The sequence below is a fragment of the Haloechinothrix salitolerans genome (assembly GCF_042662605.1).
GTDB lineage: Bacteria > Actinomycetota > Actinomycetes > Mycobacteriales > Pseudonocardiaceae > Haloechinothrix_A > Haloechinothrix_A salitolerans.
In genome coordinates this window covers 2340524-2396617 of record NZ_JBHSXX010000001.1, presented here as the reverse complement: position 1 = coordinate 2396617, position 56094 = coordinate 2340524, and the positions used below count along the sequence as shown (strand labels likewise).

57 protein-coding genes and 3 pseudogenes (2 of these 60 only partly in view) are annotated in these 56094 nt (G+C 69.1%); 21 read left to right on the top strand and 39 right to left on the bottom strand.

Annotation, left to right across the window (positions count from 1 at the left end):
* The 3 genes in view from ACFQGD_RS11290 to ACFQGD_RS11280 are tightly spaced (at most 56 nt apart) and all read left to right on the top strand, a layout consistent with a single transcriptional unit that may run on beyond the window.
* Window positions 1-93: the 3' end of a type IV secretory system conjugative DNA transfer family protein gene (locus ACFQGD_RS11290; RefSeq protein WP_345400429.1), read on the top strand. The gene continues 1329 nt to the left of window position 1, outside the view; 93 of the gene's 1422 nt are visible here — the last part of the coding sequence; its start codon lies off the left edge, out of view; its stop codon occupies window positions 91-93.
* Between the two features lie 56 nt (window positions 94-149).
* The gene (locus ACFQGD_RS11285) at window positions 150-1091 is read left to right on the top strand and encodes a replication-relaxation family protein (RefSeq protein WP_345400432.1); all 942 of its coding nucleotides are present in this window, start codon (window positions 150-152) and stop codon (window positions 1089-1091) included.
* Window positions 1092-1101: 10 nt separating this feature from the next.
* The gene (locus ACFQGD_RS11280) at window positions 1102-2070 is read left to right on the top strand and encodes a M23 family metallopeptidase (RefSeq protein WP_345400435.1); all 969 of its coding nucleotides are present in this window, start codon (window positions 1102-1104) and stop codon (window positions 2068-2070) included.
* A 38-nt stretch (window positions 2071-2108) separates the two neighbouring features.
* Here ACFQGD_RS11280 and ACFQGD_RS11275 read toward each other — a convergent pair whose 3' ends face one another.
* The 5 genes from ACFQGD_RS11275 to ACFQGD_RS11255 form a co-directional block, all read right to left on the bottom strand.
* Window positions 2109-2324, bottom strand: coding sequence for a hypothetical protein (locus tag ACFQGD_RS11275; RefSeq protein WP_345400438.1), 216 nt, complete (start codon window positions 2322-2324; stop codon window positions 2109-2111).
* Between the two features lie 218 nt (window positions 2325-2542).
* Window positions 2543-3025, bottom strand: coding sequence for a hypothetical protein (locus tag ACFQGD_RS11270; RefSeq protein ID WP_345400441.1), 483 nt, complete (start codon window positions 3023-3025; stop codon window positions 2543-2545).
* Between the two features lie 10 nt (window positions 3026-3035).
* On the bottom strand, window positions 3036-3845 hold the full coding sequence (locus ACFQGD_RS11265; protein ID WP_345400444.1) for a restriction system modified-DNA reader domain-containing protein: 810 nt from the start codon (window positions 3843-3845) through the stop codon (window positions 3036-3038).
* Between the two features lies 1 nt (window position 3846).
* Window positions 3847-4353, bottom strand: coding sequence for a hypothetical protein (locus ACFQGD_RS11260; RefSeq protein WP_345400447.1), 507 nt, complete (start codon window positions 4351-4353; stop codon window positions 3847-3849).
* A 164-nt stretch (window positions 4354-4517) separates the two neighbouring features.
* Window positions 4518-4952, bottom strand: coding sequence for a hypothetical protein (locus ACFQGD_RS11255; protein ID WP_345400450.1), 435 nt, complete (start codon window positions 4950-4952; stop codon window positions 4518-4520).
* 269 nt (window positions 4953-5221) lie between these two features.
* Between ACFQGD_RS11255 and ACFQGD_RS11250 the strand changes: the two genes are divergently transcribed.
* The 3 genes from ACFQGD_RS11250 to ACFQGD_RS11240 all read left to right on the top strand — a co-directional run bounded on the left by ACFQGD_RS11250 (window position 5222) and on the right by ACFQGD_RS11240 (window position 6485).
* Complete coding sequence (locus tag ACFQGD_RS11250) at window positions 5222-5842, top strand: hypothetical protein (RefSeq protein WP_345400453.1); 621 nt, start codon at window positions 5222-5224, stop codon at window positions 5840-5842.
* An 89-nt stretch (window positions 5843-5931) separates the two neighbouring features.
* Entirely contained in the window at window positions 5932-6189 is a 258-nt protein-coding gene (locus tag ACFQGD_RS11245) for a hypothetical protein (protein ID WP_345400456.1), read from the top strand.
* A complete protein-coding gene (locus tag ACFQGD_RS11240) occupies window positions 6186-6485 on the top strand; it encodes a hypothetical protein (protein WP_345400459.1) in 300 nt (99 codons plus the stop codon). Before ACFQGD_RS11245 ends, ACFQGD_RS11240 begins: the two co-directional genes overlap by 4 nt.
* Window positions 6486-6736: 251 nt before the next feature.
* Here the strand turns inward: ACFQGD_RS11240 and ACFQGD_RS11235 are convergent, their stop codons facing one another.
* From ACFQGD_RS11235 to ACFQGD_RS11125, 23 genes are all read right to left on the bottom strand, one after another.
* On the bottom strand, window positions 6737-7282 hold the full coding sequence (locus ACFQGD_RS11235) for a hypothetical protein (protein WP_345400462.1): 546 nt from the start codon (window positions 7280-7282) through the stop codon (window positions 6737-6739).
* A 76-nt stretch (window positions 7283-7358) separates the two neighbouring features.
* On the bottom strand, window positions 7359-7802 hold the full coding sequence (locus ACFQGD_RS11230; protein WP_345400465.1) for a hypothetical protein: 444 nt from the start codon (window positions 7800-7802) through the stop codon (window positions 7359-7361).
* Window positions 7803-7860: 58 nt separating this feature from the next.
* Window positions 7861-8151, bottom strand: coding sequence for a hypothetical protein (locus ACFQGD_RS11225; RefSeq protein WP_345400468.1), 291 nt, complete (start codon window positions 8149-8151; stop codon window positions 7861-7863).
* 55 nt (window positions 8152-8206) lie between these two features.
* The gene (locus tag ACFQGD_RS11220; RefSeq protein ID WP_345400471.1) at window positions 8207-8725 is read right to left on the bottom strand and encodes a hypothetical protein; all 519 of its coding nucleotides are present in this window, start codon (window positions 8723-8725) and stop codon (window positions 8207-8209) included.
* A gap of 43 nt (window positions 8726-8768) precedes the next feature.
* A complete protein-coding gene (locus tag ACFQGD_RS11215) occupies window positions 8769-9011 on the bottom strand; it encodes a hypothetical protein (protein ID WP_345400474.1) in 243 nt (80 codons plus the stop codon).
* Window positions 9012-9052: 41 nt separating this feature from the next.
* Entirely contained in the window at window positions 9053-9475 is a 423-nt protein-coding gene (locus ACFQGD_RS11210; RefSeq protein WP_345400477.1) for a hypothetical protein, read from the bottom strand.
* Window positions 9472-9825: a hypothetical protein gene (locus ACFQGD_RS11205; protein ID WP_345400480.1), complete on the bottom strand. Its 354-nt coding sequence runs from the start codon at window positions 9823-9825 to the stop codon at window positions 9472-9474. The genes ACFQGD_RS11210 and ACFQGD_RS11205 overlap by 4 nt, the downstream gene beginning before the upstream one ends.
* A 765-nt stretch (window positions 9826-10590) precedes the next feature.
* Window positions 10591-13542, bottom strand: coding sequence for a BTAD domain-containing putative transcriptional regulator (locus ACFQGD_RS11200; RefSeq protein WP_345400483.1), 2952 nt, complete (start codon window positions 13540-13542; stop codon window positions 10591-10593).
* Window positions 13539-13967 (bottom strand): hypothetical protein, encoded by a 429-nt coding sequence (locus tag ACFQGD_RS11195; RefSeq protein ID WP_345400486.1) that lies wholly within the window; start codon window positions 13965-13967, stop codon window positions 13539-13541. The genes ACFQGD_RS11200 and ACFQGD_RS11195 overlap by 4 nt, the downstream gene beginning before the upstream one ends.
* Window positions 13964-14422, bottom strand: coding sequence for a TadE family protein (locus ACFQGD_RS11190; protein WP_345400489.1), 459 nt, complete (start codon window positions 14420-14422; stop codon window positions 13964-13966). Before ACFQGD_RS11190 ends, ACFQGD_RS11195 begins: the two co-directional genes overlap by 4 nt.
* Window positions 14419-14832: a TadE/TadG family type IV pilus assembly protein gene (locus ACFQGD_RS11185; protein WP_345400492.1), complete on the bottom strand. Its 414-nt coding sequence runs from the start codon at window positions 14830-14832 to the stop codon at window positions 14419-14421. Before ACFQGD_RS11185 ends, ACFQGD_RS11190 begins: the two co-directional genes overlap by 4 nt.
* Window positions 14832-15287 carry a hypothetical protein gene (locus ACFQGD_RS11180; RefSeq protein ID WP_345400495.1) on the bottom strand — a complete coding sequence of 152 codons (456 nt, stop codon included), beginning with the start codon at window positions 15285-15287 and terminating at the stop codon, window positions 14832-14834. Before ACFQGD_RS11180 ends, ACFQGD_RS11185 begins: the two co-directional genes overlap by 1 nt.
* 39 nt (window positions 15288-15326) lie before the next feature.
* On the bottom strand, window positions 15327-15581 hold the full coding sequence (locus ACFQGD_RS11175; RefSeq protein ID WP_345400498.1) for a hypothetical protein: 255 nt from the start codon (window positions 15579-15581) through the stop codon (window positions 15327-15329).
* 66 nt (window positions 15582-15647) lie between these two features.
* The gene (locus ACFQGD_RS11170; protein ID WP_345400501.1) at window positions 15648-16553 is read right to left on the bottom strand and encodes a type II secretion system F family protein; all 906 of its coding nucleotides are present in this window, start codon (window positions 16551-16553) and stop codon (window positions 15648-15650) included.
* The gene (locus tag ACFQGD_RS11165) at window positions 16550-17491 is read right to left on the bottom strand and encodes a type II secretion system F family protein (RefSeq protein WP_345400504.1); all 942 of its coding nucleotides are present in this window, start codon (window positions 17489-17491) and stop codon (window positions 16550-16552) included. Before ACFQGD_RS11165 ends, ACFQGD_RS11170 begins: the two co-directional genes overlap by 4 nt.
* Window positions 17488-19005, bottom strand: coding sequence for a CpaF family protein (locus ACFQGD_RS11160; protein ID WP_345400507.1), 1518 nt, complete (start codon window positions 19003-19005; stop codon window positions 17488-17490). Before ACFQGD_RS11160 ends, ACFQGD_RS11165 begins: the two co-directional genes overlap by 4 nt.
* A complete protein-coding gene (locus ACFQGD_RS11155; protein WP_345400510.1) occupies window positions 19002-19829 on the bottom strand; it encodes a hypothetical protein in 828 nt (275 codons plus the stop codon). Before ACFQGD_RS11155 ends, ACFQGD_RS11160 begins: the two co-directional genes overlap by 4 nt.
* 40 nt (window positions 19830-19869) lie before the next feature.
* Window positions 19870-20568, bottom strand: coding sequence for an SAF domain-containing protein (locus ACFQGD_RS11150; protein WP_345400513.1), 699 nt, complete (start codon window positions 20566-20568; stop codon window positions 19870-19872).
* A gap of 100 nt (window positions 20569-20668) precedes the next feature.
* On the bottom strand, window positions 20669-21526 hold the full coding sequence (locus ACFQGD_RS11145) for a hypothetical protein (RefSeq protein WP_345400516.1): 858 nt from the start codon (window positions 21524-21526) through the stop codon (window positions 20669-20671).
* Between the two features lie 86 nt (window positions 21527-21612).
* Window positions 21613-22179, bottom strand: coding sequence for a hypothetical protein (locus tag ACFQGD_RS11140; RefSeq protein WP_345400518.1), 567 nt, complete (start codon window positions 22177-22179; stop codon window positions 21613-21615).
* Between the two features lie 77 nt (window positions 22180-22256).
* Window positions 22257-23036, bottom strand: coding sequence for an A24 family peptidase (locus ACFQGD_RS11135; RefSeq protein ID WP_345400521.1), 780 nt, complete (start codon window positions 23034-23036; stop codon window positions 22257-22259).
* Between the two features lie 248 nt (window positions 23037-23284).
* Window positions 23285-23725 (bottom strand): winged helix-turn-helix transcriptional regulator, encoded by a 441-nt coding sequence (locus tag ACFQGD_RS11130; RefSeq protein ID WP_345400524.1) that lies wholly within the window; start codon window positions 23723-23725, stop codon window positions 23285-23287.
* A 286-nt stretch (window positions 23726-24011) separates the two neighbouring features.
* Window positions 24012-24506 (bottom strand): NUDIX domain-containing protein, encoded by a 495-nt coding sequence (locus ACFQGD_RS11125; protein WP_345400527.1) that lies wholly within the window; start codon window positions 24504-24506, stop codon window positions 24012-24014.
* A gap of 388 nt (window positions 24507-24894) precedes the next feature.
* Here ACFQGD_RS11125 and ACFQGD_RS11120 point away from each other — a divergent pair, with 388 nt between their 5' ends.
* Entirely contained in the window at window positions 24895-25944 is a 1050-nt protein-coding gene (locus tag ACFQGD_RS11120; RefSeq protein WP_345400530.1) for an NAD-dependent epimerase/dehydratase family protein, read from the top strand.
* A 25-nt stretch (window positions 25945-25969) separates the two neighbouring features.
* Here ACFQGD_RS11120 and ACFQGD_RS11115 read toward each other — a convergent pair whose 3' ends face one another.
* The 4 genes from ACFQGD_RS11115 to ACFQGD_RS11100 form a co-directional block, all read right to left on the bottom strand.
* On the bottom strand, window positions 25970-27274 hold the full coding sequence (locus ACFQGD_RS11115; protein ID WP_345400533.1) for a hypothetical protein: 1305 nt from the start codon (window positions 27272-27274) through the stop codon (window positions 25970-25972).
* 179 nt (window positions 27275-27453) lie between these two features.
* On the bottom strand, window positions 27454-27816 hold the full coding sequence (locus tag ACFQGD_RS11110) for a hypothetical protein (protein WP_345400536.1): 363 nt from the start codon (window positions 27814-27816) through the stop codon (window positions 27454-27456).
* A gap of 22 nt (window positions 27817-27838) precedes the next feature.
* Window positions 27839-29077, bottom strand: coding sequence for a helix-turn-helix domain-containing protein (locus ACFQGD_RS11105; RefSeq protein ID WP_390221039.1), 1239 nt, complete (start codon window positions 29075-29077; stop codon window positions 27839-27841).
* 1579 nt (window positions 29078-30656) lie between these two features.
* A complete protein-coding gene (locus ACFQGD_RS11100; protein ID WP_037366834.1) occupies window positions 30657-31862 on the bottom strand; it encodes an IS110 family RNA-guided transposase in 1206 nt (401 codons plus the stop codon).
* A gap of 230 nt (window positions 31863-32092) precedes the next feature.
* Between ACFQGD_RS11100 and ACFQGD_RS11095 the strand changes: the two genes are divergently transcribed.
* The 6 genes from ACFQGD_RS11095 (at window position 32093) to ACFQGD_RS11070 (ending at window position 39093) form a co-directional block, all read left to right on the top strand.
* Complete coding sequence (locus ACFQGD_RS11095; RefSeq protein WP_345400544.1) at window positions 32093-32611, top strand: hypothetical protein; 519 nt, start codon at window positions 32093-32095, stop codon at window positions 32609-32611.
* 475 nt (window positions 32612-33086) lie between these two features.
* Complete coding sequence (locus ACFQGD_RS11090; RefSeq protein WP_167756515.1) at window positions 33087-33236, top strand: FxLD family lanthipeptide; 150 nt, start codon at window positions 33087-33089, stop codon at window positions 33234-33236.
* 85 nt (window positions 33237-33321) lie between these two features.
* Window positions 33322-36294: a lantibiotic dehydratase gene (locus ACFQGD_RS11085; RefSeq protein ID WP_345400549.1), complete on the top strand. Its 2973-nt coding sequence runs from the start codon at window positions 33322-33324 to the stop codon at window positions 36292-36294.
* Window positions 36291-37382 (top strand): lanthionine synthetase C family protein, encoded by a 1092-nt coding sequence (locus tag ACFQGD_RS11080; RefSeq protein ID WP_345400552.1) that lies wholly within the window; start codon window positions 36291-36293, stop codon window positions 37380-37382. The genes ACFQGD_RS11085 and ACFQGD_RS11080 overlap by 4 nt, the downstream gene beginning before the upstream one ends.
* Window positions 37383-37391: 9 nt before the next feature.
* Window positions 37392-38618: a methyltransferase, FxLD system gene (gene fxlM / locus ACFQGD_RS11075; RefSeq protein ID WP_345400555.1), complete on the top strand. Its 1227-nt coding sequence runs from the start codon at window positions 37392-37394 to the stop codon at window positions 38616-38618.
* Window positions 38619-38640: 22 nt separating this feature from the next.
* Complete coding sequence (locus tag ACFQGD_RS11070) at window positions 38641-39093, top strand: hypothetical protein (protein WP_345400558.1); 453 nt, start codon at window positions 38641-38643, stop codon at window positions 39091-39093.
* A gap of 117 nt (window positions 39094-39210) precedes the next feature.
* Here ACFQGD_RS11070 and ACFQGD_RS11065 read toward each other — a convergent pair whose 3' ends face one another.
* A complete protein-coding gene (locus ACFQGD_RS11065) occupies window positions 39211-39990 on the bottom strand; it encodes a transposase family protein (protein WP_345400583.1) in 780 nt (259 codons plus the stop codon).
* A 486-nt stretch (window positions 39991-40476) separates the two neighbouring features.
* Here ACFQGD_RS11065 and ACFQGD_RS11060 point away from each other — a divergent pair, with 486 nt between their 5' ends.
* From ACFQGD_RS11060 to ACFQGD_RS11035, 6 genes are all read left to right on the top strand, one after another.
* Window positions 40477-40770, top strand: coding sequence for a helix-turn-helix domain-containing protein (locus ACFQGD_RS11060; RefSeq protein ID WP_345400561.1), 294 nt, complete (start codon window positions 40477-40479; stop codon window positions 40768-40770).
* 159 nt (window positions 40771-40929) lie between these two features.
* Complete coding sequence (locus ACFQGD_RS11055) at window positions 40930-41676, top strand: hypothetical protein (RefSeq protein ID WP_345400564.1); 747 nt, start codon at window positions 40930-40932, stop codon at window positions 41674-41676.
* Window positions 41677-41834: 158 nt separating this feature from the next.
* Window positions 41835-42290: a hypothetical protein gene (locus tag ACFQGD_RS11050; RefSeq protein ID WP_345400567.1), complete on the top strand. Its 456-nt coding sequence runs from the start codon at window positions 41835-41837 to the stop codon at window positions 42288-42290.
* Window positions 42283-42936, top strand: coding sequence for an HAD family hydrolase (locus tag ACFQGD_RS11045; RefSeq protein ID WP_345400570.1), 654 nt, complete (start codon window positions 42283-42285; stop codon window positions 42934-42936). Before ACFQGD_RS11050 ends, ACFQGD_RS11045 begins: the two co-directional genes overlap by 8 nt.
* Before the next feature lie 15 nt (window positions 42937-42951).
* Complete coding sequence (locus ACFQGD_RS11040; protein ID WP_345400574.1) at window positions 42952-43263, top strand: hypothetical protein; 312 nt, start codon at window positions 42952-42954, stop codon at window positions 43261-43263.
* A 127-nt stretch (window positions 43264-43390) separates the two neighbouring features.
* Window positions 43391-44368: a S1 family peptidase gene (locus tag ACFQGD_RS11035; protein WP_345400577.1), complete on the top strand. Its 978-nt coding sequence runs from the start codon at window positions 43391-43393 to the stop codon at window positions 44366-44368.
* 131 nt (window positions 44369-44499) lie between these two features.
* Here the strand turns inward: ACFQGD_RS11035 and ACFQGD_RS11030 are convergent, their stop codons facing one another.
* The gene (locus ACFQGD_RS11030; RefSeq protein WP_345400580.1) at window positions 44500-45036 is read right to left on the bottom strand and encodes a hypothetical protein; all 537 of its coding nucleotides are present in this window, start codon (window positions 45034-45036) and stop codon (window positions 44500-44502) included.
* Between the two features lie 185 nt (window positions 45037-45221).
* Between ACFQGD_RS11030 and ACFQGD_RS11025 the strand changes: the two are divergent.
* Window positions 45222-46410 (top strand): annotated as a pseudogene (locus ACFQGD_RS11025) (IS3 family transposase).
* 277 nt (window positions 46411-46687) lie between these two features.
* On the opposite strand, the pseudogene ACFQGD_RS11020 reads toward ACFQGD_RS11025, so the two are convergent.
* The 5 genes and pseudogenes from ACFQGD_RS11020 to ACFQGD_RS11000 form a co-directional block, all read right to left on the bottom strand.
* Window positions 46688-47044: pseudogene (locus tag ACFQGD_RS11020) on the bottom strand (RNaseH domain-containing protein); the annotation flags it as partial.
* A 46-nt stretch (window positions 47045-47090) separates the two neighbouring features.
* A pseudogene (locus tag ACFQGD_RS11015) lies at window positions 47091-48279 on the bottom strand (IS3 family transposase).
* A 62-nt stretch (window positions 48280-48341) separates the two neighbouring features.
* Complete coding sequence (locus tag ACFQGD_RS11010; RefSeq protein ID WP_345399478.1) at window positions 48342-50540, bottom strand: RNaseH domain-containing protein; 2199 nt, start codon at window positions 50538-50540, stop codon at window positions 48342-48344.
* Window positions 50537-53821, bottom strand: a complete 3285-nt coding sequence (locus tag ACFQGD_RS11005; protein ID WP_345399476.1) for a hypothetical protein — start codon at window positions 53819-53821, stop codon at window positions 50537-50539. The genes ACFQGD_RS11010 and ACFQGD_RS11005 overlap by 4 nt, the downstream gene beginning before the upstream one ends.
* A complete protein-coding gene (locus tag ACFQGD_RS11000; protein ID WP_345399473.1) occupies window positions 53818-54966 on the bottom strand; it encodes a restriction endonuclease-related protein in 1149 nt (382 codons plus the stop codon). Before ACFQGD_RS11000 ends, ACFQGD_RS11005 begins: the two co-directional genes overlap by 4 nt.
* 305 nt (window positions 54967-55271) lie before the next feature.
* Here ACFQGD_RS11000 and ACFQGD_RS10995 point away from each other — a divergent pair, with 305 nt between their 5' ends.
* Window positions 55272-56094, top strand: the 5' portion of a protein-coding gene (locus tag ACFQGD_RS10995; RefSeq protein ID WP_345399470.1) for a nuclease-related domain-containing protein. It continues 248 nt past the right edge of the window; only the first 823 of its 1071 coding nucleotides appear in the window; it begins with the start codon at window positions 55272-55274; its stop codon lies beyond the right edge, outside the window.

The following is a 56094-nucleotide window of genomic DNA, read 5'->3' as shown; positions in this document are numbered from 1 at the left end:
GCCACTCGTGACCGCGCCCGCAGCCGCCGCACCTTCGCCACCCGCGCCCCGCACGAAGGCACCGACGTCGATCTCGACGGCGACCTCGACTGAGCCATCCCCACGGATGCACTGGTCGTCACCCCGCAGGCCGTAACTGGAGGATTCCTATGCCTGACAACGGAAACACACCCGAAACGAGCCCTCCTGCGCGCCGCCGAATTCGCCACCGAGGCGGAATCGCCGACCCGGTCGAGCTGGCCTCCCGGCTCACCGAGCGGGACCGGACCCTGCTGCGGCTCTTGGACGAGCACCGCGTGCTTACCAGCGGCCAGATCGCCGACCTGTTGCCCTATCCCAACCTCAACCGGGCGCAACGGCGCCTGCTCGCCTTGTGGCACTGGCACGTGCTCGACCGGTTCCGCCACCCCGCCGCGAACGGGGCACTCACCGGCTGGCGCTACACCCTCGGTGTGGCCGGACACGGCGTGCTTGCGGCCATGCGCGGGCTCGCCCCGCCCCGGCCGAGCAGCGTCCGCGAGCAGGTGCTGCGCCTGGCCGCAGATCCCCGGCTGGCCCATCTGCTTGGCATTAACGACGTCTTCGCCGCGCTGTCCGCGCACGCCCGCAGCAGCGACGAGGCCGAGCTGCGGCTGTGGCACGGCGAACGGTCCGCCACCGCCGACTGCGGCGGCCTGGCCCGGCCCGACGCCTTGCTCGTCTACCGCGAGCACAGCACTCAGCTGGTGGCCTGCTACGAGCACGACACCGGCACCGAACCGCTCACCCGCGTGGTCGAGAAACTCGACGGCTACGCCGAACTCGCCCGCGCGGGCGGGCCGCACCCGGCGCGGAAAACCCAGCAACGCCAAGGGTTCTGGGTGCTGTTCGGACTCCACTCACCCGCCCGTGAGGCGAATCTGCGCGAGCGACTGGCCGCGGTCGACCACACCGGCCCCGCGCTGGCCGATGGGGACGTCGGCTGGCACATCGCCACCGCCAGCGGCGACGACCTCCACGCCCCGGCCGGGCCGGTCTGGCTGCCCCTGCACACCCGCCAGCGGACACGCCTGGCCGACCTCGCCCGCACCCGAGCCCCCGCCGACAGATGAGGAGGACCGCGTGAAAGCTAGCGTGAAAATCGCCGTGGCCGCAGGCTGCGTGGCGCTCGCGCCGGTCCTGCTCCTCTCCGCCACCCTCGGCGCGGTCCTGGGCACCGACGGGGCCAGCGGCGGCCCAGGCGGAGTCATCGCCTGCTCCACGACCGGCGCCCCCACCGGCAGCGTGACCGGGTACGGCCCCGACCAGATGGCCAACGCCGCCACCATCGTCGCCGTCGGCAAACAGCTCCAGGTTCCCGAATACGGCTGGGTGATCGCGGTCGCCACCGCGATCACCGAATCCGGGCTCCGCAACCTGAACTACGGAGACCGGGACTCACTCGGACTGTTCCAGCAGCGCCCGTCGATGGGCTGGGGCAACCCGCAACAAGTCACCGACCCCACCTACGCCGCCACCCAGTTCTACCGGCACCTGCTCGCGGTGCCGAACTGGCAACAGATGGACCTCGCCCCCGCCGCGCAAGCCGTGCAGGCATCCGGCTTCCCCGGCCGGTACGCCAACAACGAACCCGACGCGCGCAAGATCGTCGGCGCGCTGACCGGAGTGGCCTGCGCTCCCACCGCGCCGAGCAGTGGCGGCTGGGTCGCGCCGACCGCGGGGCGCTGCACCTCGGGCTTCGGGCCACGGGGCGGGGAATTCCACCGCGGGCAGGACATCGCCGCGCCGATCGGCACCCCGATCGTGGCCGCCAGCGGCGGGCGCGTGATCGCCTCCGGCCCCGCCAGCGGATACGGCCTGTGGGTCCGCATCGAGCACGCCGAGGGTGTGATCACGACTTACGGCCACAACAACCGCAACCTCGTCGCCGTAGGCCAGGCCGTCCAAACTGGACAGCCGGTCGCCGAGGTCGGCAACCAAGGCGAGTCCACTGGCCCGCACCTGCACTTCCAGGTCGAGCCCGGCGGCCAACCCGTCGATCCGGTCGCCTTCTACCGGCAGCACAACGCACCACCTCTATGCGGACCGTAGAAGCCGAGTTCCCGGATTCTGCCGGGCACGTGCCGGTCTTACCGGTGGTTCGTCGGGTCGACGGTGGTCAGGAACGTGACGAGGTCGGCGGTGGTGTAGCCGAGCTGGTGGGCGCGGTGGGTAGCCATGAGCAGCAGTTGGGCGATCACGGTCGCACCGAACCCGTCGGATCCGTCGGCCGACCATTCCCAGAGCTTCTCGACGCCGAGGTCGGTGAGCAGGAGGTCGTGCGCCGCGGCGACCTCGCTGGCCACGGCGGCGACCGCGTCGAGCAGCCTCGGGGCCGGTGCGCTGGCAGCGCAATCCGAACAGGCCGCCGATCTCGGCCGGGACGCAGCCCGCGGGCGGGTGCGCGCGGAGCGCGTCGTAGCGAGGATCATCGGCCCGACGCGGTGGATGCTGGCAGGGGTAGTGCAGGAGCACGAACCGGTGGATGGGCATGGCGGCCGGTTTTCCTGGTGGCGTGTTCCGGCTACTGGCGTCGGGCTGTGCGCCGCAAGTCGACGCCGAGCGCGGACAGGTCGTGGGCGGCGTTGCGCAGGGCGCGGCGGTCGGACGCGGTACACGGGAGGGTGTAGCTCTGGCCACCGGGCAACTCGACCCGCCAGTGCTTTCCGCGGCGGTTCAGCTCGCACCCGGCTGCGTGCAGGCGGGTGCGGAGTTCGCGCCAGGTGGTGGGCCAGACGGTTCCGGCGCCGCCGATTCGGCGCCGTCGTGCCGGTGCGGCCCGCACGCGCGCCGGGCGCGGCCTGGTGGGTTCGCTGGCGGTGTGAAAGGCGACGTAGCACACCATGCCGTCGGCGGTACGCACGCGCAGTTCGCAGTCGTGGCGGCGATGGCGGAGCAGGCCGGGCGCATCACGAACCGGTGCGGTCCAGTGCGGGCTATGGAAGGTCGCGAGCACGGCCCGTCTCGCGTCCGGTGTGGACACACGGCAGGCCGCGCCCGGTGTCATACGGGGCACCTCATCCTGCGGCATGGCGTCCGTCCATAGTGGACTTGTATTCGTTGCGGAGGTCGAGAAGGGTCCGGCCGTCGCGGGCGCGGCACCAGAAGGCCCACCCGTTTTGGTGCGGGCTGCCCAGCGCGGTGGTCGCGGCCGAGGGCGTGGTGAACAGGCGATCGTCGTCCAGGCGCAGCATGCCCTGGGCGGTCACTTGGCCGGTGCGGTGCACGCCGAGACCGGGCCGCCGGTAGACCAGCTCGTCCCCGGCGGCCAGAAGGCCCGCGGCGAGCAGGTCACGCACGCCGACTCGCGCCACTGACCGGTTGCCGAACACCCGCATCGGCTGCGGCGCGGGCGGATCGGCTTCGGCGGCGTCGAGGTAGCTGCCCATGATGGCGGCGGCGGCAGGGGCCACCACGGCGGGCCAGTCGCGGCCGAGGCGAGGCCACGTTCCGGCGGGCATCCACCGGCCCTGGTCGGCCAGCGCGAGCCGCACGGTCACCGCGTCGTCGTCGGTATCGGTCGCCACGGGCGGGGCCAGCCGGAGGACGAGGTCACCGTCGCACCCGGACGCCGGGTACTCGTGCTCGCACCATTCCCCGGCGAACAGCACCACCTCGCCGCTGGCGGCCCACCGGTCCGCGGCGGTGACCAGCAGCGCCCAGGCACCGGGCGGCATCCGCATCGGGACCGCCTGCAGGGCGCCGTCGGCGATCAGCACCGCGGCCTCGCGGCCCAGCGCCTCGGCGACCCGGAGGTCCGCGAGGCGTCGCGCGCCGCCCGCCGGGGCGGGGTTTGTGGCGGGGACGACCTCGAGCCGGACGGCCATGTCAGGCCACCCCCTCGGCCGCGCCCGGCGCGGTGTCCGGCCCGGGTGCGACGGTCGCCACGGGGACCAGGTCGGTGCGGCGCAGCGGGTGGATCCGCAACCCGGCCCGGTAGATACCCGACCGCGAGGTGCCCGCCGCCTCGGCGATCCAGGCCCGCGCCTCGGTGACCGTGGCGAACGGGCCGACGAACAGCGCCAGCCGCCGGGCGGGCGGGTCGATCAGCAGCGACACCACCACCGCGCCCGCGGTGTCCGGGTCGGTGTGGTGGGCGGCGAGCAGGTCGGCGACCGGGCCGGGCAGCTCGATCACGTCGCCGGTCAGCTCGGCGGTGGCGCGCGTGGTCAGCGGGTCGGTGTCCGGCGGGTGCAACGCAATGGGGCGCGCGAAGGTGGGGTCGTCGGTAAGCCAGTCGGCGGCCACCGTCGCGTCGCCGTGCGAGCCGAACGTGCCGTGCACGTCGAAGTCGCCGGCGCGCACCGTCACGGTGGCGAACAGAGGCGCGTTCATGGGTCGGCGTTCCTTCCGTGTCGTGGGTGTGGGCCGGGTGTTCCGGCCACCGGATGCACGCTCGACTCGGCGCGGAATGTCAAGCGCCGCAACGCAACGCGGGCCGTAGATTGCCGGTGGTCGCCGTTCGCCGCGAACGGCGACCACCGGCACACGGCGACGGGTCACCAATCGTGGAAACGCATCGTTCCGATGAACCCGCCGACAACGGCGCCGGAGTCGGACATGACGTCGACCGCGAGGAGGAACCGGCACCGTTCGGGCCGCAGGAGCTCGACCCGGTTGTAGTTGCTAGCCAGCTCGAACACGACCCTGATCGTGTCGCGGATGACGTCGCTACCGGCTTCGGTGCGCGCGGGCGGTGTCGCCAGCCCGGACACCGCGACGCGCAGGACGCCCTGCGGGCCGGATTCGTCGGCCGCGACCTCGAATTCGGCCTCGCGGACGATCAGGTCATCGCCCTGGACGTCGAGGATGTCGCGTTCGAGCCGTTTGGCCACGTCGGGCAGCGGCAGGGTCGCCGTGTCGTCGTAGTGGTCGCCGATCGCGTGGTCCCCATCGGGCCGCTCGTTCGCGGTCGCGGGGTTGGTGTCCAACATGGTTGCGGTGTCCTTTCCGTGGGGGGTGTTGCGCGGTTCCCGCGCGGTCCACATGGACGCTCGACTCGTCCGGAATATCAAGCCGCACAACGGAAAACGGCCGCTACAAAAAGACGTGTGTCTTGTTTGGACGGACCCGTTGACTTCGCCCGGGGATCGAGCGTTGATGGACGCGTAGCCCGAACGACCCCGGTAGCGCGCCGGAGGGCTACAGCCCCCGGGGGCATGACCTTCCACAACCAACACCTGATTCAAGGGAGTGCATCGTCATGCCACGCACCACCAAGACCACGAAGACCACCAAGCCCGCGAAGGCCGCGACCACGACGAAGGCCGCCGCGAACGGCAGCAGCGGCCCGTCGGCCGCCGACCGGCTGCGCACCGCGCTGCGCCGCAACCCGGGCAAGACCGCCCGCGAACTGGCCGAGCTGGCAGGCATCGGCGGCTCGACCGCGACCAAGCTCCTCGCGGCCTGGGCGACCGACGGGCAGGCCGTGCGGCAGCCCGGCGAGGACAACGGCGGGCGCAAGGCAGCGGCCCGCTGGGCGCCGCCGGAGCCGGACGAAGACAGCCCGAGGCCCCGCAAGCGCGACACGGCCTCGCCGCGGCGCAAGAAGGCCGACACGGCCGAAACCAAGGCCACCACGGCGAAGTTGGTCACCGACGCGCCGCCGAACGGCAGGCTGCCCAAGGGCGCGCTGCACGGCCTGGTCGAGGACTTCCTGTCCGAGCCGGATCGGCGCGACAACGCCTACACCGCGGGCGAAATCGGCCGCAAGCTCGGCCGATCCTCCGGCGCCGTGCGCAACGCGCTCGACAAGCTCGCCGAGAAGGGCACCGTCGTACTGACCCAGGAGGAGCCGCGCCGCTACCAACTCGCCGCCGACTGACCCACCGCCCGGACCGGGGCGCCGCCGACTACCCGGCGGCGCCCCGGTCCGGCATTCCGATCGATACCCCGACGAAGGAGGGACTTCCCATGCAGGCCAACCCGCCCTACCCGCTGCCCCTGTTGCGGGCGGCCCACCGCGGTATCGCCCGCGGTGACGAACTCGCCGTCGTGGCCGTGATTCCCGAGGACCACCGTGCCGCCGACGCGCCGCGCCGGGTGTCCGGGCCGGTGATCGGAATCGGGTCGCTGATCAGCGTGCACGACCGCGAGACCGGTCGGCTGGTCGAGGACATCCGTTCCGCGTGGATCACCCACGCGACCGTCGAACGGGGGTGGCAGCGGTGACCCGCCGCAGCTACCGGCGCGGCGACACCATCACCGAGCCCGCCGTTCTCCTGCGCCGCAACAGGATCCGCTACGCCGTGCTGACCTACCCGTGCTGCGGGTGCCGGACCTGGGTCGACGTCGCGGTGTTGGCCTACCACTGGCTGGTGCCCGACCGGCCGTTGAAAATGCGGTGCGGGCGCCGCTACGACAACCGCAAGCTGCCCGGCAGGGTGGGCTGCGACTGGCCGTGGACGATCGCCATCACCCCGGCCGAGGACGGCGACAGCCCCGCGAGCTTCACCTGGACCGCGTAGACGGCGAACCGCTACCCCGACGGCCAACCAGAGGCCGTCGGGGTAGCAACACGTCGAGCGACACGCGGCACAAGACCATGACCGGCCAACAGCGGGCACGCAAGGGTACACCTGGAGTCCACTATCCATTGTGGACTTCAGGTGTACCCGCGTTGCTCGGTGCGCGGCTATGGCGTGTCTGCCTTCGAGCGCGGGGCGTGCGTTGCAGGACTCGCCCGGCCCATCGGTCAGCGGCTCGAAGTCCGCTCGTTCTATCGGACGTCTTCAAGATCAAGGATGCCGCACGAGCTCAGCTCCTCGGCGTGCCCGGCCTTGCAAACTCGGACCTGGCCGTAGCCGGGCGCGGCCACGTGGGCATCCACGGTGGGGCGGGCGCACCGTCGGCAGGGCGGGCCGTCGTACCGGATGCACGTGTGGTGCTCGGAGCGATCCCGGTACGTTTCGCACCGGGCGCAGAAGGTCAGTTCCGGATCGAGGGGGTATACCGGTTCCCACGGGTCGGTGCGGGTGCGGCGGGTCCACACCCGGCCGTCGTCGAAGGCGTACGCGAGGTCGGCCAGCTCGCTGTAGTCGTTCGGATCGGACTCGTCGGGCACGTAGGCGTGGTCGACCCACCATTCCCACACCCGCAGGAACGCCGCGACCGCGGCACGGTAGGCGGCCTCGGTGGCGGCGTCGAGGGGCTGGTGCCCGGCCGTTGCGGCGGCCAGCCCGCCGGGTACCCCGTCGCCCCGCACGGTGCCGATCCACTCGGCGTCCTCGCCCCGGCCAACATAGAAGGCAGCGTAACTAGTCATGGCATGTCCATCCTATCTGTCCATTATGGACTCAAATAGGTTTGTGGCACTGGCGCGTTCGGTGCCGTGCGAGGCACTAGCGGCAGGCTTCTTCGCGAAGCAGCACGTCGCAGGGGTCGCCGGGGACACCCGCGAAGGCGTCGAGCACGCGGTTAAAGTCGGCGCGGGTTTCGGGCGGCCCGGCCGGATCCGTGGTCGCCCGTTGCCAGGTGCCGGTGCGGCGGCGTACCCAGGCGCGCCCGGCGGCATAGGTCAGGCTGTAGGCGGGCTGCACCAAGGGTGGGTCCTGGCAGGCGGGGTTGCGGGTAGGTCCGTAGCGGTCACTCCACTCGTCGACGAGGCTGGTGATACCGGCGAGGTAGGCGCCGAGGTCGGTGGCTTCCAGCGCGTTCCGGCCGGGGTCGAGGGAGGAGATCAGGATCGACACCCGCTCGGGATGGACGTTGATCGCGTACAACGTCGCCAACCAGATGGCGTCGGCGGGGTCACGCCCGAGGTAGATCTCTGCACTGCGAAGCATGGGGAACCTCCTCCTAACATCGGTCCACTGTGGACTCAGGTTGCGGGGTGCGGTCGCCTTACACGTCCTGGGGACGGTCGAGGTCGAGGTCGTGCGGAAAGCCGAGTGCGGCGAAGGCGTCCTCGTAGGTGTCCGCGGTCACCTCGCGCCCGGGGACTTTCCACCGGCCGTGCGGACCGGGCTGCTCGGGTCGGAAATCGGTCATCGGCCGCGCGACCCACGAGCACCCGTTGTAGTAGGCGATGGCCGCGGGGCCACCGTATGCGGTGCGCAGGTACCCCGTAGCGCACGAAACGTGGATGCCGTAGTCCTGCGGGGTGATTACCTGGGTGGCGGTGTTCGTGGTCATGGGTGCCCTCCGGGGCGAAGATCGTGAGTCCACTGTGGACTAACGTGGTTGGCGTCTAGTGAGCTGGCGCGTCGGGTTCGATGACGTGCCATTCCGAGTCCCAGCAGCCGCTGTTCGCGGCACCCCAGTTCTCGTCGGCCGATTCGGCGTAGTGCACATTGACAAGCGGTTCGTCGTGCTGGTTGACCATGCCGTTCTCGGTGACACGGGCGACGGTGCGCACCGGGCGCCCGAGGTCCATGACGTGAGGCAGCAGGAGCCGCATCCCGGGGCGCAGGTCCCGGGTCGCCACGCGCCGGGTGCGCGGCAGGGGCGCCCCGCACGGGTAGACCCCGGGCACATGATCGGTCGCCGGTACGTTGTGCACGGCAGTGATCCGCGGTTTGGTGTCGCCGGTCGGGTCGCACGTTACGCAGCGCCATGCCGCGCCGATTCGCGCGAAGCCGGACTCCGCGAGCGTTCGGGAAATCCAGTAGCGGAACTCGTGCCCGCACAGCAGGCGTACGGTTTGGATCACGGTGTCGGTGGTGCCTGCCGCAGTTGCGGGCTGGCCGCTGGTTTCTGGGGTAGTCATCGGTGCTGTTCCCTCTCGGGTCTAGTCCACTGTGGACTCTGGTCTAGTTGTCGTCGTCGGCGTCGCAGCAGGGGCACGAATCGGTCAGGTAGTACCCGTGTCCGCAATCGGTCCGGCTGGCGATGTCACGGCCCGGACCCCAGATGAAGTAGACGTCGTACTGCTGGACGTCTCGCCGGGTGATCGTGCGGGCGAGCACGTCGTCCGGGGGCACGGGCGCCTTCTCGACCTCGCGGGCCATGTGCTCGCGGAGCGCCTTCATGCCAGCGTTGAATGCCTCGTTCATGGTCGTTACACCTCATTCTGTCCACTGTGGACTCTCGGGGTTCAGATGCCGTGAGCCGAGATCTGTCCGGTCGGGTCAGCGGGTGGGCGGGGGCGCGACGCCGGGTACTTGCGGTCAGCAATTCGTGTCAGCGCCGCCACAATCTCTTCGTTGGTCCAGTGTCGCCCGGGGCGCACGGGGGCGGTCGAAGGAGTTTGTCCACTGTGGACGTAGGTGGCTAGTCCGGGTTCGGCCGCGCGCAGGGTGGCGTCGAGCACCTCGGCGGGTGCGCCGTTGATTAGGGTTGTCCAGCGGATCAGCCGGGCGCGGTCGCCAGTGAGGGCGGTCACCGTGAGTGAGCCTTCGCGGCCGGTGATGGTCACCGACACCTGGCCGCCGGGGCTGCGGAACGTTTCGCCGTTGTCATCGGGTTCGAATTCGTAGCCTTCGAGTACCCGGAAGTAGTCGAACATGATCTTCGTCATGACACTTCCTCACTGTCCATAGTGGACTCACGGCCGAGCGCCGCCTTGACGTCGGGGTGGTGGGTAGCCGGTATCCAGGTGTGATTCGGTTTCCGGATCCAGACCCGCGTGCCGTCGAAGGCGTACACGTAGTCGGTATCCAGCGGCGGGGTGTCGTCACGGTGTCGCGGGTAGATCGCAGCTCCGTGCCCGTCGTCTTCCCACACGGTCAGGAGGTCTTCGACCGCGTCGCGGTAGGTGCCGGGGTCGGTGGCGGTCAGGGCTAGGTGCCCGGGGCCGACCGCGGCCACGCCCGCGGGGTAGCTGTCGCGTTGCAGGGTGCCGAGCCAGGTGGCATTCAGCCCGGTCACAAATTGGGCGTATGTGCTCATGTGTTTTCCCGTTTGTCGCTCGGGCATATTTCCGGCGGGGTGCGGAATTGTTGGGTTTTGCGGTTTCCGTTCCCGCTGATATTTCCAAGCTAGCTCGGCACGGTAGGGCGCGCAATAGCCGGGTGCGGGTTTTTTCGGGGTTTTTTGCCTACCCGCGTATCGCGCGTGACCTGCGCGAATGTGCGCCCGCGCGCGCGTAGGAAACCGGCGCACGGCAAGAATTGAGACGCAATTCTGCCGTTTTTCGACGGAATGGTTTTGTGTCGCAGAATGCGACGCAAAACAGCGGCGGAAGCCGCAGGGAGGCAAGCAGCATGTGAGGTGAGAGGCCCGTACGGAGTGGTTATCGTGACCAGTCTGGCTCGTCGGCCGCCCGCCGCAAGGCTGGCTGAGCTGCGGTGTTGTGGCGTGCAAGGGGGCCAGTGGGGGGTCATCCTTAAGACGACGTGCCTTCGACGTCCAGGACGACGTCCAGGATGACCCCCCACTGACACCGTCCTCGGCGGCTACACCACCCTCGAATGAGCTCCTGCCGGTGCGACTGGTCGCCGGAAGCCCTGCGCTCGTTGCGATGAGATGAATTGCGGGAGCGTGAGCCTTTTTCGTCCGCCGATGCGGTTCTATGTGGTTGTGTCGACGGAACGTGTACTTACTCATTATGGGGCCTGGTTGCCGGTTTTTGGGTATTTCGTTGTGTCTGGACCGGAGTGGAACACACCTTTATGTAGAGCGGAAGCGGCAGAATTAGTGCTGCGGGACGGGTGCTTTATCGAGCAGTGCGGTGGTGTCGGGATCGGGTTCGAGGTCGAGATCGCGGAGATTAGCTTGCAGGCGCCGGTAGGTGGCCTGCGCGGCATCCAGGCGGCCGAGGTCGCGTTGCAGCGCGATGGTGCGCCGGTAGAGGGCTTCGGTGTAGGGATCCCAGGTGATGGCGACGGCGAGTGCGTCGAGCGCCTCGTCGGGGTTGTGGTCGCGAACTTCGCCCGCGAGTGCGACGAGGGCGTCAACGGCCTGGCTGCGCCAGTGCTCGGCCACGGGTTCGGCCCACGAGTACGGTGCGCCATCCAGCGGGGCTCCGGCCCGGCACACCCGGGCGAGGCGGCGCAGCGCCGCCAAGCGGGCGTCGGGGTCGCTGGTGGTACGGGCGCGGGTGAGGACGTCTTCCAGCTCCCACACGTCGGCGGTGATGGCGTCGGGGTCAAGGCGGTAGCGGCCGGACTCGGCGACCACGAACATCGCCTCGTTCTCACCGGTGGCTTTCCGCAGGGCCGAGCGGGCGTAGGAGATGGCCTCGTGCAGGCGCGCGGCGGGCTGGTCGGGCAGGACCGCCTCGCGCAGCGTGTCCGCGGTGATGCCGTGCTGGTGGGCGGCGAGGTAGGCCAGTACTTCGCGGGCGCGGGCACGCAGGCCGCGGACGTGGTTGCCATGGGCGTGCACGCGCACCCCGCCGAGCAGCCGCACCACCACCGCCGGTTCGTTCTCGTCCGCCGTCGTGGCGTGCCCGTTGTCCTGCGGGACACGGGCAGCGGTAGCGGAGTCCACGCCGCGGTCGCCCGGTGCGTCGTCTGCCTTCGCGTGGTCGTCCAGGGTGGTGTCGTCGCGGGGTTGACGGGGTGCGGGGGTGCGGGCTGCGGCCAGCAGGTGCCAGACCTCGTCTGCTTCGGCCGGGGTGAGGGTTTCGGCGCGTGCTCCGGCCACCGGTTCGGTGCCGGGGCCGTGCGCGGCGGTGATGGTGCCGTCGGCGTCGAGGGTCAGGTGCGTGAAGTCGCCGGCCTCGTGAAGGTGCTCGTCCAGGAGCAGGGCGTGGATTCCGACCGCGCGGCCTTGGTCGAGCAGGGTGGCCCATTCCCGCCGATGCTGCGGGGACGGGCGGACTGCCACCAGCAGCAATGGCACCGGCTCGGCGCTCTCGCCGGGCCGCTCCTGGTGGCCGTCGTCGCCGTGGAGGTCGGCGTCGAGGTGGTCGTCATCGCGCAGCCGGGTACGGCGGGCGAGCTCGGTGCGCAGCCGCGCCAGCGCCGCGGTCTCGTAGTCGGTGACCTCGACTCCGGGAGCCTGCTGCAGCGCGAGGTCGTCGCTTCCGGCGATCAGCTCGGCGGTGGCGGGGTCGGCCAGCAGTGTCTGGGCCGGGTAGCGCGCATCGACGGCCAGCACGGTGGCCAGCACGGCGCGGGCAGCAGGCGCGGCCCCCGGGCCGGTCAGCGCGAGCCCGGCCGTGGCCGACAGGTCCAGCGCCTGGGCGGTGGTGCCGGTGTGGGCGGTGATCACCGGCGCGGGCGGCGGCCAGACCCGCCGTCGTCCGGCCGTGAGGGCGTCGGCCCCGTTGCTGCGGTCGAGGGCATCCTCGTCCTCGTCCGGATCGGTGTCGTGGCGGTGTGTGGCGCGGTGCGCGGCGTGGTCGAGGGTGGCGATCACCGAGCCGGGCTGCGCGGGATCGGGAGGCCCTTGGTGGTTTTCTGCTGGCGTGAGTCGGCCGGTCGGGGTGCGGCGAGCGCGGCGGCGGCGCCGCGCGAGGACGAGCAGGACGGCAATGCTCAACGCCAGGCCGAGCCCGACCAGTCCACCGCCGGGAAGTTCCACCGGCGTGTTCTGGTCAGCCTGCGCGCCCTTGTCCTGTTCCGGGCTCGACGAGCTGGTGGGTGGCGCTGGCGCTGTGGGTGCGCTGTTCGGCGGCGCGGGCGGCGGTGGGGCCGGGCTGGGTGGCGCGGCGGGTGGTTCCGGTGCGGCAGGGGTTGGTGCCGTGGCGACTGCGGTGGGTAGGTGGATCTGCCAGCCGGGCAGGAGCTGGTCGGGGTGGCGCAGTACGCGCCCGTCGGGCTGCGGCAGCCCGCGGTTGGCCTCGAACAGTGCGGTCCACGCGTCGGGGTCGCCGAGTTCGCGTTCGGCGATGGCGGAGAGGGTGTCGCCGGGCTCGACCGGCACGGTCCGCGCGCCGGACCCGGCCTCTGACCTGTCGGCGGGCAGGTTCACCGCGTCCGGCGGCAGCAACAGCACATCGTGCGGATACAGCTCGTGGGCGTTGGGGATGCGATCGGCGTTGAGGACGGCGATCTCGTGGTAACGGCGGCCGTCGCCGAGGTGGTATTCGGCCAGCCCCCACACCGTGTCTCCCGGGTGAGCGGTGATGCGAGGGCAGTCCGGCTGTACCGACGGGTCCACCCAAGTCCGGCTCGGCTTCTGCTGTGCCGGCGAGTTCGTCTGCTTCGACACCGGCTCGGCGGTGGCGTGAGTCTGCTGTGGAGGCCGGTGCGGCGCGGTGGCCACGATGGGGCTGCCGGTGGTGGGCAGGGCGGTGGCAGTGCCGGTGGAGATCAGTACCAGCGCTGCGGCGACGAGTCCGGCGAGCCATCGGCCGCGCGGAACCCGGGCCAGCACACCGCGGGCGGTGCGAACTCCCTGCCTGGTCTGGCGGATCACCTCGGCCGTGACGGACAAGGTGAGCAGCAGCCAGCCCGCCCACGCCACCGCGACCACAAGCACGACGACGAGGTCACCAGTGAGCCACGCCCACCGCACGGTGTTCCAGATTCGTTCGGGCCATTGGCTGATCGGAGCCGCCTCCGGCCACTGGTCGGGAATCAGACGGGCGGGGTCGGCGCCGAGCGCAAGGAGTCCGCAAGGGATCCCGACGACGAAGGCGAGCAGGGCCAGCGCGGCGAACAGGCCACGCAGCCGCTGCGCTGCTGGGGAGGTCATGGCAGGCCGCCGTTGCGGGTGCCGACGCCGAGCTGGGCCAGTGCGGTGCCGGTGGCCTGGGCGCTGCCGCCGAGCAGGCCGATGGTGGTGGGCTCGGTAACCGTGACCGTCACGCGGACTGCCCGGGGGCCGGTGATGGTGACCTGGCCGGGATGTCCAGCGCGGGCGAGGTAGTCCGCGGCGGTACGAGCGGCACTGGCGGTATCGACCCCGACGTTGGGGCTGCGGGTGTCCACGGCGGTGTTGGCCGCGCGCGCTGCTTCGGCCGCCAGCGCGTCGGCGCGGGAGACCGCCCGCAACCTGACGGAACCATCCACCACCAACGCGAGCACTAGGAGCAGCGCGGGCACCAGGACGGCGACCATCACGCTCACCGACCCGGCATCCCGCGGCGGTGCTGGTGCCGTCGTTGCTCGGGCGGTCATGGGATGCCTCGGTACGGGTCGACCGGGCTGGTGAAGTCACCCGTGATCGTGCGGGTACCGCCGGGGACCGGGAGGGCAAGATCACCGAGCGGAACGCGGCACGTCACGCTGGCCCGGACGTGACCGGCGCGGCCGACCGCGATCTGGCTGGCATCGACGGACACGCTGGACTCGCGGCAGGTGATGCCCTCGCGCGCCAACCGTTCCCGGGCAACCTGAGCTCCGGCCTGCTGTGCCGCTGCCGGGCCGCGGGCGATCGAGGCGGCACGTGCCGCGGCGGTGGCGGCGTTGTCGACCGCCTGCTGCGCCGAGGACGTGCGGGCACCGGCGACGATCAGCAGCCCGACGAAGAGCACGGCGGGCACGAGCACGGCGGCCTCGACGCTGACCGAACCCGTATCACTCCACCGCCGCGACCGCAGGCTGTGTCGAGGGAGTCGGGTACTGCGGCTCATGAGTTGCCTCCGGCGGCCAGGGGCACGGTGAAACGCTCCTTCACGGCCCGCGCCGTGGCGGAGACCTCGATGTCCAGGCCCGGAATGGGCAGCAAACGCGGAGCGGTACCCGACACAGTGACCTGCACGTTCTCCGCGGTGACCGCGGCCTGCACCTCGGGGGCGGTGAGCACGCCGCTCCCGGCCCTGGTGGCGAACGAGTGCGCGACCTGGGTTGCCGTGGTGTTCGTGGCGCCGACTGGGCGACCGGCGTCGACTCCGGCTTGCGCTGCTTGGCTGGCGACGGCGTGTGCGTGCCACCACAGCCCGCCCTGCACCGCCGAGAGGATCAGCAGCAGCACGACCGGGAACAGCACGGCCAGGCCCACCGACTCGGAGCCGGTGTCGTTGCCCAGGCCGCGTCGCAGCATCACCCGACCTCCGTGGTGACCGGCTCGGGCGCGTTCGCTGAGTCGTTGCGGGGCGCGGGAGGTTCGCGCCGGGTGGATGGCGCGTCCGCCGTCGGTGTGTCTCGTGTGGACGATGCTGGGCTCGTGGCGGTCTTCGTGCTCGATGCGCGCCCGGCGGGCTTCTTCCGCTTGGGGCGGGCCGTTTTCCGGCTGTTCAGCCATCGGTTTAGGTCCGCTGCGGGGATGTCGGTGAAGCTCGCCAACTCGGCGATCTCCATGACGTCGGTGGATTCGGCGAGCACGTCGCCGAGCTCGCGCTCGATGTCGCTGAGTTGTTCCGCGATCGCGGCCCTTTGCTGGGCGAGTTCGCCGACCCGTTTCGCGGTGGCCGAGCGTTTCGCGCTCCGGGCGGCGTCGGCCTGTTCAACCCGGCGTTCGATCTCGTCGGTCGTCGCCATCGTGGTCGTTCCCTTCATCGACTCCTCCACGCCAGTCACCGGCACGGCGCGGTCTGGTTACTGGAGCTGGCCTTGGTATTTCTGGACTACGGCTCGGATCGCGAAGGCGAGCCCGATCACCACGGCCAGGCCGATGGCAACGAGCACCGCCTTCTCGACCGACTCCGATCCGCGGTCGCCGGAAGCGCGTACGCGCTCCCAGCGGTCTTGCACGGTGCTGGCCAGCGTCAGCACCAGGCTGGTCAGGACCAGCACGAGCTGCGTCGGGTGCTGCTGCGCGCCGGTGACGATGTGGCCGACTTTCTTCGGCATTGGTCTCAACTCCTTCGGGTCAACTGCGGATCTGTTGTGCCGCAACGGTTTCTTGTCCTGGCTCGGCTAGGCGCCCCCAGCGAGGAGCCTGATCATGGCCGGGTACATGACCAGCAGGAGGAACGCGACTAGCAGCAGCGCCACCGGAAGGGCGAGGCGTTGGGAGCGGGCGTTGGCGTCGGCCTTGTCCGCCGCCAGTGCCGCGGAACGCAAGGCGCCCGCCTTCGCGATCAGCGTGCTGTAGATGGCGGCGCCGTCGGCGGCGGTGGCGAGGATGTCGGCCAGGTCGGCGAGTTCGACTACACCCATCCGTTTTCCTAAGCGGGACAAGGCTTCCCACGGGGTGTGCCCGGCGCGCATCGCTCGGCCGAGCGTGCGGCTGATTCGGGCGAACACCCACGAGTCACCGACCGCGGCGGCTTCGCCCAGCGCCTGGCTCGGCGCGCGGCCGGTGGCGCGTTCCTGGGCCACGAGGTCGAGGTAGGCCGCAGTCGCGCGGCGGAACTCCTCCCGTGCCCGGGTGGCGTCCTCGTGCACGGCCAGGACCGGCACCACCGACCCCGCCACGGCCGCGACCACCGCGGCCAGCACCACCACGGTGGTGGGAAAGCCGATCCCGGCGAACCACGCCAGCACCGCCACCGCAACAACGGCCGCGACGGCGCCTACGGCCCAAGCCAGGCGCCGGGCGACATAGCGCTCGGGCGTCTGGTCGAGCACGTCGAGGTCCGCGGTGGGGATGCCCCACCAGCGGCTCGATGACCGAGCCGAGTAGCCGGCGAGTCGCTCCAGCCGAGTCGCCCACCGGCCCCTCGGCGGAGCGCCGTCGGCGCGGCGAGCGGTGCGGTCGTCCAGCTCGGCGACCGCGGCGGCCAGGTTGACCGGGGCCGGGCGCACCAACGCCAGGATCACGCACACGACCGCCAATCCAGCCAACGCGCCCAGCACCGCAGCGGTGAATCCGGGACTCATCGCGACACCACCTCCCCGGCCGGGGCGACCACGGCCGCTTTCCGCGTCGGTTTCGGTGCCCCCACCGGGGTGCGCGAGGCCACGCCGAGCAGCCGCGCGGGGCGGCGAGTTCGGGTCAGGATGTGCATCCACCACCCGGCCGCACCCAGCAGTCCGCCGATCCCGGCCATCACCAGCTGACCCAGCACATCGTTGAAGGAGGTGAGGAATTCGTGGGCGAAGAACACCAGCCCGGCCAACAAGACCGCGGTGATGCCGAGGATCGCGCGAACGTCGGTGCGGGGTTTCGCGCGGTCGGCTTCGATGTCGCGGCGCGCGACCACCTCGGCCTCCAAGGCGCGGGCTTTGGCGTCGAGGATGTCGACCAGGCCGCGCCCGCCCGCGCGCGAGCGCAAGATCAGTGCAAGCACCACCTCGTCGGCGGCTTCGTCGCCGACGTCCTCGGCGAACGCGCGCAACGCCTGCTCCAGGCCGCGGGTGCGCAGCCGCACCGCCAGGGTCTCCACTTCGGTGGCGAGCGCCTCGGGTGCGGTGCGCGCGGAGCTGGCGATCGCCTGCTCCAAACCACCGGCGCCGGAAGCGAGTACGTCGGCCAGGCGTCGCACCCAGCTTGCCAACGCGTCGAGCCGGGTAATGAGCCGCTGGGCGTCGTGTCCGCGGGCCAGGATCGGCACCGTGATCACTCCGGCTGCGGCGATGATCGCGGCGACCGGCCAGCCGGTGGCCCACCACACCACCGCGCCCGCGGCCACGGCCAGCAACACCCGGCGCAGCGGAACCCGGGCGACGACCGCTCGCCAATTCAGCAGTCCGTTCGGCGTGGTTGCTCGAGCGGACTCGTCCGGCTGCCGCGGCGCAGGCGGCAGGAACGCGGCCACGGCGCAGGCAACCGCCAGCACCGCCGCCAGGCCGAGCAGCCAGGGCCACACTGTCGTCATCGCAGACCTCCATCCGGGAAACCAGCGGTGTGCCAGGCGCCGGAACCGGCGGCGTCGAGCGCGGCGCGGTCGAAGCCGTTTCGCTCCAGCCGCTCCAGCAAGTCGGCGCTGGGTGCGTAGGCGGGGACGGCGCGCCCATCAGACGGGCGAGGGCCGAAGATCCGGGTCGTGTCCGGGCGGCCGGAATCACCGACCGGGCCGACCTCAATCACCTCGGAAACGAACCGTTCCCGACGCCCGGGATGATCGGCTCGGGCGACGTGCACGACCAGGTCGATCGCCGAGGCGGTCCACTGGTGCGCGGCATCGATCGCCAGCGGTGGATCCGCGAGCTGCCCGAGCGCGCCAATCCGGTCGAACACCGCCGACGCGGAAATGGCATGCAGCGTGCACATGCCACCGGTCGCCCCGTTCCCGAGCGCGCGGAGCATGGCGGTGACTTCTCCGGCGCGAACTTCGCCGACGATCACGCGGCTCGGCGAGTGCCGCAGCGTCTGCTTGAGCAGGTCGTCCAGGGTGATCTCGCCGATGCCCTCGGAGTTCGCCGGGCGCGCTTCCAGCGGAGTGACCAGCGGCCGGGGGCCGATGTGCAAACCGAGCTCGTACTCCTCCTCGACCGTGACCACATGCTCGGCGTCGGGGATCTCGCTGCACAACGCGCGCAACAAGGTGGTCTTCCCGGCAGCGGGGCCGCCGGAGACGATCACGTTGCATCCAGCCCGGACTGCCGCACGCAGGAACGCGGCGAGCAACGGGTCGAGGGTGCCGTTGGCGACCAGGTCGTCCAGGCCGACATCGACCAGTCGGTGGCGGCGGATCGCCACCCGCGGCCGGTCGGACACCTCCATCACCGCCGCGACCCGTGCTCCGAGCGGGCCACCGGCGGGAATCCGCAAGTTCCCCAAGGGGCGCCCGGCGTTGAACTCGCGCGATGTTTGCCCTTGGCGGGCGAACATCGCCGCGAGCATCTCGACCAGCTCGGCGTCGGTGTCGGCGACCGGATGCGGCCACCGTTCGATCGAGCCGTCCGCGAGTTCGAGGAAGACGTGGTCGCAGCCGTGCACGTGGATGTTCTCCACGTCCTCGCGCTCCAGCAGCTCCTCCAACGCGCCGAGCCCGGACAGCGCGGCCACCACCGCACGTGTCAACCGCCGTTCGTCGTCGACCGGCAGCGGCGCCTGGCCCGCGGCGGCGCGACGTTGCACCCAGGCCGTGACTTCCTCGGCGACGTAGGCGCGCATCCGGGCTTGCTGCTCGTCGACCGACAACGGCGAGTCCAGATGCGTTTCCCCGGCGGCAACCCGTTCCAGGCGGGCGGCGACCGACTCCCGGATCGCGCGCACGGCCTGCGGGTCCAGGAACCCGCCCGCCGCGCCGTCCTGCGGTCCTGTGGGCGCGGGCGGCGCTGCTGGCCCGGTCCCCGGGGCACCGGCGAACGGGGGCGACGGGTTGGCCGGACGGTGGAGGGGCGTAGGGCCGGTGGTGGGGCGGTAACCGTTGTGTGGCAACGTCATCGAGCACCTCCGGTGAGCACGCTCGGCGAGACCGGCGCAGCCGGTGTGCGCAGTTCCGCCGGGGTGTACTGGTGGTAGGTGCCATGCAAGCGGCGCGCCGCGCGGCGCACGCTGCGCAGCAACGGCGACCGGCGCGGCAGCGCGCCTGCGTCGGCGCCGTCGGAGAACACCGCTGCCGCCCGCGCATCCGCAGCCACCTGCACGCCCGCCTCCCGGCCCAGCGCCGCGCGGACTTCCCGGCTGCCCGCCGGAGTCGTGGCACACACCGCCAACCCGAGCCGCTGCGGCACGATCCGTTCGGCGAGTTCGGCCAGCAGCGGGCGCGCGGCCAGGATGTGCCGCTGGGTCGGGCGCACCGCCACCAACACCAAGTCGGCGGCCAGCAGCAGCGGCCACGGGGTGAGCGCGCTGTAGCGGCCGACGTCAACCAACGCGTCGGCCGGGTGACCGGAAGTGGTCTTGAACGCTGCCAGCGCGGCGGTCAACCTTGTCCACCCGGCGGTGCCGACCGCGGCGTGCTGGCCCGGCGCGCTCAACCCGGCCAGCAGCCCGACGTGCCGGGCCGCAGGCACCTGCTGCACATGGTCGAGCAGCGTGGCCGGGTCGCCCGCCGTGGCGTGCCGGGTCGCCGTGGCATGCGACAACACGCCGAGGTCGGTGCGGATCGTGCCGTCCACGACCCACTGGCCGAGCCAGCCTGCTGCGAGGTCGCCCCCGGCGGGGTCGCAGTCGGCCAGCAGCACCGGCGCGGGCCAGGAGGCCGCCAGCGCGGCCAGGGTCGTGGTCGCGCCGGGTGCTCCCTTGCCGGAGACGATCGTGATCATTGCCAACGTTCTCACCGTCCTTTGCAGACAGTCGGTGCTGCTAGGCGCCGGGTCCGAGTTGGACCAGGACCACCTGGCCCGCGGCGGCGCTGCTTGCGGCCTGCGCGGTGTCCGCGCCGACCAGGACATCGACGGTGACCGCGCCGGTGGAGTCCGGCGGGCCGACGCCGAGCACGCGCGCGCGGAACGGCCCGGCCGTGCTCGCCGTGGATTGGCTCGCGTCGGTTCCGGTGCCGCTCGCGACCGGGGTCACCTGGACCAGGTCGCCGGGCGCCAACCCGCGGGCGGGCAGGTGCCCCGGCTTCACCGGGAGTCCGACCAGGCGTTCGCCCGGCCCGGGAACCGGTTGCGCGGTGAGCTGGCCGGGCGCGAGCACGGTGCCCGCGGGCAGCGTCGAGCGCGCGACCTGGCCGACCACCCCGGCTCGGTCGCTGGCGGAGATGGAAGCCAGCCGCTGGTCCGGGACCGCCTTGGCCACGCCGAGATCACCTTCGCCGATCCGCTGGCCCCACCCGACGTCGCGGGTCAGCACCAACACGTCGACCCGCTCGTCCTGCCCCGCGATCAGCGCGTAGTTGCCGTACGCGACCACGGCGGCCAGCACGACCGCGAGGCCCAGCAGCCACCAGCGGCGCCGACGCGGCACCCGCGGGCCATCGCCCTCCTCGCCCTGGCCGGTGAGCCCCGAGTCGCCGCTGCGCGGCTGCGGCGGCCGGGAAAAAGACACAGCAGTACCCACTGGGGTAACTCCTTCCCCATTCCAGAAATGTTGTTGCCTTATTTCCGCAGAATGCGAGAAACGAATCTGTCGCAGAATGCGGTTGTCAAAGTCCTGTTCGTCAGTTCGCGCGCAGGGCCTGCACCTCGGCGACCGCGAACGTGGCCGCGGCCCGCGAACTCATCTGCGGGAAGTCCCCGCCGACCTCGGCCGTGCCGTCCGAGCCGACCCAGCTCACCGACCACTGGATCGCCCACTCCGCCGTGGCCTGGTCGTTCGGCTGCCCGACCGACGACCGGGTGTAGACGAACCCGCAATCCGGGCTCGCAGCGTGCAATCCGTACGAGCGGTCATACGGCGTGCCCGGACCCGAGCACGACATCGAGCCGCCGGTGCCGGAGTTGAAGGACATGCCCACCGGGGTCGCGGTCACCTCGGCCCAGACCGGACCCACCTGCACTCGCTGCACCGCCGGATGCCACACGCTCCGGTCGGTCCACACCCAGGTGTTCTCCCCGACGATCGTGGCGTCCCGCCCGTCCGGCAATCGCACATCGGGCGAGTGCCGCGGCACCGGCAGAGGAAGGCGAAGCTGCTCGAACGCCTGCGCCGCCAGCTCTGCCGGAGTCGGCAGTGGTGGAGCGGCCGGCGCCTCTGGCGCGGGCTCGGCCGGAAGAGGTGGCAGGCAGCGCATCCCGAACGCGCTCCCACCCGGGCGGCCGCCACCCGGTGCAGCGCCAACGCCGAACCCGCCGAGGAAACACCCGGGCGGGATTCCGCTCGGGGGCTCCGCGGTCCCACCAACACCGACTTGCCGATCCTGACCGGACTTCGACGGCGGGCCGCCGGGCCGGACCGGAGCCTGCCCCCGCTTCTCCAGCGCTTGCATGTCAATTTGCGGCGGCGCGTAGCGGCCCGACCGGTCGCCCGGTACCACGATGACCTGACCGTCGTCAGCGCTCGGCGGATCCTCTGCCATCGCTGGTGAAGGCGACACGGTCATCGATCCAGCAACTACTGACCCGGCGATCAAGGAGGTGATCAGCCCGCTTCTACGCCCCAGCATCAGCAGGTCCCGCCGGGAAACGAGATCTGGGCGACCTTCCACTTGCCGTCGCTGGTGTCGCGCTTCAACGATCCGGTGACCGGATCCCGTGGTACACCAACGGTTTTCCGGTCACCGGTCTTGGCGTCTGCTTGGCCGGTGCGGGAAGCATCCTGGCAATCGACCACCTTCGCGGTGTCGCCATTGACTTCGACCGACACGATGCGAACGGTGACATCGCCGTAGAGCTTGATGCCAGACTGCTTCTGCGAGCGCATCGCGTTGAGCGTCGTCGTGAGCTGGGGATCAGTCGCCACCGCGGCCACCGTGTCGTGCCAGGTGTCTTCCGGCTTGTCGTCGGCGTGCATAGTCTGAGGCCAGAACTGGGTGTAGGCGGCCTCGACCGCCTGCCGCTGGTCCTGCCCGGACGTACTCGGCGCCGAGGGGACCTGCGATGGAGCCGACAGGGCGGGTGACGACGTCGGTGCCGGAGCATCCCCACCGCTACAGCCCGCCACCAGCATGGGCGACAGAGCCGCACCTGCCAGGGCAACGAGCTGGGACCAACGACGGGTGCCGACGATCATCACGAGTACCTCCCCTGTGCGTCCGATATCGATGTCCGAGCTGACCTTCCTACCCCCGGCTGCGCGCGGCTAGCCAGCTACGCGAACAGCATGCTGACCAAGGCCCCGGCCAGCAGGGACGGCCCCGCGGGAAACTGCGAATTCATGCGTCTGGAGCAGACCGCGACCACGAGCGCGACCACTGCGGTGAGTCCGCTGGCCATCAGGAGTCCCCGCAGCAGCCCCTCCAAGCCGAACCAGCCCAGGTACAGCGCGAGCGCCCCGTACAGGGCGGTGTCCCCGCCTCCCGTGTGGTTGGGTGCCCACGCCTGCACCAGCGCGGCCAGTGCGAACACCACGACCGCCGCGCCGCAGGCGAAGCCGAGCTGCGCCCAACGCTCCTCGATCGCCGCGGCGCCGAGCAAGGCCACCATGCCTCCGCCCGCGAAGGCCGTCACGAGCGGAAACGGCAGTCGCCGACAACGCAAGTCGGTGAGCACGAGACCGCATCCGAGCGCGCAGGCCCAGGACCACGCGAGCCAGATCGGTGTCGTCCCGAACCGGAGCCACCCGACCCAACACAGCGCCGCGGTCACCGTCGACACCACGGCGAGCGTCACGGCGCGGGCGAGGCCCCGGGCCGTGAGCGGCGAGCCGACCGTCCGCTCCGCGAGCCTCAGCAACGCTGGCCCGGCCAGCAGACCTGCCGCTCCGAGTGCCCACGGCGCCATCGAGACCACGAGCACCTCCGGAGTGAGCGCAGGCGGGCCAGCGATCACCGAGAAGAAGTTCGGGGGCACCGACCCCCGACAGACCGGTGCCCCCAGATCCGCCGTGCCGGGCCGGAGCCTGCTGGACCGCCTCGGGGAGCGGCCCATGAATCGGAGCCGCAAGTCCGGCTAGTTCCGCCGCCGATCTTGGAAACCTCGACATAACCCCACCTCCCAGCGCGCTGACCTGCGGTTGTAATCGATTACCCCACATGTACGCGGTCTGGCTAGCAACTTCCAGCCCCATCCCGTTCACCGACGCGGCGGTCAACGGGAAATTCCACCCATTTGGAGCAACTTCGGTCACAGAGAGCAGTCAAGTTACCGGCAAGTGGACTAGGCTCGTGCGCTTTCCGTTACTTCGACGCTCGGCGGCGGCCCGCGGAGCGAATCTTCCCCGCGCGGCGGTGTCGCGGGGAGCCGTCGGCATTCTCGAACAGCTCGGCGTGGCGGCGCAGCCACGCCTGCATGCTCTCCAGAACGGGCAGCAACTCGGCGCCAGCGTCGGTCAGTCCGTACTCGACCGAGCGATCCCAACCCTCGGAGAGGGTGGTCTTGTACACCAAGCCCTCCTCGGTGAGCACGCGCAGCGCCTCGGTGATCCGGCTTGGGCTGAGGGTTGCTTTCGTGCCGTTCCAGCGATCGCGGAACGGCCACTCGGCAGCCATCCGCGCGAGGTCGCGTGGGCGGCGAGGACCGTCTCGCAACAGCGCGAGCACCGCCAGATCCCAGTTGCTGTGGAACAGCTTGCCTATGTTGTACGTGTCGACCGCCAGCGTCCAGTCGTTCGCGCGCATCAGCCCTCCCCTGATTGCCCGCCAACGCCGGATTCCAAGCCGTCAGCGGGACCGCGGTGACCGCGTCGAACACCAAGGTCGTTGGTGTTCGGCAACCCCCACGCCTGGTCGCATCGCACGTTCCCCTTAACGTGCGGAGACAGGTGAACCATCCACGCTACCGGCGTCGGTCACAAACCCGCATCATCATCTTGTGTGTCCGAATCCTACAGACGAGGCCGACAAAATGACCTCGCGTTAACGCTCAGTAGTTGATCTGGGAGAGGGTGTGTGAGCCGCGCTGAGGTCAGTCTTCGCCGCCGTTGGGCGCAGAATCGAGCCGGGGAGGCCACCATGCTTCATCACGGAGCGTTCCTACCGGAAGCCGCCGCCGCACCAGCGGCGGGTAGAGGTCGGCGGCTTCGATGTCATCCCATCGGATCCACACGGCTTCCCACAGGTCGCTGCGGCTGGCGACCTCGACGTCGTCGGTGCCGACCAGCGAGGTGTCGAACACCAGGTTGATGTGGTTGCCCTCGGGCCGCGGTTCGTCCTCGATCGCGGTGTGGAAGGCGAGGTCGCCGACCTCGGCACCCAGTACTTCACGCAGACGCGCGCGCAGGCCGCCGCAGACGGTCTCCCCGGAATGGATCGCGCCGCCGGGCAGCATGTGCCACCGTTGCTCACGATGCCGCAGCGTCAGCAGGAACTCTTCACCGAGCAGGCGAGCGATCACTGCATGCACGGAGACCGCCGTCGTCAACTCCGCAGTCGGCCCGGCAGCGCCTCGACCCTCACTCATCTCGCGCACCTCGCTCGTCGTAGCCGTCGGAGGTCACCCGGTTCCGCCGCCTCCGCTCGCCGACCCACGCCGTGCGGACCCCTGACTTCGATGTCGTGCTCCGCACGACAACACCCCCTTGACACGACCACGAAGCGTTTCCGATCGGACAACTGCGGCTCGCGCCGTCACCCGTCTGGGCGCACGTCCTACCAGGTCTGTACGCCCGTGTCGAACCTGCCTTACCCACCGTGAAGCGGTGAACGGTGAAGGCATATCCTGCTCTGCTCGCCATCCAAGCTGGATGCTGCGGGTCCCCTCCGACGGGCAACTCGCGGCAGCGACGAGGTGACGCGGTAATCACCGGGGCGCATAGCGCAACCGCCGAGCCATTCGTCAGGATGACGGCATGGCTCGTTTGCTGGTGCTCGGCGGCTCCTGGTTCCTCGGCCGCGCCGTCGTTGAAGAAGCTCTCGCCCGCGGCTGGGAGGTCACTACCTTCCGGCGTGGCCAGACCGGACACGACGTGGCTGGCGTGACCCCCATTCGCGGTGACCGCACGAACCCCGATGATCTCGCCCGGCTGGCCGCTGGCGGCCCGTGGGACGCGGTGGTGGACACCAGTAGCTTCGTTCCGCGCGAGACGCTCGCGGTGGCGAAGGCCCTCGACCCGGTGGTCGGCCGATATGTGCTGATCTCCACCGTGTCGGTGTACGAGGGGTGGCCGGTAGAACCCCTGACCGAGGAGTCGAGGGTGCTCGACTGTCCGAGCACCGCCGGCCCGGACTTCGGCTTCGACGGCAACCCCGGACCTTCGATCTACGGCTTCACCAAGGCAGGATGCGAACGCGCCGTCACCGAGGTGTTCGGTCATGACCGCGCTGTGCTGCTGCGGCCCGGCGTCATCCTCGGCCCCTACGAGTACGTCGGCCGTCTGCCCTGGTGGCTCCACCGCGTCGCACGCGGAGGCCGGGTTCTCGCTCCCGGCCAACCGCACCGGAGCATCCAGCCCGTGGACGTCCGCGACGTCGCTACGTTCGCCCTGCACACCGCCACCGCCGACGGACCGGTCGGCACGTTCAACGTGACCGCCAGCGGGCGCGAGACGATGAGCGACTTCCTCACGGCATGCCAGCAGACGACCGGCTCGAACGCGACGTTCACCTGGATCACCGACGAGGAATGGCTCGTCGCCCAGGGAGTCGCGCAGTGGACCGAGCTGCCGCTGTGGCGCACCTACCGCGGCGCCTGGGCCGTCGACTCCGTCAAGGCACGCGACGCTGGCCTGATCACCCGGCCGCTCCTCGACACCGCGACCGACACCTGGGCGTGGCTGCGCAACGGCGGAGATGCCGTCGCACACGAACGCGCGAGCGAGCAAGGAATCGCGCCGGACAAGGAGCACGCGATCCTCGGCACCTGGGACGCGCGCGAACGCGATCGTTGCGGCAGCCAATGAGCGTGCTACTCGGGCGGGTGACCGCTTAGTTCCCGGACGGCAGGGCCGGGCGGGCGGTCACCCGGGCGAGGCTGGCGGCAGTGAAGTCCTCGATCGCCTCGCCGATATGCCCGGCCTCGACCGCGCCGCGGTAGCGGGTGGTCCCGAGCAGACGGCCGAGACCATGCAGCCGCTGCGCGATCGCCTCGGTTCGGCGAGCTGGCTCGAGTTCGAACACCGGCCCCAGCGCGTCCTGGGCACCGGCCAGGTCGCCGTGCAACGTCCTGGCCGTGGCCAGGTCAACACGAGCGCCCAGCGCACCGGCGCCCCACCGTTCCTCCTCGGGCATCTGGTTGAACAGCGCGAGTGCGCGGCTGGCTTCGGATTCAGCCCGCTGGCCGTCGCCGAGCGCGACGAAGGCCGCGCCACCGCACAACGCGGCACGCGAACGGTCGAAGGCCAGCTCGCCGCCGATCTCGTCCAGGAAGCTGTCCTCGCCCGCCCGGTCGAGCTCGGTCGCCGCGGAATCGAGTTCGGCCTGGGCCTCGTCACGAGCACCGATCAGGGCGAGCGCGCGGGCGTGCACGCTGTGCAGGCGAACCCGCGCCGTCCCGGCCGGGGCGGTCTCCAACGCGCCCTCGGCGATGGACACCGCCCGGCGCGGGCGGCACCACAACGCGACGGTGACCTGCAACGCGCGCGCCCACGCCCGCAGTGAGGGGTGATCGATGACGTTGCCGTAGGTATGGGCGGCCCGCGCCTGTTCCTCGGCCACGTCGGCATGTCCGAGATCCCAGGACACCGACGACAGCAGCCCGCACACCTGTCCGGCGAGCAAGTACAGTTCCGCCTGCTGGCGCGGCTTGTGGGTCCGGTCGAGCTGGTCGTAGACGGTGTCGCGCAGTTGCACCAGGTCGGTCAGCATCTTCAGGGGCGGGGTGACGTAGTACGCGCGGGCGGCACGCCCGGCTGCCGCGTGCAGGTGCTCCAGCGCGGTTGGGTCGATGGCCGAGGACGACTCGATGGCGTGCTCGGCGGACTGGCGAGCGGCGTTCACGATCAGATCCTGTTCACTCCGAGGGGACTTGCGGTGCGAGGCAACCTCGGCCTTCGGCGGACCGAGTAGCTCCTCCACAGGTTCGTCGAACCAGCTCTCCAGCACACGGCACGATTCCGCCCGCGGGGTACCGGGATCGCCCCGGAGCCACCGCTTCGCCGTCCGCTCGGACGTATGCGCGTGAATCCCGGCTTCCTTGGCGTGCTCGGGAAACTCACGCACGAAGTCACCCAGCGAAAGGTGACGCGCGAACAGCAGTTGCTCCAGCCGCGTACGTGGTGTTCTGTCGACCATCCCGTGCCTCCTGCCCGTCACCGTAACCAGCAACCATCGCTCGCGCGCGCAACAAGCGCCAGTGGCCTCGATCTGGCCCCAAATGGCCCTTGTTTGGCCCGGGACCGCTCTGGAAGGACCGCGGTGTCAAGGGGGAAGGGCGGTGCCGGTCACCTGAACCGACGCGTCATCGCCTCACGTCACTGAGACGACTGCTCAATCCGTTCGAAGATGTCCGCATCGGTTTCGCGCTGCCATTCCGGGAGTTCTGACCAGTCGGCTACGTAGGCTGGCTTCGGCTCCGGGATGTGCTTGTAGATCTGCGCAGTCCAGCAGGTGGCGACGAAGCGTCCCTTCTGCTCGCGGGTGAGCTTCGCCGTGTGCCCGTTGCTCAATTCCACGAAGGCTCGAACTTGTTCGTACACTGCCGCGGCGCTGTGCCGTTCCCAGTCCGGTGTCTCCTCCCACGGCGCGACGTAACTCGGCTTGGGCTCGCCGGGGTAGTGCCGCTTGACACCGGCGATCCAGGCTTCGCGGAAGATGCGGCCGGGCTCAGAAGACACGGGCAGGCTCCTCATACGTTGATCAGTTAGCGGTGGTGGTCAAGTTGGTGATCTGACGGTCAAGGTGGCGCACGTGACGGTCGGCGAGCATCGGCTTGAGCTGGGGCTGCAAGAGGCTCAACTTGCGGCCAACGTAGCCGGTTGAACCGGTTTGTCGAGCGGCATCGACCGCCGCGCCGCCGTAGAGCACCGTTTGTTCGGCGTCGTTTCGTTGTGCGCCAACCGCCGCGAGATCGGCCAGGACACCGCCACGGCGCCGCACGGACAAACGCTGGCGCAGCGCCTCGTTGAGCGATGGCTCCGCCAGCTCCGGACGGCCAAGCTCGACAAAACAACTGCCACGTTCCTCGTCCAACCGCGAGTCGGTGAAACGAAGCCAACCGGTTGCTGCGGGCGAATCCAGTTCGGTGACGAGTGCGGCCGTCTCCAGGGCACGCTGGCACTGGACCGCGTCGCCGAGACCGGCGAAGGTCTGCGCCTGGACCGCCGCGACCCAATGCCGCGTCGGCAGAGCAGTGTCGCCGCGGCGCGCCAGATCGGCTGCGCCGTCAAGCAGCGGGGCGGCTTGGTCGAATCGGCGTTCGTAAACACCGATGAAGGCATGCCTGGTCATGGCGCACGCCCACAGGTCGGGAGCGTCGGCTTCCTTGCTGGCGCTGGCGGCCAGGGCGTAGCACTGCGCGGCTTCGCTGTAGCAATCGGCGTCGAAGAGGATCTCGCCGCACAACTGGAAGAGGTCTCCGGCCAACGTGCACAGCCGTTGGTGGGTGGATGCTGGCTGCGATCGCTGTAGATGTCCCGTCAGCACGTCGAGCTGGCGGCGGACCATCGGCAAGGCTTGCAGTTTCGAGGGTGACCGCGCGAACTCGTGCCAGAGGCGGCCGTTCAGTCGGCCGTATTCGTCCAGGGTCGCGGTGCCGACGCTGCCGCCACGGTCGGCTGCGGTCAGCCTGTCGATATCCAGATCGCTTGACGACGGTAGCGCCAGAAGCGACCCGGCCAGGCTCATCACCCGGAGCAGTTCGCGTCGATTCACAGCATCACCAACGGGAGACGGAGCAGCAGGCTGAATAGTTGCGGCCGGTGCAGGCTCGGCGGCTGCGTCCGCGGGTAGCTTGAACCACAACAGTCGAGCGGGGACTCGGAGAACACGCGCCCACTGTATGAGCTTGGCGAGGTCCTGCGTTGGCGGACCGTTCTCGATGCGGCTGAGTTGTGTTTGGTTCAGGCCAACCCATGCGGCGACGGTGCCTTGCGACAAGGGCCGACCATGCCACGGATGGGTTCGGTACGCCTGGATGACACGGCCGATGTGCCAACCGTCCAGAGCGTCCTGCATCCGGTCGGTCTCCCAGAACTCCGGCGGGACGACGGGCGGCTCGGCCAGGGCCGCCCGTGCCTGCTTCTGGCAGGCAGCACACGCCGTCCCGCCGTTGTCCGCGGCTAGGCGAGTACCGCAACGGCAATACCGGTGTCCGCCGTGTTTTCCCATGTCAGAGGCGCCTTACTCCGTGTAGCGATGACGTCGTATCGCAGCGTAGCCAACCTTATGCGTTCGTGGGAATCCCGGATATGCGCCGGATGCATACCGGCCAAGCGGAACACGTCATCCCAGGTCAGCGGCGCTTCCGTCACGGTGAGAAGCGGCGCACGAACGGGTGGCCCCCAACCGGCCGGTAATGGCCCCGGTTTGGCCTGCGAATGCGCCCCTGCTTCACCCGATGGTCATCAACGGCACGAACACGAACGCACACGGACGGGAGGCGCCATGCGGGCAAGCAACCGGAAAGACGAAAGCTCGGCCGGCGACCTTCGTCCGGGGCCGCGCGTACAGCACGCCATCTGGGTGACCTGCCAGGACGACGGGCTGGATCACCTTGTCTACGACGATGACATGGGGCGGGCGATCTGCTCGGCCGAGGCCGTGGGCTTCCGCGCGCTGTGCGGCCGGATGATCCTTCCCGCACCGATGGTGTGCCCGCCGTTCCCGATGTGTCCGGGATGCGTGGCCCAGCGGGATCGCGCCTGCCGCAGCCAGCGGCCGGGGCGCGGGGCGCGCGGTTCTCGGGCGGCGCGGCACCGTTCGCCTGGCTTCGTGCGCAGGCTCCTGCATGGTCTCCATGACTCCCTGGCCAGTTCTTCGTCCGCGGGGCGGCACGCTTCGTCCGGCGGACGGAACTCCGAGCGGGCTGGCCAGGATCTGCCCGCGGCGGGGCCGGGGAGCGTCTGCCCCCGACCCCGCCGCGTACCAACCGCTGATCCGGGCGCTGTGCTTCTGGCGAACCGCTCGGAGGGCGACCTGAAGAGCAGCCTCGCCGTGGCTGAGCAGTTCTGTCGGCAGCGGCGGCCACGCGACAACGACCCCGACCACCGCTGGCGGCGCACAACGAGGTGCGCAGGCGTGGCGCCAGCAGCGCACGGCACGAGCAGGACTGATCACCTGCCTGGCGAGAGCGCTCCTCGCCACCGTGCGTCTTCCCAGGCGTGGGCGAGCGCGCGGCATCGATCCCCCGACTCGCCGTCAGCCCACGCCGGGGGCCGCGCGGTCCACCCGCCCGCCGCGCGGCCCTCAGCCCCGCGGAATCGGAGGGCTGCGTAATGCGCGTTCTGACGCAACCAACGACGTGGGCGCTCGACCGCCACTACGACGACCTCGCGCACTTGCAGGAGACATGCGACGGCCAGCCGCGGTTGATCACTTCCTTCGACGGCCCGGTGCCGGTGGCCGCCTGCGGTGCGTGGCTCCGAGACGGAGAAGCGCCGTCCGGCACTGCCCGCCGGTGTCCGCAATGTACGGAGATTGACCGAGCGATCGGAGGGCTGGCTGTCTAATGCTTTTGTCAAGCGGCAGGGGTGACTGTGGTGTGGTTGGCCTGGTACGGCTGGCGGGTGCGCAGGATCGCGTAGAGAACCGTCACGCGGCGGCGTGCGAGTGCGATGAGGGCTTGTTGGTGTCGTTTGCCTTCGGCTCGTTTGCGCGCGTAGAACGCCTTGCTGGCCGGGTCGGCTTGGATAGCGCAGAACGCGGAGTGGTAGAAGACGCGTTTGAGGTTCTTGCCGCCGCCGGTGGCTCTGCGCAGGTAGTGCATCTTCCCGGACTGTTGCAGCACAGGAGCCAGGCCCGAGGCGGCAGCGAGCGCGTCAGCGCCGGCGAATCGGGCCAGGTCGCCTGCTTCGGCCAGGAATTCGGCGGTGAGGGTGGCCCCCATTCCGGGCAGGCTCCGGACGAGGGCCGCGTCAGGGTGCTGGTCAAGAACCTCGGCGATCTCGGAATCCACGGCGGACAGACGAGCGCGCGTGGTGAGCGCATCGTTGGCCAGCTCGCGCACGAACTGCGCGGTGCGGGTTTCGCCGGGCACCCGCACGCGTTGGTGTCCGGCGGCCTCGAGCGCGGCAGCGGCAAGTCGGTCGGCGCGGTCGCTGCGGACCCCGTTGCGGTGCAGGTAGGCGGTGATCCGGGCTCGTCCGGCCCGGCGGATCTCGGCCGGTGTGGTGTAGCGCGTCAGCAGGCGCAGGTCCCCGAGGTTGGTCAGGTCCAGAGCTCGCTCCAGGCCGGGGAAGATGCCGGTCAGCATGTCGCGTGTCCGGTTGATGCGGCGGGTTTGCTCGGTCACCAGGTCGCTGCGGCGCGAGACCAGCAGGCGCAGGTCGAGGGTCAGCTCGTCGTCGCCGGTGACCGGCCGCCAGTCCTCGCGCAGCCGCAGCTGGTCGGCGATGACCCGGGCGTCGCGGGGGTCGGATTTGTGCTCGCCGCCGCGGGTGCCGTGGCGGGAGCGGTTCACGGTCAGGCCGGGCACGTGCACCAAGCGGTGTTCGGTGTCCAGCAGCATCGCGGTGACCAGGCCCGCGATTCCGCCCAGCACGTCGATGCCCACTGTCGCCGGACCGTGCTCGGCGGCGGCCTGGGCGAGCTCGGCAATGAACTCGCCGATGGCGTCGGGCGCATTGTCCACTCGCCGCGATACAAGCTCCCGCCCGGTTTCAGCCACAACGATTGCGGCCCAATGGAATTCCTTGGCGATGTCGATGCCCGCCACCAGAGTCACGGCTCCTCCGGTCCTTCAGCGAACGGCTTGGCGCGGCAACCTCATTCCGCCGTCAACGCCCTACATAGCGATGGTCCGCAGCGCCTAATCAGCGGTCAGAACAAGGTGGCGGGACCGGTGGCGGAGCCACCTGAGCCATCGGGGAGCAGCGTGATGAAAGCCATGCCGATCCCGCCCGCGCCCACCGATCATTCCGGACGACCGGCGGCACGTCATGAAGGTAGGGCGTGATGACGCTCCGCGGTTCGTCGCCTGTGCTGAATCCCGGCGGCCAGCCCGCCGGACTCCTGCGTGATCTTGCCGAGTCCGACATCGCCCGCTGGCAGGTTCTCCGCCGCGCGGATCGTGGCCGCCTGTCGCTGCACGGTGATCTCGTGGTGGATGAGGGACGCCCGTTGCCGTCCTACCTCAACCCCACCCCGCATGGCCTCATCGACAAGGGCTTGCTGGCGGTGGCGCCGCACCACTTCCCGAACGGCGGCATCAGCGTTCGTGTCGAGCTGACCGACGCTGGCCGCGCGACGCTGGCGCGCCTGACTTCTGAACGGCAATACGGAATCCGGCGAAATGCGCGATCGAGTTCCGTCTCGACTGATCTCTGTCATCGAGTGAAGGAGTCCTCCATGTGGGAATGGACATTGGTCATTCTCTGCGCGGTGGTGTTCGTGATCCGGGTTGGGTATCTCCTCTTCGACCGCCCCAGCCCGTTGGGCACCGATGCGCAGCAGCGTGAGCGGGCTCGGAAATGACCGCGCCGGTACTCGCGCCGGAGAAAGGGGGCGACCAGCCCCCGGATCCCGGGGACTTTCGTCCGGTCGACCTCGAAACCCTGGAGCGCCTGCTGGCCGGGCTGCAAGCCTGGGAGCCGCCGCCGCGGTCACCTCGGGACGGCGACCGCCGACGGGACGATCCAGGTAGCACTATCCATTGGTATCCCGGGTATTTCACTGCTTCGCTGCACGCGGTCGAGCTGACTTCTGCGCCGCCATTGGTGTTTCGGGGCTTGCGGATCCGGTGGGCGGTGTGCAGTGCGCCCGCGACCGTGATCCAGGTACCGGAAGGCAAGGACCGCTGCGAGGCGTGCCAGGCAATTCTTCGCAAACGTGGACTCTTCGTCGAAACCAGCGGAACTCCGAGGAAGCCTGCCGACTAACGCAATCTTCGCGTTCTCCGGAATGCGAATGGAGAACCATTCATGACAGGAAAGGGAAGGGGGTGATTTCGGTGACCGCAGCTCTGATGGAAGCACCGCAGGTGTTCGAGTTGGACGTACAGGTGGAGACCGATCGGGTCCGGCCGGAGGCGATGGCCTGCCAGACCGACGACGGGTGTGGCTCGACCTGCGAGATCTCGGCTTGTCACTCGCAGAAGTGATACCAGCGGGCGGGCCAGCGTTCCCGACACCTGGCCCGCCCGCTGCCGCTGGTGTTTCCGTAATTGATCCTTGGAGGTGCGGGCAATGCCCACGGTGGACTACCGCCATTGCGGTACCGGGTTGCTGCGCGCGTCGGCGCAGCGCCTCGCTCCGTCGCGGTGGCCGGTGTTGTCCAACGACCTCGATTGCCGGGCGTGGCTGGATGAGGTCTGGCCGACGGTGGCCGCGGCGGTGACCCATGCCAGCCCGGTGCTCGCTTCTGAGGTCGCGGAGATTCTGCGGGGACATCAACGCTCGACGCGCGAGGTGCGGCGGACGACGGAGGCGCTGCTGCGGTACGTGCTGCGGTTCGGCCGCTCCACCCCGTTCGGTCTGTTCGCCGGAGTCGGGCCGGTCACAATCGGCGGCGACACCGAAGTGCGCGTCGGTGACCGACATCGCGTGGTGGTCCGCCCCGACAACCGGTGGCTGCGGCAAGTGATCCAGCGCCTGGAAGCGTGCCCGGAACTGTTGGCGCGGCTGGAAGTGGTGTTCCACGACGCCGTCGAAGAGTGCGGCGACCGGCTCGCGCTCGCCGAAGCAGAAGTGGTGAGCATCCGGTACACGACTGCAGTCGCCTCCGTGCGCCGCCTCGCAGCCACCCCGGTCCTTTTCCCGGTGTTGGTCGAGGCGCTGACGGCCGAGTACCCGGGGGCCGGTGATCCCACCGCGATGCTGCTGTCCTTAGTGGAGCGCCGTTTTCTGGTGACCAGCCTGCGGGCACCGGGCGCGGTCAGTGACCCGTTGGGTTACCTTGCCGATTCCCTGCAGGCACTCGATTTTGACGACGTACCGGTCTCGACGTTCGCGGCCGAGGTGATCGAGATCCGCCGCGCGATCGACGCACTCAACCAGGATTCTCACGAGCAGGCGCGGGCGCGGCTGGCCGAGCGGATGCACGCGCTCGTTCCCGCGCCCCGCGGGCCGTTGTCGCTCGATCTTCGGCTCGATGCCGACGTCCGCCTGCCGCAGCGGGTGGTGCGGGAGATCGAACGCACCGCTGGGTTGCTGGCGCGGCTGGTGCGCGAGCACACCGGAAGCCGGGCTTTTCGGGACTACTTCACCGCGTTCTGCGACCGGTACGGCATCGGAACCCTCGTCCCGGTGCGCACGGTGGTGGACTCCGCGGCGGGGCTGGGGTGGCCGCGCGACTACCCGTCCAGCCCGGCGGCCAGCGGGCGGCACGTGTTCTCCGAGCGCGACCGCCTGCTGCTGTCCTGGATCACGGAGGCGATAGCCCGGGGCGAGCGCGAAGTCGAGCTGGACGACGCCGCGGTGGAGGCGCTGGCCGCCGCGGGTGGTGACCCCGACGCGATTCCGCCGCACGTCGACCTCGGTGCGCGCATCCACGCTGCGAGCGTGGCCGCGTTGGAGCGTGGCGAGTACCGGTTCACCGTGGCGCCGGGCCGGGTCGCGGGCACGCTGTCGGCGCGGTTGAGCCCGCTGGTGCCCGAGGCCGGGCTGGCGGCGGTGTTCTCCGCACTGCCGACGATCGCCGAGGGCGCGCTCGCCGTGCAGATGTCGTTCACGCCGCCGTACCCGAGCGCGGAGAACGTCGCCCGCCTTCCGCGGTTCACGCCGGAGGTCGTTTCGGTCGGCGAACACCACCGGGACTCCGAGGGCGTGATCGGGATCGACGACTTGGCGATCACGGCGACTCGCCGCCGCCTGCACCTGGTCAGTCTGTCCCGGCGTCGGGTGATCGAGCCGATGGTGCTGCACGCGCTCGCGGTGAAGCAGCAACCGCCTCTGGCGCGGCTGCTCGGGGAACTGTCTCGGGCGGTGGACAGCGGCTGGATCGGCTTCGACTGGGGGCCGACCGCGGCGGAGTTGCCGTTTCGGCCGCGGCTGCGGTACCGGCGCGCCATCCTGTCTCCGGCCCGCTGGCGGCTCGCCCGCGAAGCCCTGCCCGCCGACCCGGCGGGCTGGAAGGACGCGCTGGAGCGGTGGCGTGTGACGTGGCGCTGCCCGGACCGCGTCGAGCTGCGCGACTTCGACCAGCAGCTCCCGCTGAACCTGACGGTGCCCGCGCACCGGGAGGTGCTCTTCCACCACCTGCGCCAGAACGACGAGGCCGTCCTGGTCGAGGCGCCCGAGCCGGAGGCCGACGGCTGGCTCGACGGCCACCCGCACCTCGTCGTCCTGCCGCTGGTCTCCCGGAAGGCGCCCGAGCCCGCCCCGCGGGTGCAATCCCTTCCGGTTCTCGGCCGCGAGCACGGGCATCCGCCCGCTTCGCCGCGATCGGGCTGGCTGTACGCGAAGCTGTACCTGGCGGAGTACCGGATGGACCCCCTGCTGGTGCACGAGCTGCCGGAGCTGTTGGCCGAACTGGGCGAGCGGGACTGGTGGTTCGTGCGCTACCCACAAGCCCGCGAAGGCGACGAACCCGACCACCTGCGCCTGCGCGTGCGCACTGATGGCGACGCCGACAAAGTCCTGGCCACGGTCACCACATGGGCCGAGCGGCTGCGCACCAACGGGCTGCTCAGCCGCTGGGGCTTCGACACCTACTACCCAGAGACCGGTCGCTACCGAGCCATCGACGAGGCCGAGACCGTGTTCGCCACCGACTCGCGCTACGTCCTCGCCCGGCTCACCCACCAGACTGCCGCGGGGCCGTCGCCGGTGGCGGCCACGGGCCTGTCGATGTTCGATCTCGCCGCCGCATTCCTCGGCGACCACCAGCGCGCCGCCGACTGGCTGCCCCGGCAGGTGCCCCCGGCGGTGCCCGACCGCGGCGACGTCGACCAGGTGACCCGCCTGGTCCGTACCCGGGCATGGCCGGGCGCCGCGGAATCGGTCGAGGTCACCTCGGCGCTGGACGCTCGCGCCGAGGCGGTGCGCCGGTACCGGCACGCGCTGCCCGCCGACGCCGATCTGGACGCCTGCCTCCATGCTCTGCTGCACATGCACCACAACCGCGCCCTCGGCGTCAACCGAGACCGGGAAGCCATCTGCTTGCGGCTCGCGCGGCAGGCCGCCGCAACCTGGCGCAGCACCTCCAGGAGGCAGCCGTGACCGCACAATCGCTGGCCGACGGCCCCGCCGGACAGGCGCTGCTGGCCCTGGAACGCGGCCAGGACGCCCACCGCTGGCTGGCCGCCCTGGTGGCCGAACCAGTGATGGCCCACCCCGAGGAGGCGAGCCTGTTCGAGGGCGCACCCGCGATCGCGTTCACCCTCGTCGCCACCGACCAACGGCGGGCGCTATCCGTACTCGATGACCACGTCGAGAAGATCACCAGGTCCCGACTTGAGGCCGCCTACCAGCGCATGGGCCGCGGCGAGCTGGCCGACAAGCGCGAGTTCGACCTCATCGGCGGCCTGACCGGGCTGGGTGCGTACCTGCTGCGCTGCGGCACCGCCGACGAGCTGCTGCGCGAGGTGCTGCGTTACCTGGTGCGCCTGACCCAGCCGCACCCGGACGGGCGGCCCGGCTGGTGGGCCGCCCACGGCCCCACCGGTCCCGGCCCGGCCTGGCAGACGGGGCACGGCAACCTGGGCATGGCCCACGGCATCGCCGGGCCGCTGACGCTGCTGGCGCTCGCGCTGCGCCGCGGCATCGTCGTGTCCGGGCAGACCGCGGCCATTGACCGGATCTGCCGGTGGCTGGATCGCTGGCGCTGCGGTGTGCCGCCGCGGGCGTGGTGGCCCGAGGCCATCAGCCAGGCCGATCACGCGCGCGGCGCTGTGCACCAACCCGGCCCGTCGAGGCCGAGCTGGTGCTATGGCACGCCCGGCATCGCCCGCGCGCAACAAGTCGCCGGCCTCGTACTCGGCGACCGAGCCCGGCGACGGTGCGCCGAGAACATCCTGGCCTGGTGCCTGGGCGATGAGCAGCAGCTCGCCCGGCTCGGTGACGTGTCGCTGTGCCACGGCTGGGCCGGGGTTGTGCACACTGCCTGGCGCGCCAGCCGCCACAACGACCAGCTCGCCGCCACGCTCCCACGCCTGCTCAACAGGCTCGCCGTCAACCTGGCACGCCAGCCTCCGGACGGGCGCGGGCTGCTCACCGGCACCGCGGGGGTCATGCTGGCCCAGCGCGCCGCCCGCACGAACACGCCACCGGTCACGCAGTGGGACACCTGCCTGCTGCTCCACGAATGAAAGGAAGCGATGAACAACACCACCGACACCACCGCCAGCTCACCGGAGGCCCTGCGCGAGACCATGCTCGCCAAGGTCCAGCAGAAGGGCTACGCGAAGCGCCCCGAGGTGGCACGGGTGCTGCGTGAGGTGCCGCGGCACGAGTTCGTGCCCGAGGCCGACCTGGACGCCGCGCACAACCCCTGGCAGGCGGTGATCACCCACCGCTTCGCCGACGGCACCTCGCTTTCCTGCGCCTCCGCGCCGTTCGTCGTCGCGATGATGCTCGACCAGCTCGCCGTCGAACCCGGCAACAAGATCCTCGAGATCGGTGCTGGGACGGGATACAACGCCAGCCTGTTGGCCGAACTGACCGGCCAGGACAGCAACGTGGTCACCATCGACATCGACCCCGACGTGACCGAGCAGGCCACGCGCAACCTGGCCGCCGCCGGGTACGGCGGCGTGCAGGTGGTCACCGGCGACGGCGCGCTCGGTGTCCCCGAACATGGCCCGTACGACCGGCTGATCGCCACCGTGTCCCCGTGGGACATTCCCTGGGCATGGTGGCGGCAGCTCGCCCCCGGCGCCCGGGTGGTGCTGCCGCTACGGTGGCGCGGCCAGGCCCGTTCGGTGGCATTCACTTACCGGGATGGGCGGCTGGTCTCCGACTCGATCGAACTGTGCGGCTTCGTTTACCTCGTCGGCGAGGACGAAGGCGAACAGGCCGCGCCGATCACCTCTGACGAGACCATCCTGCTGCACTGGGACCGCGACCAGCCCTTCGACCTCAACGCCCTGCACGGAGTGCTCGATCGGCCGCGTGCCAGCGAATGGTCCGGGGTCACCATCGCGGGCGACGAGCCCCACGACGGGGTGTGGCTGCGGCTGACCGTCACCGACCCGCGCGTGTGCCGCCTCAACGTCTCCGCCGACACCAAGCCCGCGGTCTGCGACCCGATCTCGCCCGGTCGCGCACCCGCACTCGTGGAAGGGAGTTCGCTGGCCTACCTCACCTCCCGCCGCCGCGAGGACGGCGACACCACCCGGTGGGAGCTGGGCGCCACCGGGCACGGCCCCGCCGCGACCGAACTCGCCCGCCACCTCTGCGACGAGATCCGCGCCTGGTCGGTGCACCGCGACGAACGCAAGCCCACGCTCGTGGCTTACCCCGCCGACACCCCGGACAGCGAGCTGCCCGGCCCGGTGATCGACAAGACCCACAGCAGGCTCGTCCTCACCTACGAAACCGAGTAACCAGCTCGGCGGGGAGCAGATGATGACCAGGAAGCCCGAACCGCTGACCGAGCAGGCAGTCGATGCCTTCGAGACCGAGTTAATCCAGGCGTTCCGTCGTGCCGTCCGCACCCGGGATCTTCGACCGGTCATCGAACTCGCCGACTCTCTGGTCGCCAGCGGGGCCACCGTGCGCTCCCGCGGTGGCTTGCTCGGGCTCTTCTGGTTCCAAACCTCAATGCTGGACAAATTCCGGGTCGACCGGGGTTCGGCGAGCAGTTACGGGATGCTCGGTCTCCAGCTCGTGAACGAAGGCTGGTGCACCGACGCGGACATGGAGAACGGCATCTCCGAGTATCTCTTCCACCTGGGACTCCGCCGAGGATCTCTGCCCGACACGCTGTATGACCTCATGCTGGAAAACGGGAGGCGCCGAAAGAACTTTCTCCGAGCGATCCACGCAGCAAACATCACGAGAGTGGAAAACGAAAACTAACCCCGCGTGCGCCTATCATCAAGGCGGGGAGATTCCATCAAGATATGGCCGAGAATCACACGGGGACTAAGGGATGTCTCGTAACTCGTGGTGTTGTTGGTGGGGCTGGTGTTGTGGTCAGTCGGTGAGGAGGATGTTGTGCAGATGCGCGATGCCGGACACGGTGTCGGCGAGTGTGCTGGCGGCGCGGCGGTAGTCGCGCAAGATCTTGAAGTTCTTCATCCGGGACAGAACGTGCTCGACGCGGGCGCGGATCGTGCGGTGCGTGGCGTTGAGGTCTTCCTTCCAGTCCGGCAGCTCGCTGCCATCGCGGGGTTTGCGGTAGGGCATGACCACCTCGGGATTGCCTTGGTAACCACCATCGGCCATGACCGGCCGGCCGGCGAGTGCCTCCGCGATGCCGGAGTCGCGGTACACGGTGCAGTCGTTGCGGCTGCCCGGCCGCGGGTCACCGGTGGCGATCACCAATCGGGTCCCGGCATCGATCGCGACCTGCACGTTGGTCGAATATCGGTAGTTCTTCGACGGGGTCGCCAGCCGATGATCCCGCGTGGGCACCAGGGTGCCGTCCACGATCGCGACCGCATCCACCCGGCGTCTGCGGACCGGCGCCAGTGCCAGCAGCGGACCGATCGTGTCGATCACCCGGTGCGCCGCGGAATGCGACACCCCGAACAGCGGCCCGATCTGGCGCATCGTCAGGTTCGTCCGCCAATACGTTGCGACCAGCAGCACACGGTCCGCCAGCGGCAACGCCCACTGCCGGCCCGGCCGCCCATCCGCGATCTCGTCTCCGCCCCGCTTCGCGACCAGCCGCACCAACTTGCGGAACTGGCCCGGCTCCAGCCCGGTGAACGGGGCAATCCACTCCGGCCGCGCCGCCGTGATCACCTGCACCACACCAACATGATCAACTACCGGCCCGGCCAGCCCCACACCGGGTTACGAGACATCCCCTAGTTTGCAATGTGGTGGCTCTGGACTCTGCTCGCCATACTGGGCGGGCTCGGTGCCGCAGCCCTACTGGCCACGTGGCGTTACGCCCACCGCGGCCGACACCCGCCACCCTGGAATGGCCCAGGCGCACGCGTCAGCGGATCGCAAGCCCGTATCGCGCGTGAACGCCTCGACGACCTCAACGCCCGCCGCGCCGCACTCGGCAAACCGCCCGTGACAGAGATCCGTTACGTCGGCGATGGCGTAGCCACAACCGATAACGATACTCCGCCCAGCCAGCCACTGAATACCGACCACGACAACAAGGGGAGCACGCAATAGGCGCCCCGCCCACGAAATAGCCCCACGAAAATCGAAGACACACACCCCTGGCCGCCAGTTCTGTCACGGGGTTTGACCAAGTGTACCCAAATGGAGCCCGCAAGAATGAAGGAAAACAGCTCCTTGTCAACCGACGAGCGCAAGATTCTGGAAGTTCTCGCCAAATCGGAACAAGGCATGGAATGCCGCGAAGTCGCCAACCAATCCGGTATGAGCCTGGCCGAGACCTACCGCCTGCTGTCGGCGTTGCACCACAAGAAGCTGACCACGAAGACCACCGTGGCGAACGACAGCGGGCTGAGGGTGCTCCTGCACGCCGCATCGTCCGCAGGCCAGCAACGACTGCTTCCTGCAAGGAAACGGCAACCGGGAGAAGAACAGCAAGGTCCGTCGGAATGAGCCAGCCAAATACCCGGCGGAGTTGCGCGCGTGCGCGTTCCCGCATCACCCGCGCCGCTGCCCCCGCCGGGCTTCCTGGCCGGGCCGGGCAGCCCATCGCCTCCCGCTGCCCCGCCCGGCCCTGAACGAAATCCCAAGCCACGAAAGGAAGGAGCGCCCATGCACATCGGCGTGACCGTGTTCAACTTCGAGGACGGGGGCCTGCTCCCCGGGGGCGGCTACGACTTCGCTCCCGGGATACGAGCGATCGCAGCTGACCCCGTTTACACCGACCTTGTGATCCTGCTGGAGGCCAATCAGTACGGCCGAGACGGAGAGACCGCTCTCCACGGCTTCGTCAACGCCTTGTCGGAGGCCGCGAGGGTGCCTTTGGTCGGCAGGCTCGGCGAACTCGACCGCGGCGACTTCGCTCCGGCGCTGATCTGGAACCCCAACTCGGTCGTCATCGAGAAGTGGTTCGGGTACGGCGTGCACCGCATTGCCGAGCAGCGCGTGAACTACTGCGAGGCGCGCGTTCGGGACGGTAAGCCGTTCGGTGTCCTCCTCCAGCACTGGGACGACCAGTGCGGTGGACTGCGGTTCACCTCTGCTCAGCAGATCTCCTGGGTTGCCGAGGAAAAGATCCCCGTATTGGTCGCAGGTGACTTCAACTGCACCGCGTCCGGCGCGCACGAGCCCGAGCGGGACTTCTCCCTGACACCCCGGAGTTCGCGCTACCACAAAGGAAAATGGGTCCACGGCGACAAGAGTCCAGTGGGGCCGGAAACGGAAGCATTGGACTACCTGCTGGGCTGGTGGGACAGCGAGGACGACGAGCGCTTCGGCGGCATCGGCATGTACGACCTCGGCGAGATGGCCGCGCTGCGCTACGGCGAATGGGACGCGTTGCTCCCGACCACGAACTAGGAGGACAAGAAGGGCGGGCCACTGCGGATCGACCGCGGGCTCGTCAACGAAGCCGGGCGCGACCTGCTCATCCGAGGCTCGTTCCGGGTCGACATGCCGGACGACGACAGCCCGCCTCCATCCGACCACCGAGTCGTCCGATTCGCACTGGACCTCTGATGGACGGCGACGCTCCCCGGCCCGTGGCCGGACCCGCCGACGAACCGCACCCGCCGCTGGGGCCGCACACCGACGCCATCATCGAGGCGTTCGAGTCGCGCGACTGGACCTTTCTGGACTGCCCCGACCCGAACACGGCCTTCTTCACCTACCGCGGAAGTTTCGGCTGGACCGATTTCGAGCGGAAGGCGTACGCGCCCACCGACATCAGCCTGGCCACGCTGGATTGCTTCGTCTACGGCGACCACCGGGGCTTCGTCGCCAAGGTCACCACCTGCGGCGTGACCAAGGGATGCCCGGATCATCGAAGCAAGACGGTCAGGTTCCCGTTCGACGGCCCGCAACTGTCCGGCCAGTTCAACGAGCACGAGGTCCACGCGCGGGACATCGACACCGCCGCGGTCGCACGGTGCCTGCTGTTCGGGGCGTGCAGTGAGGCGGTGCGCCGTGGTTAGCCTGATCGTGGTCGACCTCGGCCACACCACGGGCAGGTTCACGGGCGACTCGACCAGCGCGGCTCTGCGCGCGCTGTCCCCGCTGACTCCGGTCGCCCCGCCTCGCATCGTCGAGACCGTCCGCTGCCTGCTGCACCGCGCGCCCGAGCTGACCGACGAGCTCGCCGCTCGGGTATGTCAGCGCCTGCTGATCCCGCCCAGCGAGTTCCCGACGTCCTGGGACCGCGGATACACCCCGTACGAATACACAGGTCGCGCGCTGGACGAGCTGTGCCGGATCGCGCCCGTGGTGGCGCTGTCCAACATGGCCGTCACGGGCGGGCCGGAGCGGGTCGCCGCCGTGAAGGCAGCGCACCGCGGCGACCTGGTCGAGGTGTACACGAGCTACCAGCTCGGTGGGGCCAAGCCCGAGCCGTGGCTGTGGCAAGCCGTCGCCGCGCGCCACGGCGCCGACATCGAGCGCGTGGTGCACATCGGCGACCGGCTGGACGCCGACGTCTACGGCGCCTTGGTCGCCGGGGCGCGCGTGGCGCACCTGCCCCAGGGCGACGACCCGGCCGTGTACCCGAAGAACAGCCAGGGCCGCATCTTCGCAGCACGCGACCTTCTGGACGCCGTGCCGGTCGTGCGCGCGTGGGCGAAGTAGGCCGCTATGGGAGACATGGACGAGGGCACCGAGGCACTGCGCCGTGCCGCGGAAGAGACCGCCGGCGGGTTGGAGGCCCTACGCCGCGAGGCGACCGCCTTGGACGCGGCTACCGACCAAGTGATGGCGCATGGCCGCACCGTCCGGGAGATGCACGCCGACATGCTGCGGCGCGACATCGCCGCCCACGGCAAGGCGCTCGGGATGATGATGGCGATCCAGCGCTTGCAGGAATGCGGCGCCGAGTGCCTGGCCGTGTGCGTGACCTCCTTCCTGGAACAGGACATCCGCAACGTCCCAGACGACGATCTGCCCCTTCTCGATTGATCCCGCTCTCCGGCCCGAGTGCGTGTGGCGACCGGCCACCGCCAGCGGTCCGAAGTAGAGCCAACAGACGACCGGACATCCCGGTTGAGAAGAAAACCGAACCCGATAATAGAAAAGAGGGATCCATTTGCGGCACAAGCGAATAACAGGCGCGCTGTTCGCGCTCGTGTTCGCCATCGCCAGCCTTCTCGCTCCCGCCACCGCGGACGCGATCGTGGGCGGCATCCCGGCGAACGACGAGTACGCCTTCTCCGGCTCGGTCCAGACGCCCCACAAGGGCGAGAAGGACTGGCACACGTGCGGAATCACGTTGATCACGCCACTGCACGCACTCGGCGCCGCGCACTGCCAGACCAACTTCGAGGCTGGGTCGAAGCTGCGCCGGTTCGGTGCGGCGACGGCTGAGCCGTCACCGGACTTCGAGGACCCGTCACGGTTCCATGTGCAGTTCGGCAGCCACGATCGGCTGCACGGCACCGAGGTCCGCGGCGTGGTCAAGATCAGCAAGCCGCCGGAGTGGGCGAAACTGAAGAAGACCCCGCGCGGCGAAGTGGGTGACCTGGTGATCCTGACCCTGGATCGCCCGATCACCACGATCCGCCCGGCGGGCCTGGCCGAGGTGAACCCGCGGCTTCCGCTGCGGGAGATCGGCTGGGGCCTGCACTCGGTGGACGACCTGGGCAAGGGTCCGGCACCACGCTGGCTGCACGAGGCGGACGCACCCGGCGTGGGGCGCACGTCGGCGGACTGCCGGGGCGCGGATCTCGGCGTGGACGAACTCTGCGTCCGCAAAGGCCGCGACGTGGCCGACCCGGCGAAACCCGCCGGGGAATGCTACGGCGACTCGGGCAGCCCAGCCCTCCAACGGGGCCGCGACGGCACCTGGAACGTGGTCGGCGTGGTCTCCCGCGGCCCGGAAGGGCCGAACGGGGAACCTCGGTGCGCCACGGATGCCGTGATGCCGAAGCCGACGTACTACCTCAACTGGATCATCCAGGAGGTGGCGGCGCAGGGCGCGCAGGTGCGCCTGGCTGAACTTCCACGGGATTCCGGGAAGCCGGGTGACACCCAGCCGGTGGTCCGTCCGGTAGGCGCGGCGGCATAACCGCACGAGAAAGGTAGCCCCGTCGCTCGAGCCAGGCGACTTCGGTTTCCGGCGAGCGGCGGGCTCTACCAAGCAGGTGATGTGTGCCGAGGTGTTCATGGAGCAGCAGAATGACCGCGCGCTGTCGGCGGTCACCAGTCCGTTGACTTGGTATTCCTCTTCGACACCTGCGGCAGTACCTCGGATGCGTGTGCCAGCGTTTTCATGTGCAGTTCGAAGCTTCGGCTGCCGAACACCTCCACCGCGGCGGAGAGCACGTTGGCCGCTCGGGCGCTGAGCATGCCCTCGCCTGCCTGCATGACGGTCAGCACTCGGCGCAGGTCGCCCAGCGTCTCGGCTGTGGCGTCGCCTGTCTTCTCCAACCTGTCCACCAGCATCTCCAGCCGGTCCAGCGGAGGGGTGAACACCTCAACGAGGTGATCCAGCAGTGCCTCGTCCGACGGCACACGCACGCGGGCCAGTACCTGCTCGTCCTGGCCCTCGTGTTCGGTCTTCCAGCGACGCAACGTCTCCGCCGGGTACAGCTTCTCCGCGGTGGTTACGTCGTCCACCTCAGTGTGGTGCGGATAGCACAACAGCAGCAGGTGGCGGAAGCTGTCGCGCTCGTCCGGCGAGAGGCTGGGATCGTGGCGAGCGGCGTTCGGCCGCACACCGTGCACGTGCGCCACCCAGGCATTCTTTCTGTAAACGCCCGGCCGCACTTCGACTACCACCGGCGTCCTGCACCCGGGCCAGTAGCAGGTCCCGCTGCTCAACGCCCACAGCGCCGCCTCGGTGGCTGGGGAAATTGAGGGGCTGTTGATCTTCCGGACAGCGAACCCACTAGGGTTTTTGTTCGGAAGAGAGGAAGCCAGTGTCAAAGAATCGTCGGTCGTTTACTCCTGAGTTCAAGGAGGAGGCGGCGAAAATGGTGGTCGAGACGGGCCGCCCGGTGGCGTCGGTCGCGCGGGAGAACGGGCTGAACGAGCAAACGCTTCGTAACTGGGTGAACGACTACCGGAAGGCTCATGCTGCGGACGAGCCACCATTGACCGTGTCGGAGCGCGCGCGGCTGCGTGAGCTGGAGAAGGAAGTCCGTGAGCTACGGATGGAGAAGGAGTTCCTGGGAAAAGCCGCAGCCTTCTTCGCGAGCGAGTATCGGTGAACGAGAGGTACGAGTTCATCGAGGTGGAGAAGGGCGCAGTGACCGATACTGGCGAGAAAAAGTACACAGTGACCAAAATGTGCGAATGGTTGGGTGTGTCGAAGTCGGGATTCTATGAATGGCGTTGTCGGCCCAAGTGCGCGACGGCGCAGCGTCGCGCCTACCTGGCTCCGTTGATCACGAAGGTTTTCGACGATTCGGATGAGACCTACGGTCACCGGCGCGTCCACGCCCAGCTGCAGCGCCAGGGTGAGCGGTGCACCCTGAGCTGATCCGCAGCATCATGCGTGAGCTGGGGCTCGAGCCTTGCCAGCCCCGTCCGTGGCGACTCGGCCTGACTGAGCCGTCTGCCAGCTTGCTGCCCGACCTCGTTGGCCGCGACTTCGCCGCATCCGCGCCCGGCGAGAAGATGGTTGGCGATATTACCTATATCCCTACGTGGGAGGGCTGGGTTTATCTCGCGACGGTCATCGACTGTCATACGAAGGGCGTTATCGGGTGGGCGATGGACGATAATTACCAGACGCCTCTCATCGAGAAGGCGATTCGCATGGCCGTACGCAACTATCCTATCGCACGCGGGGCGATATTCCACTCCGACCGTGGCAGCAATTACACTTCCGCCCAGTTTGCCAGCACGCTCCGATCATTGGGCATCAGGCAATCGGTCGGACGCACGGGAATATGCTATGACAATTCGATGGCCGAATCGTTTTTTGGTGCCCTGAAGAACGAGCGGGTTCACCGAGTGATCTACTCCACCCGAAAGAGGGCCAGGACAGATATTGCTGCCTATATCGAACTTAGATATAATAGTCGACGTCTCCATTCGGGACTCGACTATAAGGCCCCAAATGAGGTCTACAACGAGTACCTGAACCGGCAGCAAGCGGCATGAATTGACCCACTAAACAGCTGTCCGGAAAGATCGAGGCCGCTCAAATCTTCTTGCGCACGCCGCGTTCGGAGGCTGAGGAGGTCATGACCTCGATCATCCACCGCGCCACCGACAAAACAGGACGGCCGCCCGCCGGGATTCGGCTACGGCGAGCGGTGGCGGCCCGGCCGGTCCCTCCGTGCTGCCCAGCCACGGTCGCCGGGGCGGCCGGTGCCCATTCCCGCAGCACCGCCCGCCCCAGCCCGCCCAGTCGTCACGTTATGAATGCCGTCATGATTTAGGTCTCGGTTTCCTCGGGTTGCTCCGCTCGTTGGGGATGGTCGAGGTCGGATCGTTCGGCGAGGTGGAGGGGCGTGGGGTTTTGGGTGCGGTCGTCCCAGGATGCGGCCTGCTGGCAAAGCCGTGCGGTGAGTGCGGCCAGGTGGCGTTCGGGCCAGGTTCCCGGCGCGGCGATGGCGATCTCGAGGGCGGTCAGGCCGTGCCAGTCCTTGCCTGTTAGAGCGAGTTTGTCGTCCGGAACAGTCCAGCGGGTATAGGCGGCTCCCGCGCGCGCCGTAATGGCTCCGGATCGGTAGGTACGTGAGGTTTGGGCGAGTAGCCAACTGTGCGTGCCGTCTTCGTTGTGCTCGTAGAGGGTTGAGCGGCCTCGATCTTTCCGGACAGCTGTTTAGTGGGTCAATTCATGCCGCTTGCTGCCGGTTCAGGTACTCGTTGTAGACCTCATTTGGGGCCTTATAGTCGAGTCCCGAATGGAGACGTCGACTATTATATCTAAGTTCGATATAGGCAGCAATATCTGTCCTGGCCCTCTTTCGGGTGGAGTAGATCACTCGGTGAACCCGCTCGTTCTTCAGGGCACCAAAAAACGATTCGGCCATCGAATTGTCATAGCATATTCCCGTGCGTCCGACCGATTGCCTGATGCCCAATGATCGGAGCGTGCTGGCAAACTGGGCGGAAGTGTAATTGCTGCCACGGTCGGAGTGGAATATCGCCCCGCGTGCGATAGGATAGTTGCGTACGGCCATGCGAATCGCCTTCTCGATGAGAGGCGTCTGGTAATTATCGTCCATCGCCCACCCGATAACGCCCTTCGTATGACAGTCGATGACCGTCGCGAGATAAACCCAGCCCTCCCACGTAGGGATATAGGTAATATCGCCAACCATCTTCTCGCCGGGCGCGGATGCGGCGAAGTCGCGGCCAACGAGGTCGGGCAGCAAGCTGGCAGACGGCTCAGTCAGGCCGAGTCGCCACGGACGGGGCTGGCAAGGCTCGAGCCCCAGCTCACGCATGATGCTGCGGATCAGCTCAGGGTGCACCGCTCACCCTGGCGCTGCAGCTGGGCGTGGACGCGCCGGTGACCGTAGGTCTCATCCGAATCGTCGAAAACCTTCGTGATCAACGGAGCCAGGTAGGCGCGACGCTGCGCCGTCGCGCACTTGGGCCGACAACGCCATTCATAGAATCCCGACTTCGACACACCCAACCATTCGCACATTTTGGTCACTGTGTACTTTTTCTCGCCAGTATCGGTCACTGCGCCCTTCTCCACCTCGATGAACTCGTACCTCTCGTTCACCGATACTCGCTCGCGAAGAAGGCTGCGGCTTTTCCCAGGAACTCCTTCTCCATCCGTAGCTCACGGACTTCCTTCTCCAGCTCACGCAGCCGCGCGCGCTCCGACACGGTCAATGGTGGCTCGTCCGCAGCATGAGCCTTCCGGTAGTCGTTCACCCAGTTACGAAGCGTTTGCTCGTTCAGCCCGTTCTCCCGCGCGACCGACGCCACCGGGCGGCCCGTCTCGACCACCATTTTCGCCGCCTCCTCCTTGAACTCAGGAGTAAACGACCGACGATTCTTTGACACTGGCTTCCTCTCTTCCGAACAAAAACCCTAGTGGGTTCGCTGTCCGGAAGATCAACAGCCCCTCAGGTGGAGCGTGGCAAGTTTGGTTGGTTGGGGTCGGCGCTGGTGGTTCCGTGGCTGCGGTGGGTGGGTTGGGCGACGCGGTCGCCGTTGGCGCATCGGACGACGGCGAGATCGGGATGGTTGAGCGTGGCGCCCGGCAAGAGACCATTGCCGAAGGATGCATCGTTGAGGCCGGGCCAGATCCCTTTGCAGCTTTGGGCATCGACAAAGATGACGAGCGGCTTGTCGCGGTTGAATTTTCCGGCGGTGAGCGCTTCGTCGACCAGGTCGCGGATGTCCTGCAGGTGCTTGTATTCGCGGCTGAGTTTGGTGGTACCGAGGTCGTCGGTGTGGTACGTAGCGTTGCCGACGCGGTAGGGCATCCACGCCTGGTGCTGATCGCTGTAGGTCTCGGTGCGCCAGGGTTTGTCCGGGGCCGGGCTGGCGTGCATCGCGACGAGGCGGATCACCAGCCGGGTCTTGGCGCCGCTGGACTTGCGTGGCGTGTGTTGGCGAATGTGGATGCCGACGAGCGTCGCGTCCCGATCGAGCCGCCCTATGAGACGCGGGTTGGCGGTGGCGCGGGCGAGGCGGTTGTCAATGACACCGGCTTGGCGGAGGAGGTCGCGAACAGCGGCGATCGCGGGTTCGTCCTTGGGATTCGTGACGCGGACGACGCCTTTGATGGTGCGCTTGCGCGGTTTGGGCAGTGTCCACTTGGAGTTCACGAACTGGACGACGACTCCCCGTTCAGCGAGCAGGCGGCGTACGGGGTATTTGGCATCGTGCTTGGGTGGGTCCTCGGGGTCCCACTCGGTTTCAGCTAGAGCGACGACCGCGGTGTCATCCGGAGCATCGAGCCAGGGAATGTCATGCGCACTGCGTGCATGATCGCCGTGGGACAGCAGGGTTTCAGCGTGGTGCAAGACCACGCTCAATCGTGGGGTGAGCGCTACCGGGTGGTCATCGGCGATTCCAGCGAGCGGATGGTGCGTAGTGGTCGAATACGCGACGAGGGCGTCGACCATGCGGCGACGCACGGCCGGGGTCGCGTACAGGCCCACGATGCGCAGGTGCTGGACGCCGGTGGCGGCGATCGCATCGTCGAGCTGGTCTGCCGGGATGGGGCCGGTGATGTGAGGAGCGACGGTGATCGGGGTCTTGGCGTAGCGCAGTGGCGGGACGCCGAGCTGGCGGGTGGCGTGCTTGCCGAGCTGGTAGAGGAACCGCACGCCAGGTCCTTTGCCGATCGAATGCTTACGCGGTTTGCCGATGGGCCGCACCGGGGCGGCTGTCGCGCCGAGTTCAGGCGGCAGCGTCATGGGGTGCAGGCCGCAGGACTCGACGACTTCGGCGGTGTAGCCCTTGAATATCGGCTGCTGACGTCCTTTGGCTGGGTAGGGCGAAAGGATGGGCAGTTTAACGATCGGCAGGTTCGGGTCGCCGCGGTCGAGCCAAACGTTCTTGACGAAGTTCCAGGTGTAGGGGTGGCGGGCGACGTGGCCGTCCAGGCGCAGGTAGAGCCCGGTGGCGCCGGGGAGGGTGATGATCTTGGTGGAGACGTGGATGGTGGCGTGGCCGACGGTGTTCTTCGAGGCGCGGGTCAGTGGGTGGTCGAAGGCGACGAGGTGACCGTCAGTGTCCAGCCGGAAGGTGATGGGGAGGTGGCCATCGATGAGCATGGGTGCGGCAGCGATGCGGGCGGCGAGGTTCCATCGCGCGGCGTCGAAGATCCAGCCGGGTGCGCGCACGACCCCGGTGCGGGAATCGGTGTGGATGAACTCGCGCAAGGGCCGAGTTCGCGGTGTGATGCCGGTGAGCAACGGGGCCAGGGTGTTGGCGTCGGGATCCGCGGTGGAGAGTTGCTCGAATCGGCGCAGGGCGCTTGTCATGATCCACGGATCGAGAACGCCGGTGCTGACCAGAAGCGCTACGACACCGCTCGACTTCTCGTCCGCGGAGAGCTGGTAACGGGGAAACAGCCGGACGGTCCGGTTCGTGGCCGCGGTGAGCGCCGCTGCGAGGGCGGAGTAGCTGGGCGTGAACTCTTCCCGGTCGGCGCGCCCCTTGGCCAATTTGACCCGCCGAGCGAATCCGTCCCAGGCAGTGAGGAAGTCCTCGGTCAGCGGGTAGACAACGAGGTCGCCCAGGGTGTCGGGGTCGATGCGATAGCAGAGGGTGTGCAGGCCGGAATCGAGGCTGTCAGCGGTAATGGTCACTCGAGTTCCTGTCGTTCGTCTGCGAAGTCGAAGATGGCGTCCAGCGTCTGCCCGTAGAGCGCGTGCATCAGGTCGAGGTGTCCGTCCCGCTTCCATTCAGCGCGGATCCGGCGAACCAGGCTAGGCAAGTCGGACTTACCGCTGGTGTCGTGGAAGGCATAGTCGACCAGGTGGATCTCACCGATATCCCCGCCGCGGCGAGCGCGGCCGGCGAGTTGGATGAGTCCGTTGAGGGTCTCCTTGGCGATCGCGAGCTGGGTTTCCGATGGCAGCGAACGGAAGTAGGGCAGGCTGGCGAACAGCTCGTCGAAGTGCTTGGCGGCAGTGATCCGCATCAGGTCAAGGACCCCGGCGGGGTCCTCGGTCGGGGTGGCCTCGGCGTGCGCTCGACTGTGCACGTGGGCCAGCAACTCGGCGGGTTCGTCGAGGATGGGGATCGGGCGGACCACCAGCCAGACGGACCCGATCAGTGAGCGGCCTGCTTCGTCGACGATGTTGAGCCCCCGTTCAGCACGGGCTAGAGGCGCCAACAGCACGGAGCCCGGTGCGGTGCCCACCGTACGTCCGAACTCTTCCAAGCGGTTGGCGGGCAGCTCGACCCATTGCGCGGTGACGCGGATTCCGTCGCGGGCGGCGCTGGGCGGGACGGCGAGCACGATGTGCTCGGCCGGGACCCCGGCGGCGGCGATGCCGCGGGCCAGGTCGTGTGCGCCTTGGTAGGCGGTGGTGGCCAGCAGCAGGCGGGCACGGTGGGCGGTGGCAGGGTCACTGGCGAGCCCGGCGAGGGCGGGGTCGAGACGTTTGGTCCACAGGCGCTTGCCGAGCTGGAGCAGCACGTTGCTGCGCTGTATACCGTAGGTGCCCGACACGCGGAGGAACTCCTTCTCCTCATCGGAGACGGGCGCGGCGTGGATGCGGATGCCGCCGGTGGTGTCGTCTGGTACCCACCAGGTCGGTTTCGCACGCACGTGGTGGTGCGGGGCGCCGGGGAAGTAGCCGGTCGCGGACAGGCCGACCACGATGCGGGGGCGCCCGGTGTGGGCCAGCGCGGTGAGCTCGCCCAGCGTCGCGACGTAAGCGTGCGGGTCGCCGCCGAAGCCGCTCACCCGCAGCGCGGTGTCCAGCGGCCGGTCCTCGTCGTGCATCTCGGTGAACGCGAACAGCACCCGGCCCATCGGCCCGTAGGGCACCGCTCGCCAGGTGGCGTACTGGCCGAGAGCGCTGGCGATCTCCCCGGCGGCTTGGACACCGGAGGCGTGTAGCTGGGGGGCGGTGTAGACGAAGGTGAACAGCAGCTTCCGCAGGGGTTCCAGATGAGCGCGGCGGATGAGCCGGTCGGTGGCCACTGCGCGCTCATTCTCATCGTCAAGCCGACTGCTCTCGTAGGGGTTTCGGGCCAGCAGGTCGAAGATCAACTGCCAGCCGTCGTCGAACAGGTCGTCCCCACGGGACGGGCTCGTCATCAGCGCGAGCATGTGAGCAACGGGTTCCAGCCACTCCGGCAGCACGGCCTGGCTGTCTGAGAGCGGGAACAGGGCCTCCAGCGTGTCGTAGTGCTCGCCCCCAGGCGGGGTTCCCTCGGGCAAGTTGAACAGGGTGGCGGCCAGCCACGCATCCCAACGACGCGGCAACAGCCACCGCCCGAACATCGGATGCCCAGCGGAAATACCGTTGCGGGAACGGCGGAAATGGCCCGCTGCCAGATGCCGGTTGTAGTTCTCTGCCAGGAACCGCGCCTGGGTCAGCGCCGCGTGGACCCGGCCTTCGATGCGGGTGCCGATCCGGCCCAGCGCTCCATCGTTGAACTCCCGATCGAACTGCCGCAGCGGCGACAGCGGCGTTCCCCGACGCTTGGCCAGCTGCAAACCGTGGGCGCTGTGCCCGATCAGGTTGGACTGGAAGGCGTCGATCTCATCGATAAGGACTACATGACTGCGGTGTAGCAGAACGTTCTCGACGGCCGGATTCTCCTCGATCCGCCCGTTGATCATTACGGGCACGTGCAGTCGACCGGCGAAGAAGTTGATGTGACTGGTCACCACGACGGTGGCCCGGCATGCCTGGCGTGCCAGGCGAAACTTCCCGCACGAGGGTTTCCACGGGCACTGGTAGTGCCCGCTGCTGGCGGTGCCGTCGTCGCGGACCTTCCTCAGGCCGGTACACGGCTCCGCCCCGGGATCCCAGGCATCCACGGCCCGCTCGGTGTGGGCCGCCGCGGGCAAGGCGCAGCCGTAGTGCATGCGCGAGTAGGCCCACTCACCCAGGTCGCCATCGCGCACGCTGGTCGCCGCAGCCTCAGCTTCCTTCGCGATGGAGCTGGGCGACATGAGGGGAACCACCTCGCCGTCGATGCCTAGCACGCGCAGGCTCGTCTCGATCGAGTGCGCAGCCTGCACCACGACAGCGTTCTTGGGCACCAGCAGGCTCGTGACCATGCGACGTTGCGCGCACCAACAGGCCACGAGTTCGGCCAGGACGTTCTTGCCCACCCCGGTGGGTGCGTTGAATAGCCGTGTCGCCCCGGCACGCAATACCCATCGACCGTTGATGCGGTTGTCGGGATCTGCCTGGATCTTGGTGAAGATCCGTGTCATCGACTTGGTGCGGTGCTGCTGCCCCAGGGCCGTGTCGAGGTCGCCGGCGAGCTGGAAGAGGTCGTCCACCGGGATCGCGACCTCGTCCGCCGCGCCGGGTGATCCTAGCTCGATCGGTGTCTCCGGCTCGACCTTCGGCGACATCGCCAGCGTGTAGCTCGCCTCCACGATCCCGGAATCCGGCGCAAGCCCGCGGATCCAGGTAACGTACTCGCCGTCGTTAGCGATCGTCTGCGCTCGACGGGGCCGCATCTCGCGTTGCAGCCACAACTGCTGGGCGCACTCCTCGACCACCAGCCGGGCCGAACCGCTGATCTCGACCAGCACGGTCTCCTCATCCAGAATCCGGAAGTCGGCGATGTGATCGGGAATCAGCTCGTCCACAAGGTCGGTGAACGCGGTGCGGTTGGCCATCTCGACCGGTCGCCACCGCAGCAACCGCGCGACGAGGGCCTTGTCCTCGGCAGACAGCGCTGCCCAGCGTGACCACTTGTCCACCTGCCCGGAGAGAAAGAACAAGGCGTCCTTGATCCGCGCGGTGGCCCGGCCGTCTTCGACGGCGCGGGGGAAGAACAGGGCCGCCAGCGCGAGTGCCCCGCGCACCACCGGGATAGCCAGGGCGTAGTCCGGCTGGGCGTTCGGCCGACCACGACGGCGGGCACGGCGCTCATCACGTCGTCCGCTCACCGCGTCTCACCGCCCCGAACGTGGTCGCCGACCTGCCGCACGAAGCTCTTCATCGTCCACACCGACTTCTCCGGCAACAACCGCCGCAACTGAGTGACCTGCCCCTTGCGATAGTTCGGCACTACCACATGTTGGGCTGCGGGCGGATCGTCCACGATCCCACGCGCATCCACGTGATCCTTCACATCCACTGCCCATCGTCGCCCGTCCGGCGCCGTGACCAGAGCATCGAAAGTGTCCTTGACCGGCCACAATGCCACCGTGACTCCAGAAAACCGTTGCTCGAGCCGCTCCAGCGCGACCTCCGGGACCCCCGGCACCGTGATGAACCGCCACACCGCAGGATCCACACACCGCGCCCCGGCCACCGGTAGCGGACGCGGAGGCGCCCCTCGACTCGTCGAGATCTTGACCAGCCCTGGCGGTGCCCCACTCGTTCCGTCCAACAGCCGAAACCGTGCCTCATGCGGACCGTAACTACACCGGACTTCCGGCTGCCGGACCCGCATCGGCCACAGGCAGACCGGGCACGGCCACCAGCACGCCCCGTCCTCTCCTGAGGAGAACCGGAACTGGCGGTCCACGGGGATCTCGATGTAGTCGGCGACCTGGCGTGCACCGGCAAAGCGCGCCGAAGTCGTGCGCTCCTCAATCAGCGCACGCATGTCCCCGGCTGGCCGCTCCACGACGAACCGCCGCGAAGCGGTGTACACGGCCTGGCCACCAGCCTGAACCAAGCTCTGGAACAACTGCCGTTCGACCTGCTCGCCACGCTGCCACGCCCACCGGGGCAACCACTCGGTTGCCGGGTCAGCGTCGGCGTCGAACAGAGCCTGGGTGTAGTCGCAGGCGATCTCCATCGCCTCGTCACTGAGCACGCCGTCAGCACCAAGGAGCACCACCGTGTCCAGCACCGATGGCTCCCCAGCAGCCGGAAGGAGCTCACCCAAGGGACGGTGCAGCATCGCTACCAACTCCGCAGGCGTGGACGGGCCAGCACCCGGACCAAACGCATGCATGATCACCCCGGTCATCCGCGCGACCTCACGCCATGCCCGCTGCTCTTCCCGACGACGCGACCACGCCACCGCCGACCGCAGCGCCGCCGTCGCAACCGCCCCACGCCGTCCGTACGTCTCCAGCATGTTCTCGTCCTCGAGATCGATCTGCTCCCGTTGCCGAGCACTCGGCCTGATGGCGGTACTTCCTAGCACGACCCACCGACAAGACCCGGCGATTCGTCACCTGAACGAGTGAAAGAGGCGGTCAGAATGCCACCTCCAGCCGCAACGCCGCTCGCTGCACCAGCAGCCACGCGTCTATTCGCTCCTTGATCGTGGTGCACCAGCGCGATACGAAGGAAGTCAACGTGGGCCGAAGCAGGGTGCTGGTTCGTCCGGCACAGCCCTTGCGGCCTTACGCGCGTGTTGGCTATCGAGGGGGTTCTCACATGGGGTCGACCTACCGGCCACCATCCTGGCCCATCGCACCCGAGCAACTGCCCTGGTGGGGCCAGGTGGAACCGGAAACAACCTGTCAATGGCGCAACGGCCGGATCCGGCACGCGCGAGAGATGTTCTTCGCTGCGAGCGGGCTGTGGGCGGTCTTTATGATCGTGCTGCTGACCGTGCAGCAGCAGTCTCCCGGTGAACTGGTGGTGTGGCTGCTCTGGCCGGCCCTTTCCATCGGCCTGGGCATCGCACGGGTACGAATTCCGGCCTGGCTCTTGGCGACCTACCTTCTCAGCGCGGGATTTCTCGGTGTCGTCGCCGTGTACGCAAGCCAACACGCGAACACCGACCCAGCAGGGACCGCCGCGATCTTCACATTGCTCGCCGTGTTCCACGCGGTTGTGCCGTTGCTTGCGCGTGCTTACGCAATCTCGGCGAACGCTGATCGGACGGTCCCGCGCCAGATACGTGATCAACAAGTCTTCGGCAGCACGGGCACCGCATTGGCACGGGCACAGGGCTGGCGCCGGGAGGCCGTGGAATCCGGGCTGCTCGGCGAAGCACTGACCGGCGAATTACTCGAGCACTACCTCACCCGAATTCCCAGCGCCAGGATCTTCCACAGCCTGAAGTGGCCGGGCTCGTCCACGGCCGACGTGGACCACGCGGTCCTCTGCGGCCGACGGCTGATCCTCATCGACAGCAAACGCTGGACACCCGGCAACTACACCCTCACCGCAGACAACATTGCCCTGCGGGCAGGTCGACCGTTCTTCGGCTCCGAGGTGCGACTCCCGTGCGCGGTCGCGGCCTACCAGCGGC

Bases quoted from the DNA above. Each gene is read 5' to 3' on its own strand.
- ACFQGD_RS11130 (WP_345400524.1), bottom strand. From the start codon at position 23,725: ATGCGCGCGAACGACTGGACGCTGGCGGTCGACACGTACAACATAGGC.
- ACFQGD_RS11285 (WP_345400432.1), top strand. From the start codon at position 150: ATGCCTGACAACGGAAACACACCCGAAACGAGCCCTCCTGCGCGCCGC.
- ACFQGD_RS11215 (WP_345400474.1), bottom strand. From the start codon at position 9,011: ATGAACGAGGCATTCAACGCTGGCATGAAGGCGCTCCGCGAGCACATG.
- ACFQGD_RS11265 (WP_345400444.1), bottom strand. From the start codon at position 3,845: ATGGCCGTCCGGCTCGAGGTCGTCCCCGCCACAAACCCCGCCCCGGCG.
- ACFQGD_RS11120 (WP_345400530.1), top strand. From the start codon at position 24,895: ATGGCTCGTTTGCTGGTGCTCGGCGGCTCCTGGTTCCTCGGCCGCGCC.
- ACFQGD_RS11180 (WP_345400495.1), bottom strand. From the start codon at position 15,287: ATGAAGGGAACGACCACGATGGCGACGACCGACGAGATCGAACGCCGG.
- ACFQGD_RS11125 (WP_345400527.1), bottom strand. From the start codon at position 24,506: ATGAGTGAGGGTCGAGGCGCTGCCGGGCCGACTGCGGAGTTGACGACG.
- ACFQGD_RS11260 (WP_345400447.1), bottom strand. From the start codon at position 4,353: ATGAACGCGCCTCTGTTCGCCACCGTGACGGTGCGCGCCGGCGACTTC.
- ACFQGD_RS11095 (WP_345400544.1), top strand. From the start codon at position 32,093: ATGACGCTCCGCGGTTCGTCGCCTGTGCTGAATCCCGGCGGCCAGCCC.
- ACFQGD_RS11055 (WP_345400564.1), top strand. From the start codon at position 40,930: ATGCACATCGGCGTGACCGTGTTCAACTTCGAGGACGGGGGCCTGCTC.
- ACFQGD_RS11210 (WP_345400477.1), bottom strand. From the start codon at position 9,475: ATGACGAAGATCATGTTCGACTACTTCCGGGTACTCGAAGGCTACGAA.
- ACFQGD_RS11190 (WP_345400489.1), bottom strand. From the start codon at position 14,422: ATGAGCCGCAGTACCCGACTCCCTCGACACAGCCTGCGGTCGCGGCGG.
- ACFQGD_RS11200 (WP_345400483.1), bottom strand. From the start codon at position 13,542: ATGACCTCCCCAGCAGCGCAGCGGCTGCGTGGCCTGTTCGCCGCGCTG.
- ACFQGD_RS11060 (WP_345400561.1), top strand. From the start codon at position 40,477: ATGAAGGAAAACAGCTCCTTGTCAACCGACGAGCGCAAGATTCTGGAA.
- ACFQGD_RS11135 (WP_345400521.1), bottom strand. From the start codon at position 23,036: ATGGGCCGCTCCCCGAGGCGGTCCAGCAGGCTCCGGCCCGGCACGGCG.
- ACFQGD_RS11050 (WP_345400567.1), top strand. From the start codon at position 41,835: ATGGACGGCGACGCTCCCCGGCCCGTGGCCGGACCCGCCGACGAACCG.
- ACFQGD_RS11255 (WP_345400450.1), bottom strand. From the start codon at position 4,952: ATGTTGGACACCAACCCCGCGACCGCGAACGAGCGGCCCGATGGGGAC.
- ACFQGD_RS11230 (WP_345400465.1), bottom strand. From the start codon at position 7,802: ATGCTTCGCAGTGCAGAGATCTACCTCGGGCGTGACCCCGCCGACGCC.
- ACFQGD_RS11115 (WP_345400533.1), bottom strand. From the start codon at position 27,274: ATGGTCGACAGAACACCACGTACGCGGCTGGAGCAACTGCTGTTCGCG.
- ACFQGD_RS11270 (WP_345400441.1), bottom strand. From the start codon at position 3,025: ATGACACCGGGCGCGGCCTGCCGTGTGTCCACACCGGACGCGAGACGG.
- ACFQGD_RS11000 (WP_345399473.1), bottom strand. From the start codon at position 54,966: ATGCTGGAGACGTACGGACGGCGTGGGGCGGTTGCGACGGCGGCGCTG.
- ACFQGD_RS11185 (WP_345400492.1), bottom strand. From the start codon at position 14,832: ATGCTGCGACGCGGCCTGGGCAACGACACCGGCTCCGAGTCGGTGGGC.
- ACFQGD_RS11070 (WP_345400558.1), top strand. From the start codon at position 38,641: ATGACCAGGAAGCCCGAACCGCTGACCGAGCAGGCAGTCGATGCCTTC.
- ACFQGD_RS11155 (WP_345400510.1), bottom strand. From the start codon at position 19,829: ATGATCACGATCGTCTCCGGCAAGGGAGCACCCGGCGCGACCACGACC.
- ACFQGD_RS11170 (WP_345400501.1), bottom strand. From the start codon at position 16,553: ATGAGTCCCGGATTCACCGCTGCGGTGCTGGGCGCGTTGGCTGGATTG.
- ACFQGD_RS11140 (WP_345400518.1), bottom strand. From the start codon at position 22,179: ATGATCGTCGGCACCCGTCGTTGGTCCCAGCTCGTTGCCCTGGCAGGT.
- ACFQGD_RS11175 (WP_345400498.1), bottom strand. From the start codon at position 15,581: ATGCCGAAGAAAGTCGGCCACATCGTCACCGGCGCGCAGCAGCACCCG.
- ACFQGD_RS11225 (WP_345400468.1), bottom strand. From the start codon at position 8,151: ATGACCACGAACACCGCCACCCAGGTAATCACCCCGCAGGACTACGGC.
- ACFQGD_RS11195 (WP_345400486.1), bottom strand. From the start codon at position 13,967: ATGACCGCCCGAGCAACGACGGCACCAGCACCGCCGCGGGATGCCGGG.
- ACFQGD_RS11235 (WP_345400462.1), bottom strand. From the start codon at position 7,282: ATGACTAGTTACGCTGCCTTCTATGTTGGCCGGGGCGAGGACGCCGAG.
- ACFQGD_RS11085 (WP_345400549.1), top strand. From the start codon at position 33,322: ATGCCCACGGTGGACTACCGCCATTGCGGTACCGGGTTGCTGCGCGCG.
- fxlM (WP_345400555.1), top strand. From the start codon at position 37,392: ATGAACAACACCACCGACACCACCGCCAGCTCACCGGAGGCCCTGCGC.
- ACFQGD_RS11245 (WP_345400456.1), top strand. From the start codon at position 5,932: ATGCAGGCCAACCCGCCCTACCCGCTGCCCCTGTTGCGGGCGGCCCAC.
- ACFQGD_RS11160 (WP_345400507.1), bottom strand. From the start codon at position 19,005: ATGACGTTGCCACACAACGGTTACCGCCCCACCACCGGCCCTACGCCC.
- ACFQGD_RS11165 (WP_345400504.1), bottom strand. From the start codon at position 17,491: ATGACGACAGTGTGGCCCTGGCTGCTCGGCCTGGCGGCGGTGCTGGCG.
- ACFQGD_RS11250 (WP_345400453.1), top strand. From the start codon at position 5,222: ATGCCACGCACCACCAAGACCACGAAGACCACCAAGCCCGCGAAGGCC.
- ACFQGD_RS11145 (WP_345400516.1), bottom strand. From the start codon at position 21,526: ATGGCAGAGGATCCGCCGAGCGCTGACGACGGTCAGGTCATCGTGGTA.
- ACFQGD_RS11040 (WP_345400574.1), top strand. From the start codon at position 42,952: ATGGACGAGGGCACCGAGGCACTGCGCCGTGCCGCGGAAGAGACCGCC.
- ACFQGD_RS11220 (WP_345400471.1), bottom strand. From the start codon at position 8,725: ATGACTACCCCAGAAACCAGCGGCCAGCCCGCAACTGCGGCAGGCACC.